This is a genomic window from Streptomyces sp. NPDC048560, from assembly GCF_040650955.1.
In the GTDB taxonomy this organism is placed as follows: Bacteria; Actinomycetota; Actinomycetes; order Streptomycetales; family Streptomycetaceae; genus Streptomyces.
Map to the genome: position 1 here is coordinate 1 of NZ_JBEZIJ010000017.1, position 54954 is coordinate 54954.

A 54954-nucleotide genomic window follows, 5' to 3' on the forward strand; every position below is an offset into this window, starting at 1 on the left:
TGGACCTGGGCGGACGACGACGCTCCGTTCTCCGCGCGTAAGCAGGTCAACGGCACCTGCTGGGACGTCCAGGGCGCGTCGGAGACGACGTACGACGGCTCAGCCGAAGGGGAGACGATGACCACCGTTTTGGAACGCCCCGCCAGTGCCGCCACCGACCCCACCGCAGCCCCCAGGGACCCGGGTGCGTTCATCCCGGGCGAGCAGTGGGCGAAGCTGGCCGGGCTGTTGATGCGCGACTACCCGTTCGACTCTGTCATGGCCGAGCGGGTGCTTGGCCAGGCCATCGCCTACCTGATCACTGCGATGGAGCACCGTGGCCAGGCGCTCGGCATGGGTCCCGGCCGGATCGTCGACATCGGGGTCCACACGATGATCTTGGACACTCAGGCGTACATGGAGTTCTGCGAGCGGTACAACGGCGGTGCGTACCTGCATCACGTGCCCCTGGTGGAGATGAAGGGCGATGGGAGCGTGGTGCGCACCGCCGATGTCATCGCCGCCGCGGGCTTCGATGTCGACCGTCCGTTGTGGGAGGCCGATTCGACGAAGTGCACCCCTTGCCGCCCCGGTGAGGACGGTCACTGACCGGTCTCGTGTCTGCCCGGCCCTCTGCCCACCGCATCGCGGGCAGGGGGCCGGATTGCGGGCTCAGCTTGTCGTTCGGGTGAATCGGGTCGGGCTGCCACGTCGATCATGACGGGCGGTACAGGATGGGCCCGTGAATCTGTCCTCATCCGCCTCAGCAGCCCCCGATGTCTGGCAGAGCAATAGACCGTGTCCTATGTGGGTTCGGCTCGCTGGGTCGGTTATGGGGCGGGGTACGTGGAGTTGGATTGTTCCGGACGGGCTGTGGGAGATCGCGGAGCCGCTGATCCCTTCGTCGAGGGTGCGCCCGCGGGGCGGGGGGACGCAGGACACGCCTGATGAGACCCTGTTCGCCGCGATTATCTACGTGCTGGTCAGTGGGTGCGCCTGGCGGGCGTTGCCGCCGCGCTTCGGGGTATCGAAGTCGACGGCCCACTGCAGGTTCCTGATCTGGTCCAGAGCTGGTGTCTGGGGTCGGCTCCACGAGGAGATCCTGCACCGCCTGGACGACGCCGGCCTGCTCGACCTGACCCGGGCAGTGCTCGACTCCGCGCAGGTGAGGGCTAAGAAGTCATCTCATTTGGCGAGCCTGCGGTAGCAGATGAGGGTGCAGGCGATGCTGGTGAAGGCGAGGAAGTGGTCGGCCTTGCGTTCGTAGCGTCGGTGGAGGCGGCGGCAGCCGGCGAGCCAGGCCATGGTGCGTTCCACGGTCCAGCGGTGGCGGCCGAGCCGATGTGAGGACTCGACTCCCTTGCGGGCGATGCGGTGGGTGATGCCGCGTTCGCGTAACCATCGCCGCAGGTGGGCGTCGTCGTAGCCCTTGTCGGCGTGGAGTTTGCCGGGCTTGCGCCGTCGCCGGCCGCGGCGCGAGCGGATCGGCGGGATGCCCTTCACGAGCGGGATCAGGGCCTGGCTGTCGTGCAGGTTGGCCCCGAAAATGCCGACGGATATGGGCAGACCCGACCGTTCCGTGATCAGGTGGATCTTCGAGCCGTACTTGCCCCGGTCGACAGGATTCGGACCTGTCAGGTCCCCCTTTTCAGGGCCCGCATGTTCACCGAGTCGATCGCGCAACGCGACCAGTCCAGCTCGCCGCGGGCGCCGAGTTCGTCGAGGACCAGGCGGTGGAGCTTGGCCCACACCCTGGCCTTCGACCACTCTGAAAACCTCCGATGGGCGGTCGCACCCGACGGGCCGAACGACGCCGAAGGTAGCTGCTGCCAGGTACAACCCGACGTAGCCACGAAGACGATCGCGGCCAGCACTTCCCGATCGCCGTGCCGACGCCGACCACCGCCCCGCGGCCGCGACGGCGCCTCAGGCACCACCCGCTGGAACAACACCCACAACTCGTCCGGCACCAACCGCTCAACGATCCCCACCATGACTCACAGAATACCGAGTCAACCAAATGAGATGACCTCTAAAAAAGGGGGGCGAACTCACAGGTCCGAGCCCTGTGGACCGGGGCAAGCCGGGTTCCAAGATGCACGTCCTGTCGGACGCGACCGGACTGCCCCTCCTCGTCGGCCTCTCCGCGGCGAACACCCATGACAGCCTCGCGCTGAAGCCCATGATCGAGGGTCACCAAACGAGACGCGACCCCCACCGAGGCCGGTATTTCAAGCCCCAGCGTCTCCACGTGGGACAAGGCATACGACGTCCCTCACCTGCGGAAATGGCTCTGGGGCAAGCGCATCGGTGTCCATGTCGCCCGGAACGGAGCCGAGTCCAGTGAACGGTTGGTTGGGCGGTACGCCGCGGTGACCACCAAAATCACCGGCCCCAGCCGGTCCGGCGGTGCGCCCGACCCCCGGGGCATACCCTTCGCGCCGGGCAATGGCGACGGTCCGGGGAACGTGTCCGGCGGCCAGGCAAAGTGGCATCGGTTCCCGCCGACTAGGGCGCCGCCCTCGGAGCGGACGTACAGCCCGACGGCTCGGCGTCCGCCCGCCACAGCGGCGGAGTCCCAGTCTCAGGAGGGGAAGAAGAGCGATACCGGTTCCGGTCCGAACGTGGACGGCGGTTGTCCCCTCGCAGAGACCGGCGGCTCCGATCCGGTATTGCCTCTGCCGAGGAGCGGAAAGGCGGTTGGGGTCAGGAACGCTTACGCGGGCGATGCGGAGAAAGCCCGCGCCAATCACCACGATCCCTGCGCCGATGGCAACCCTCGGCAGGGCAGGGGCCTGTGTGTGCGGGGTCGACGACGCCCGCCCGTCAGTACAGTCCCGCCCGGCGTGCGATGTCCTCGCCGTGCTGCATGCGGCGGCGGGCTTCGTCGCCCAGTGTGCCCATCACGCCCGCGACGACGGTTTCCAGAACCGCGAGCGTAGGGACGAGGCTGTCGTAGGGGGACGGGGCCGTCACCTGGCTGGGCAGTACCACCTCGGCGTGCGCCGCCGCGGGGGAGAGCCAGGTGTCGGTGAAGAGGACGACCTTGCCGCCCTGCTCCTGGACCAGGGCGGCCATTGTGGTCTTGTCGTCCTCGTAGCGCCGGTAGTCGAAGACGACCAGTACGTCGCGGCGAGTGAGGGCGGCGAGCACGGCTGTGCGCTCGACGTCGCGGTCGGGAAGGAAGCGGACGTCGTCGCGCAACTGCATGAGGTGCAGGCCGAGGTACTGGGCGAGCAGGTGTGTGAACCGGCCACCGACGAGGGTGACGCGCCGCTTGCCGTCGGCCAGGAGCCGTACGGCATGCTCGAAGTCGTGCGGAGGCAGCTCGGCGAGGGTTGCGGTGACAGCGGAGGTGAATACCTGGCTCCCGTGCCGGAGCAGCGCCGACTCGGTGTCCGTCTCTTCGGGAGGAGGACGGAAGTCGGCCGAGGAGTAGAGGGTCAAAGGAGAGGCGTTGCGTTCGTCGAGCTCCGCACGCAGTGCCGCCTGGAAGTCGGGGAACCCCCGATATCCCAGCCGGTTGGCGAAGCGGATGACGGTGGGAGCGCTGACAGCGGCCCGTTCGGCGAGCACGGCGACGGTTTCGAATCCGGCGGCCGGGTAACCGGCCAGCAGGACGCGGGCCACCTTGCGCTCGGCGGGGCTGAGCTCGCCCAGCTTGTGCCGGATCTCTTCTGCGAGCGCGCCTGAGGCCATGGTCTTCGGTTCCCTTCGGGTGTGCGGACTGCTCGGCGAGCCTACGGGGCGGGGACCGGTCTACGGGGCGGCCGGTCCCCGCACGGGGCGGTCGGCGACTCAGCCCGTGGCCACGCCTACGTACAGCCCGATCAGGGTCTGCGGTGTCGAACCGTCCTCGCTGAAGGCGGTGAACGCGGGCGGCTTGGAGAAGGCCACCGTGAAGCGCGGGCCGTCCTCGTAGGTGGTCGCCTCCGCACTGCTCTGTGCACTGGTGGCGGCCAGCGCGCGTGCCGTTCGCAGGAATGAGTACGGAACGCCGGCTGGGTTGGCCGCCGAGTAGAACACGTCGGTGTTGGCGGCGATGGGTGTGGTCGCGTGCGGGGCGAGCGGGCGTTTGCCGGCGGCGGGGACCGTACGCCGGCGGAGGGGGTCGTAGCGGTCGCCGTCGGTGAGATAGGAGTAGCGCACACCGGACACGGACCAGGCCGCGCCGTGCGCCGCGCGGGCCGACCGCAGGTCCAGGACGGCGACGCCGCGCGGCCCGAGCACCCGCAGCCGCTCGCGCGCGCTCCCCGGGTGGTCCACGACCAGGGCAGTGTTCTCCTCAAGGGCGTATACACGGTCGTGGCCCGTGTCGGAGGCCAGCCGGATCGCCCGGCCCTCTCGGCCGTACGCCCCGGTATGTGTATCGATCAGCCCGGAGCGGAGGAAGCCGAAGCCGCCCTCGGGCTCGTAACCGAGACGGGTGGGGTCCTCGAAGTACCCCGGGCTGCTCCCGTCACGCAGACCCTCGTAGGACTCGCCGCCTGTCACCATGTCGCGACCCGCGGCGATCTGCGCTCCGGCGCTGGAGCCGGCGACGACGGCCCCTTGTGCCAGTTTGGCCCTGATGGCCGCCAGGACCTTGGAGTCGGTGTGCGCGGCCCCGTGCAGGAGGGTGGTGAGGTAGCGCGACTGGTCGCCGCCGCCGAAGAAGAACCCGGTCATGGAGTTGACCTGGCGCACGACGGCGTCCGAGTCGGCGTTGGAGGCGGAGTCGAGGTCGAGGGGTATCCACTGCGCGTCGGCCGCACCGTGCCGCTCGAAGAGGCCGGCGTAGTAGGCCCCGTTGCATTCGGAGTTGCTGCACCGCTCGGGGTCGCCCGCTTCGGGGTCCTGGCTCGGGGGGACGGATGCGGCGGTGATCACGCCGATACGGGCGCGGCTGCCACCGGCTCGTTCGATGATCTCTCCGTACACCTGTGTGTTGTCGTCCTTCAGGGCGCCGCCGACGAGCACCAGCGAACCGCTCTGCCGCGAGGCATACGGGCTGTCGGCGGCGGCCACCGCCGGAGTGGCGGCGAGCGTGAGCAGGAGGGCGGTGGCCCCGCCGGTGAGGGCGGTGCGCCGGGTGGGGGAGTGGGTGCGCATGGGAGACCTCCGGATGGTGTTGGGAAGCAGTTGGCGGTTGATCGGCGGAGTCGTCACGCGGTCCCGGCGTCACCCAGCGTCGCGATGAGTGCGGCCAGCAGGGCGACCCGGGCGGGTACCGTCGTTGTGTCGAGCCATTCCTGGGGGCTGTGGTCGGCGCCGCCGACGGGGCCTAGGCCGTCCAGGACCGGCACGCCGACTCCGGCGATGATGTTGGCGTCGCCGACTCCGCCCGTGGCCGCGGCGTCCAGAGACATCCCCAGCTCCCCGGCCACCGAGCGTGCGTGGGTCATCATGCGGCGGCCGGCTGCCGTGCTCTCCATCGGAGGGCAGAGGTCGAGCTGCTCCACCGTGACGGTGGTGCCGGTGACCGCGGGCTGTGCGGCGGCCCCTTCAATGGCGGCCCTGGCCCGTGCGATCCCGTCCGCGGTGGCCGAGCGGACCTCGACGCGCAGCTCGGCTTCCGGGCAGACGATGTTGGTACGGGTGCCCGCCCGGAGCACGCCGACGTTGATGGTCACATCGTCCCAGCGGCCGTTGAGTGCCTGGAGGGCTATGACGAGGTGGGCAGCGGCCAGGGCCGCGTTCGCGCCGCGCTCGGGTTCGATGCCGGAGTGCGCGGCGCGGCCGGTGACCGTCAGAAGGAAGTCCGCGACGCCCTTGCGCGCGATCACCAGGTCGCCGTTCTCACGGGCGCACTCCAGGGCCAGCGCGTAGTGCGCGTGCCGGGCCGTCCGCTCGGTAACGGGACGGCTTGCGGGCGAACCGATCTCCTCATCCGGGGTGGCGAGGAAGACCAGTTCGTCGTAGTCCTCCACGCCGGCCTCGTCGAGGATCTCCAGCGCTGTCAGCCCGGCGAGCAGGCCGCCCTTGTCGTCGCTGACGCCGGGCCCGTGTGCGAGGGATCCCACGACGGTGAAGGGCCGCTCCGCCGCGGTCCCGTCGGGAAAGACGGTGTCCATGTGCGCGGCGAGCAGGATTCTGCGCCCGCCGTCCACGTCTGTGAGCCGTCCACGCCTGCGGCCGATGACCACGTCCCCGGTCGAAACGCCGCCCACCGGGTCGGGGGTGACGCGTTCGACGGAGAATCCGAGCGAACAGAGCCGGTCCGCGGTCCAGTCGGCGACCCGGTCGACCCCGGCGGGACTGTACGAGCCGGAGTCGATGGTGACCAGCGCGGCCAAATCCGACAGGAACCTGCCGAGGCGCGCCTGGGCGTGAGGGAGCAGATCGGTGGCGCGTGGCCGCTGCCGTGAGGGCGCGGTCACAGGACCTTGGACAGGAAGGCACGCGTGCGTTCCTGCTCCGGGTCGACCAGTACCTGCCGGGGGTCACCGGCCTCGACCACCACACCGTCGTCCATGAAGACGGCCGTGTCTCCGACCTCGCGGGCGAACCCGATCTCATGGGTGACGACCACCATGGTCATGCCGTCTGCGGCAAGCTGCCGCATGACATCCAGGACGTCACCGACGAGTTCGGGGTCAAGGGCGGACGTCGGCTCGTCGAAGAGCATCAGTTTCGGTTTCATGGCCAGGGCCCGGGCGATGGCGACGCGCTGCTGCTGGCCGCCGGAGAGCTGAGCGGGATAGTGGCCAGCCCGGTCGGCGAGCCCCACCTGGTCGAGGAGTCTTTGGGCGTCGGCGCGGGCCTGAGCGGTGTTCGTTCCGGTGATGCGTACGGGCGCCTCCATGACGTTCTGCTCGGCCGTCAGGTGCGGGAAGAGGTTGAATCGCTGGAAGACCATTCCGATGTCACGGCGGTGAGCGGCGATCTCCTTCTCCCGCAGCTCGTGCAGCCGGGTTCCGCGCCGCTGGTATCCGACGAGTTCGCCGTCCACCGCGAGTGTGCCTCCGTCGATCTTCTCCAGGTGATTGATGCAGCGTAGGAACGTGGACTTTCCCGACCCCGAGGGGCCCAGCAGACAGCAGACCTGCCCGCGTTCGACGGTCAGGTCGATGCCTTTGAGGACTTCGAGCCTGCCGAAGTGCTTGTGCACGCCGCGAGCGTGCACCATGGGCACGCTCAACGGCCCTTCTCCTTCCCGGTCGTGGTAGCGGTTGCCCGGCTGAATCCGGTGAGCATCCGCTGCAGGGGCGAGCTGTGCCCCCCGTGCGCCGCGCCTCTTCCGTAGCGCCGCTCCAGCCAGGCCTGCGGAATGCTCAGCAGGCTCACCAGGGCGAGGTACCAGATGGAGGCGACGACAAGCATCGGGATGACCTGGTAGTTCTGCGCGTACACGTCCTGGATGTTCGACATCAGGTCGTGTGCCGCGATGACCGAGACCAGGGCCGTCATCTTCAGCATGTTGATCGTCTCGTTGCCCATGGGCGGGATGATCACTCGCATGGCCTGAGGGAGCACGATCCTGCGCATGGTCATCCCCGGTCGCATGCCGAGCGAGTGCGCGGCCTCGGCCTGGCCGGTGTCGACCGACTGGATGCCGGCCCGGACGATCTCCGACGCGTACGCAGCCTCGTTGAGACCGAGGGCGAGCAGGGCGGCGACGGTCGGGGTGAGGAGGGTGTTCGTGTCGGCCTGTACGAAGGTGATGTCGGTGAATGGGATGCCGATGAGCACATTCTTGTAGAGGGCGCCCGCGTACCCCCAGAAGATGATCTGGACGAGGAGCGGGGTGCCGCGGAACGCCCAGACGAACAGGGAGGACAGGCCGTAGAGGACCGGGTTGGACGAGAGTCGCATCACCGCGATGACGGTGCCGAGGACGAGTCCCAGGGCCATGGCCGCGACGGTGAGCCACAACGTGGTGGCAAGGCCGTCGAAGATCAGGTCGGCGAAGAGGTAGTCGCCGATGATGTCCCAGTGCAGGTTCGCGTTGGTGGCCAGCGAGCCGATGAGGCCCGCCAGCGCGGCGATCGAGACGAGAGCGGCGGCCCAGCGCTCGTAGTGCCGTACGGGTACGACGGTCAGCCCCTCGTCCGCCGGAAGCTCGTGGTCGGGAGGAAGCCCCGTGAGTGCGGTGTAGGTCATCTCTAGTCGACCGCCGCGTTCTTGGTGGCTTCCTTGACCGCGATGGAGGCCACGCCGTACTTCTCGAAGATCTTGGTTGCCGTCCCGTCGTCGATCAGGGACTGCAGGGCCTTCTGGATCGCGTCGGTGAGCTCGGGGAGCTTCTTGCTGACGGCTATGCCGTTGGGGGATGCCTGGTAGCCGCCGGCCGCCGCCGGGTCGTCGACGACCTCGAACGCGTTGCCGCCGTCGGCGGTCTTGGCGGTCCAGCCGGCCGCGGGCTTGGTCAGCACCTGGGCGACGACCTTGTCCGCGCGAAGGGCGAGCTGTGCGTCGGAGTCCTTGGGGAAGGTCAGGATGCCGATCTCACCGCTACCGGCCTTCTCGCACGCCTTCTGGTGCTCCTTGAGCAGGTCGAGCTGGTTGGTCGCGGCCTGCACGGCGACCTTCTTGCCGCACAGGTCGACAAGTGTGGTGATCTTCTCGGGGTTGCCCTTGGCCACCATGATTCCGGAGCCGGAGAAGGAGTAGTCGACGAAGTCGACGACGGCCTGCCGCTCCTTGTTGTCGGTCATGGCGGACATGGCCACGTCGAACTTGCCGGCCTGGATCGCGGGGACGATCCCGTCGAACTTCTGCGGTGTGAAGGCGAACCGGACCCCGAGGCGGGCTCCGATCGCTTGTCCCAGGTCGTAGTCCAGGCCGGTGAGCTCCTTCTTCCCCTCGCTCACGAACATCTCGAACGGCGCGTAGGGGACGTCGGTCGCCACGCGTACGGTGCCGGCCTTCTTGACCGCGTCGGGGAGCGAGTCGTGCAGCTTCGTATCCTTCTTGACGGTCATGCCCGCGACTTCCGCCGACGCGGGCACCTTCGCAGCGGCGGTTCCGTCACCCTCTCCGCAGGCCGCGAGCACCAGCATCGCGGCGGTTGTCAGTGCGGTGGCCGTAGCGCGACCGGAGACACGGACGTACCTCATGTGCGTTCCCTCCCGAAGGATCGTCGGCCGAGGGTGACTTCGCTCTCGGCCCGCCCCAGAAATTACACAACGACATTAGATCTGCATAGATGTAATGAGCGTTACTTCGTTGTGACGTGACGAAGGGGAGCTCGGAACGAGTCGGTGCAACCGTGGTGGAGCTGGATGCCACCCACTCCGTGGGCAATCGGGCGACTCCCCATCGTGTTACATCTGGCGCACAGTGCCCTTCATCTGTACGTTCCATCACCACCGGCGAAACGTCGGTCCCTGAACCCCTCTTCCCCCGGGAGAACTCCGTGCTGCCGAGATCCACCACCCACCAGGTCCCCTCCCGGCCGCCCACCGGGGCAGGACGCAACGTCCTGCGGCTGACAACCTGCCTGGCAGCTTCCATGGCCCTGCTGGCCCCCGTCCTGATCGCGGCCGAACCCGCCCACGCCTCCGCCAAGCGCATCCGGCTCGGCAACTCCTCCGACGTCAGCCGCGGTGCCTGGTCCGGTCCCGCCCACACCATGAACGGCTCAGGCGCCGTCGTCCCTGCGACGATGACGAAGGCCATCGACGCCATCCGCGGCGGAACCGGCAGCCTGGACGTCGTGGTTCTCGCCGGCTCCGCGCCCACCTCGGGTAGCGCCACCCCCGAGTGCGACACGGTCACCAGGCTGGCCGGCGTCAACTCCTGCACCACCTGGACGCTGACCACGCGCAACGACGGCAACAACAGCGCAGCCAACACGGACATCCGCAACGCCGAGTTCGTGTACTTCGCGGGCGGCGACCAGTGCGACTACGCCAACTGGAAGGGCACCGCCCTCCAGGCATCGGTGAAGTCCGTGGTAGCCAAGGGCGGCGGCGCCGGCGGAGGAAGCGCCGGTCACCACATCAACAGCTCGATCGTGTACGACGCCTGCGACGGCAGCGTCACCTCCGACGAAGCGCTCTACGACCCATACGACCCCTACATCACCTTCACCACCGGCATGTTCACCTGGCCCAACTACGCCAATACCATCAACGACTCCCACTTCGTCAGCCGAGACCGCATGGGCCGCACCATGGCCTTCGTCGCCCGCGCGATCGAAGACGGCCTCACCACCGGCGGTGCCGCATGGGGCGTCGGCGTAGACGACGGCGGCTCCTTGTCCATCGACCGGAACGGCCTGGCCACCGTCTCCGGCGCCGACGCCTTCGTCGTCCTGGGCGACCACCGCCCCGAACGAGCCGACCCGGACCGCTACCTCACCTACCACGACTACAAGATCTGGCGCCTGCGCCCCGGCCAGACCTACGACTTCAAAAACCGCCCGACCTGCGGTTACTACCTCCGCAGCATCGTCACAGGCATCGCGGACAGCAACCTCTACGACGGGACCCCGGTCACCTCCTGCCAGTGACCGATCCCCCCGGTCGAAGAGATGCGCCCGCTGCCCGGCACCAGTCCGGCAGCGGCTGCACGCACGCCGGTAGTGGCCGACAGCGCGCAGATGACCCTGATCCGGCGCGCGCGAGACGGCTGCTGCGCACCCACCACCCACGGCTCCCGCCGGAGCCGTTGCGGCAGATACGGACGGGTGCGGTTGCAAGCCCGGATACAACTGCTGCTCGTGAACATCTCATTGCCGGCTCGCGATCCCGCCTCGTGTTCCATCGATACTGACCGGGCGATCTAGCGGCGGCGGGGGCAGCGGTGGAGTGGACAATCTGGGCCGGCTTCGCGGCCGGCCTGCTGATCTCGACGGTGACCGCTCCGGTCGGCGTGTCCGGAGCGGTCTTCCTCTTGCCGGTACAGCTCAGTGTCCTCGGCGTGCCGAGCCCCGCGGTCACGCCAACGAACCTGCTTTACAACGTGGTCGCCGGGCCCGGAGCCCTGTGGCGCTACCGCCGCGACGGGGCTCTGCGGAGCGGTCTGGCTCGGCACCTGGTGGCTTGGACGCTGCCCGGCGTTGTCGCCGGTGCCGCCATCCGCGTCTTCGCTCTCCCCGGCCCCGACGTCTTCCGTCTCCTGGTCGCGGCCTTCCTGTTGCCGCTCGGCGTGTGGCTGTGGCTGCGCACTCTGCGCCCCGCCCGGCGGCAGCCGGACGCGGCGGGGCCATCGGCACGCGTGCTCGCCGCCTTGGCTCTGACTGTCGGGGTGGTAGGCGGGATCTACGGGATCGGAGGCGGTTCCCTGCTTGGCCCCGTCCTCGCGGCGCGCGGCATGCCCCTGGCCCGCATCGCACCGGCTACCCTCGCCGCTACCTTCACTACCTCCGTCGCCGGGGCCGCCGCGTACGCCGTGCTGGCCCTGGCGAGCCCTGGGCCCGTAGCGCCTGACTGGTGGCTGGGCATGGCCTGCGGCCTGGGCGGGCTGATCGGCGGCTACCTCGGCGCCCGGCTCCAGCCGCATCTGCCCGAGAGCACGCTCCGGCTCCTGCTCGGCACGCTCGCCTCCGGTCTCGGCGCGCTGTACGCCGCCCAGACCTTGGCCTGAGCGGGTGAGGCACATTCAGTGGCCGCGCGGGGTCTACATGATGAACACCCTCCCGGCCAGGCAGACCAGTGCGCCAATGATGTCGAAGCGGTCTGGGCGGCAGCTGTCAGCGGCCATGCCTCATGCAATCGACCCGGCGACGAAGATCCCGCCGAGCGCGAGGATCCGGCCGAAGTTGTCGTCGGACTGGAAGGCGGCCCCCCCCGGCTACACACCGAGCCCGATGACGCCGGCCGACCCAGAACCAGCACTTGTGCTCGCGGATGCCCTGCCAGACCAGCCGGGCGCCTCCGATCTCGAATAGGGCGGCAACGATGAGCAGGGCGACAAGGACGACGGAGACTCTCCAGAAGCAAAGCGGGAAACGGCGGGAAGGGGAACCGCGGTCAGGTGGGCACCCGAACAGTTCGGTCAGCAGCACATCGCCATCGGCCGGCGCGCGGTCCTCCACGTGCAGGTGCAGGCCGTCAAGATGGAACCGGCAGTCGAAGAACGGGCAGCATTGCTGTTCGGTCGCCGCCAGTTCCGCGACCCGCCTCCACTCCGCAGCCTGCGCCTCCGGCGGGCCTCGCCGGGGGCTCTCCGCAGGACCGGCGGGCGGAACGGGAACCGGTCTGGGGGCGAGGCTTGTCCTGTCGTGCGTGAGTCCCGAGATTCCCGGCCGTCAGGCTGAGCGGCGTGGCCTGCGTCTCTGGAACGTCGGCATCGTCCTGGTCCTGGTGTTCACCGGCGCGATCCTGGTCGCCGGCTTGGTGTTCTACACCGGATGGGACCTGCTCGGCGCCCGGGAACTGAAGCAGCGGCAGAAGATCGATTCCAAGACGCTGTTCGATCTGGTGAAGCTGGCTTTCGTTGTGGTCGCCGGAGTTGGTGCCCTGGTGGCGTTGGTCGTGGCCTATCGCCGTCAGCGCGTCGACGAGGACGCCGCCCTGCGCGAGACCACCCGGCTGCACAACGAACGCTTCACCACCGCCGTTTCCCAGCTCGGCGACAAGAGACCGACGGTCCGCCTCGGCGGAGTTCACGCCCTGGCCGGACTCGCCGACGACGCCCCCACCCGCGAGCTCCGCCAGACCTGCATAGACGTCCTCTGCGCCTTCCTCCGCCTGCCCTATACCGCGGAGAGCGACCTCCAGGCGGGAGACGCGGGAGCCAGGCACAGCTATCTCGCGCTGCGAGAAGCCCGGCACACGGTAATCCGGCTCATCCGCCATCACCTCCGACTGCCGCACGAGCATCCCCGCTGTGGCTCGGAGCGGTGGCTGCCGGCCGCGTAGCGCTGGCCCCGGCGTCGACGGCCCGTTTCTACTCCCACCCGGAGGTGGTGTTCCGTCCAGTCCCCGGGGTCTCACCGAGCCAGGTAGGGCTGGCCCGGCCAAAGGGCCGGACACGCGAGGCGGCGCAGGATGAGCTGCTGGAGGCCATCGCGAGGCGGTTGGGCCGGAGCTGACGACAGGGCCGACGGACTGTCGGCATGCAGCCCGGCCGGATCGGCGCCACTTCCGGAGGCAGCCGCGTTGAACGGGCTCGCCCAACACGAGGACACCCATGGCGACCGCCTCGGTCGGGTGTGCGCGGGCTGTGACCGCCGGCCGCGCCGCCCCGATTGCGCTCAATGTTCGATGCGAACACTCAACCTTCGCTGCGGCAGGTCACCTCGGAGGTCCGGACGAATCGTGAACACGGTCCCGGTGCCTTCCCCCGAAGGTCCGAGCCGGTGGTAGCAGGCAGGGGCCGCCACCGGGCCTGATGGCCGCGGCCCTGTTGTTCACGCACTTCTCCACGTTGGGGACCCTCGATCTGCCGCTGTGGGCGCGGGTCCCGCTCGGGGTGGCGGCCGGGTTCGGCATCGGTGTGGTCGCGGCCATCATGGGCGTGGCCGGCGGCGAGCTGCTGATCCCTACGATCATGCTGCTCTTCGGGCAGAACATCAAAACCGCCGGGAGCCTCTCCCTGCTGGTCTCCCTGTCGGCCATGCTCGAGGCCTTCGCCCGCTACAGCCGTGACGGCAGTTTCGCCGTGCTGGGCGCCAACCGCCGCTTTGCCCTGGTCATGGTCGCGGGCTCGATCGCCGGGGCGGTGCTCGGGGGCTGCTGCTCGGCGTGTTCCCGGACGTGGTCCTCATCCCCGCGCTGGCCGTGATCCTGCTCATCTCCGCCGTCAAGCTCGCGCGCCACGACCGAGCAGCCCGGGGCCGCCTACTCCTCTTCATCGTCGTCCTCGACGGCGTCCGGATCGCGGCAGGGCCGCAGCCCCTGGCCGGGACCGCTGGCCTTGATGTGGATCAGGTAGCGGCCCAGGAAGTTGATGTGCCGGTCCTTGAGCGGGGAGAGGCGGGCGACGTCCTCGTCCTTGATGTCGTGCCCCACGGCGCGGAGCCGGGCGACGGCCGCGTCGAGGTAGCGGGTGTTCCACAGCACCACCGCGTTGAGGACCAGGCCGAGGGCCGCGAACTGGTCCTCCTGGCCCTGACGTTACGCCTGGCGGATCTGGCCCCGGCCGCCGTGGCAGATCGCGCGGGCGAGCCGGTGGCGGGACTTCTGCACGGTAAGCTGCCGGTTCATCAGCCGCCGGTAGGGTGTCGTCGACCGGGTCGACCACGGCGAGCAGGTGCATGGTCTTGTCGATCCGCCCGTACTCGGCGAACGCCGCCCCCAGCGGCGTCGGGTGGTCCTCGCGGCCGAACATCCGCAGCAGGTCGTAGGCCCGGACCTGGTTGGTGATGAGTGATCCGGCGACCCGGAGCATGTCCGGCCAGTGCGTCTCGATGCGCTTGAGGTTGACCTTGTTGCAGGCCACGGCCTCCAGTGGACCGTACCCGTCGGCCAGCGCCTAGCCGTCGGGCAGGTCGGCACGCCAGAACCGCTAGTCGGCCAGGTCGCGGAAGCGCGGGGCGAAGCGGAAGCCGAGCATCTTGTACAGGCCGAAGGCCATGTCGGGGTAGGAGGCGTATGTCGGTCGCGACCATCTCCGGCTTCACCCCGCCGTCGAGGTTCAGCAGTGTGTCCAGGGTGTAAAGGCTGTGTCGCGGGGTGCCGCGGACGACGGTGGAAGTCGAACTCCGCGTAGAACCGGTCCCAGACCGGTTGAGACGCTCAATGTCAGGCCCGTCGGGAAGCGTCGCCAGACTCCAGGTGACCGAGGCAACGGGCTCCTTGATGGCCGGCCACTTGCACGAGCTCGGCTCCATTGGGAAGAGTCCATCTGCCTGTTCGGTGATGAGCTCCTTGACGCCGTGTCCGCAGAGGTCGACAAGGTTCTTGGTCCGCCGATACGGAGGTCCGGCGCAGGTGTAGGTCACCTCTGAGCTCGGTCCTGGCTCATGGTCTCGCGAGAATGCGTGGCGAAGCCCAGCGCATCGCGACGCCGAAGGTTGCGCGGCCTCCACTCGATGGACCTCAACCGATGGGCGTGAAAGGCCGTGCATTCCCGCTTGTGCGGGCTCCTTTACCCGAACGCGGTGTTGTTCGGGAGCGTGATCAACGAATCAGCACGCGCGTAAGCGGCTATACGGTCCGACGGAACCCACTTCGGGACGGCTCAGAGTTTGCGAGTATCGCGGGGCTCTGCGTAGGGCTCCTCGTCGTCCGGGTGTCCGGTTTCCAGTGCACGGCCGCGTTCGAGTTCGGAGTTGAACTCGAGGCCGAGCAGGAGCGCGAGGTTGGATATCCACAGCCAGACCAGGAAGATGATGATCCCCGCGAAGGTGCCGTACGTCTTGCCGTAGCTGCTGAAGTTCGCGACGTAGACAGCGAACAGGCCGGATGCGACGAGCCAGATGATCACGGCCAACAGGGCACCGGGGAGTACCCACCTGAAGCCCCGCTTGACGTTGGGAGCGGCCCAGTAAAGCAGTGCGAACAGCAAGGCGACGAGCACCGCGATCACGGGCCACTTAGCAATGTTCCAGACCGTGACGAACGTGTCGCTGAGGCCCAGGATACTGCCCACTTTTGCGGCGAGGGGGCCGGTAACGACCACGCCGACGGCTGCGACGGCGAGGACAAGCACGACGGCGACCGTGATGCCAAATCGTGTCGGGAGGGTCTTCCAGACCGGACGGCCTTCGCCGATGTCGTAGACGGAGTTCGACGCGCGCATGAACGCCGCCACGTAGCCTGACGCGGACCACAAAGCAAGGACGACGCCGACGATCAGGGCGGTCAGTGCTTTGCCCCCGCTGCTCTGCAGTTGGGTCACCATGCTGCTGAGGATGTCCTGGACCGCGCCGGGAGCGAGGCTCCCGATGTTGTCGACGAGGGACTTCGCCGCGTCCTTGCTCACGAGTCCGAGGATCGAGACCAGCGCGAGCATCGCCGGGAAGATCGCGAGTATTGCGTAATAGGTGAGTGCCGCTGCGCTGTCACCTAGATTGTCGGCCTTGAAATTCGCCAAGGTCCGTCGCAGAACACCCTTCTTCGACTCCTTCGATAGTCCTGATGGCTTGTCGACGGGCGGTTCACCGTCGGAGCGGGCAGTCTGGCCCGGCTGTTCCCGCTCGGAATCACGCTCCATGATGTCTCCCCATGACAGGGTGATCGGCGAAAGGGCTTGATGAGACGAGTGGTCGCGTTGTCGGTCGCCTTCTCACGCAGTGTGCCTGCATGCGTGATCCACGTCATTTGTGAGATCCGCCGAGCCCGGGCGGCCCCTATCCGCCGAGAGGCTGCCTCGTGACAACCAGCGTGCTCGGACCACGCCGGCACCACGAGACCTTGAGCCCCTCCCACCAACGTCGCAGAGTATGCCTGCTCTCGCCACTCCGGACGACGTGTGTCATCGACCGTGCGCGCCTCCTCGCAGTCGTGCGGACTCTGCTATGCCCGCCTGCCGCCGGGTGCCTTCCTTCTCTGGCGGCAGGCACCTTCACCTTCGACGATGGGCAGTGGTCCGTCGTGGTCGAGCCATGCGGCCCGGCGGGTCGACCGAGGTGCAGCCTTCCCCCTGCCTGGGCAGAGGGAAGGCCATGAGGGAAGGGATCTTCAATCCTGGCCTGACGGCCCGGCTCTCTTCGCCACGTAGGACACGGTCCAAGGACGCGTTGTTCCGGCAGTCAGGCGGGAATCCTCCTCAGGTCGGACGCCGGGCAACTGGTGGTGGGCGGCAATGAGTGCGGTGTCGACGTCACGTGTGCCGGTCGAGACGCACAGTGTGTAGGCGAGATCGTCCATGCGCTGCTGCACTTCCAGGTTGCTGTTCTCGGATTGCAGGATCCGCAGGGTGGCGTACTGCTCAAGGAGGTTCTGCAGGGCTGCTGGGTGGGCCATCAGCATCGGACGTTCTCCTCTCGCCCTGGCAGGGGGTACTCGCCAGCCCGTATACCCCAAGCATTCATCGTCCTACCACCTGAGTTCCATGCACGCAGCGGTCGAAGCCCGGGGCAGAAGGTCGTGCGAATCAGTCGGTCGAAGCGGCCTGCGGGAACCTGGGCCTGGCTCTGGAGTAGAAGCCGCACAGCTGAACTGGATACGGCGCCGGCCTTGCGTACGCGGCCCTTGACCGCGCACGAGGCCTGCGGCGTCACCCTCCCCGGATCAGTCGCTGGTGAGCGGTCTGCAAAGACCCGAGCTCGCTGGGCAGGTCTCGCCAGGGTGAGCAAGCCGACGCGACCGACGAAGTGTAATGGGAGGGTCAGAAATTTCGTCAGGACCATGAGGTGTGCGTGGGCACGGTATTGCGGGGCACAAGGACGCGACAAGCCTGATAACTATCGATCCGAGGTTAGCCAGGATGTACCGGTCGGGCGTGACGGGACCGCTGTAAAGCAGAGGTGCGTACACGCCTGCGAGACTCGACGATGGGAACTGACATGATCCTGCTTGGTGCCATTCTGCTCATAATAGGCCTGCTTGTCGGCATGTCGTTGCTGACGACCATTGGCGGTGTGCTCGTCGTGGTGGGCGCCGTTCTGTGGCTCCTAGGCGCAAGCGGACGTGCGGTCGGCGGGCGTAAGCACTATTTCTAGCGAGGGTTTCGTCCGCGCTTCTCATGTAGCCAGCGGCTGAAGAGAGCTGCGGTACGTGCGGGCGGGCCGCGACGACGTCTCGTCGCGGCCCACCCGCAGGTGGATCAGCGCATGTCGAAGTTGCCGGGCCCGCGAGGCCCTGACAGCGCGTCACCGGGGCCCGGCAAGCCGCTCTAGCTCCCCAGGCATTTCGTGGTGGGGAGCCGCAACAGTCGCGTCATCGAAGCCGTTGCCGCTTGGCGTGTTCAGGTCCGCATACAAGCGTGATCGAGACGCCCATGAAAGGTGAGGCCCGGGCCCAGGAAGTCGTATGTCCGCCAAAATGCTGTGATTTCCAGGAGTGGTCCTGCTGGCCTACGCCGTGCCGGGGCCGGACTCCCTCGGCGTCACCGTGCCGCTGCCCGGAGACGCTCCCTGGGGCGCGCCGCCGCATTCGGTGCACAGGCCGGGCTGTGCGTTCACATTGCCGCAGCAGTCGTAGACCTCTCGCTCTTCACCAGCCGATCAGCTCTCGCCCACACCATGATCAAACTCGCCGGGGCGGCCTACTTGATGTACTTGGGAGTGCGTACCTTGCTTGCGTCTCGCAGGAGTGGCAAGGCTGACGGGGCACGTCAACCGAGGGGAACGGCTGTGCCGAGGGATCGAGCGGGAGTGAGGACAATCGGACCGCGGGCCGGCCGGGGTGGTGGCAAGCCTTCGCTGAGGGGCTGTTGACCAATGCACTCAACCCGAAAGCGTCACTGTTCTTCTTGAGTGTTCTTCCGCAGTTCGTCGATCACGACAGTTCTCGGGTACGGGAACAAATTCTCCTGCTGGGAGCCCTCGATGTGGCTGTCGGTATGGGCCGCCGGAATCCGTGGGGGCAGGGCGTGAGCATCTCGGCGCAGGTCCTGCCGACTGCCTGGTCGGCGGGGATCTGCTCGATCTGGCCGAAGAAGGCGTCCCGCGGCAGGGTGGACTTCTGAAGGCGGATTCCAGATCCATACAAGGCCGGCCCTTATTGTCGAAGGCCAGCACGTCGGCACGCCAGGTCGGGTCCTCGCTGCTCACCTCCAGCTCCGCCCGCCATCCCGCTGCCCGGGCCATCATGGCCAGCTCCAGCTTCAGGAGATGACGCTCTGGCGACTCGTTCGCCAGCTCACAGTCCTGTGGTCGCACCTGGTGGTAGAAGTGGCGCACGCTGTACTGGGAGGCTCGGGCGAAGACCCGGCCGCCACACTCCGGACACGCCAGCCGCAGCCCTTGACCCGACTGACGCCCGCCCAGGCGCGGCCGCATCCGAGATCGTCCAGCGACGCGCCCAGCCGACCCCAGACCGGATGTACAGCGGTGTACCCATCAGCCCTCCTTAATCCCTAGTGTCCCCACGTCGGACCGCCTCCGGGTCTTCATTCCGGAGATCGGCCGAACCCGGTCCCCTTCCGGCCGGTGCTGACCGCAGACACCTGCTGCGGCTGACCACACCGACCATCCGAGCCCCGTGCTGAGCGCAGATCACGCACGCGCTCGAACTCGGACCACCCGCCGGCCTGAGGACCGCCCGATGACGCGCCCCATTTTTTGCCTGCCTGGATCCGGCCTACGTGTGCGGCGAGTTGGCGAGATGCCGTCGGCCTGGCCCGCAGGGCCCTGGCCAGGCCCGCGATGCGGCAGCGGGTCAGAGGCATCGGTCGTTCCGGTGCAGTGCCGCCCTTGTCTGCGGCACGATCAACCCATGGATCTTCAAGGAGTGGGGGCGATCGCGGCCGCCGTTGTCGCCGCGGTGAGTGTCCTCACGGTTTTGATCGTCGGTCTCAGGCAGTCGGGAGCCGGCATGCAACAAGCCCAGGCGACCTACAGCGCGGCCCTCGATGCAGTGACGGCCCAGGCGACGGCATCCCACAACCAGTGGCGGCGCGGCACCCAGAGAGACGCCTACGCCGCCTTCCTGCTGGCGGACCATCAGGTCCGCGAGGCTGCTGATCGCCTCCTAGCCGAGCCAACCTCCGACCGCTCGTTCCTGGACGGGCTCATGGCGGAGGTCAGCAGGGCCAAGGCAGCGATGCGCGCGGCGTACGTCGTCGTAGACCTTGAAGGTCCGAGCGGCCTCGCGTTCACCGCCGACAGCATCCTCACCCACGCCTTTCTCGTGGCTGAGGCCAATCAGCGCGAAGCAGTCATGGAACGGGCGTGGCACCAACTGGTTGAGATGAGCGAAGGAAACTGGCTGGCGGGCGGTATGACCGCTGTCTCCCGCGACCGGGCCCGCGCGTTTTTGGAGTGCCTGGTGCGCGTCCAGGTGACTATCGCCGCCCGGTCGAGCGAGGACTACTCCAGGCCCGGCGCCACGGACGGCGAGATGGGTGAGCGAATGGCCGAAGTCGTCACGGCGATGGGCCGGGTAGGTGAAGAACTCAGCCCCAGGGACAAGTCCGTGCTCCTCAACATGCACCTCCAGGGCCGCCCCCGCCAACAAAGCGATTACGAGGAGTGGACCGCCGAGTTGGAGCGGGCGCGAGCTGAGTTCGTACTCGCTGCCCGTACTGAACTCGGCGCCCACCCCAGCACCTGATGTCAGCGCCCCGCTCTGGCGCGGAAGTTGTTCGGCCGCGTACCCGGGTGGCGAGTGACCTCTGGAACCTCATCCACGCGGCCGCTGAGGCGGCGACACGGCGGCTGAGCCGTCTGTGACGCCGCGCGCGCCCTGGGCGCGCCTCAATCCTGTCGTTGCCGGCGAGCAGCAGCTCCTGGTGGAATCCGGGCGGAGTCGACGTCAGGCCCAGCTCATATCACGCCAACGGACGTGCTCAGTCGGCTTCCGGGTACCTCGTCAGTGGTCCGAGAGCATGCGGGGGCTTCCACCCCTGCTGAATGGGGCCCGGGCGGGCGGGGTCCACGGGTCTGGGTGGGGGGGTGTCGCTGCGGATGTCATCGAGGAGGTCGTTGAGAAGGGCTTCCTCGTAGGCGGGGCGGCCCTGTGCGCACATGGCTGTGTGGGGAGCGGGATCCCATCCCGTCTCCGGGAGGTGTTCGGTGTCCAGGGGGTGCTGGGACGGGTGGGGTGCAGGCTTCGGACGTAGTCGTTGGCGTTCATACGCCATGGACGCGCACGGGGGACGGCGCTTAGGGCAGTGCGCATGTGCTGGATTCCGGAGGCGTCGAAGGCGGCGCGCACGGCGATGTTCCAGCCGCTGTCCGCGAGGCGAGCCAAGGTGTCGAGTTCCGTGGCTGAGGGGGTGCCGACGGTACACAGCAGCCGTACGGGGATGGCCGGGGGGTAGTTCGAGGGCTGCTGTCGTGACCGAGGGGTTCTCGGTCGCGAACACCCAGGAGCCTTCACCTGGTGGGGCGGGGCAGCTGACGTCGGTGAGGATGGCAGGGGGCAGGACGAGGGGAAACCGGGCGGGCACATGCCAGCCGTCGGGGGTGGACGCCGAGGCTGAGCAGTCCTACGCCCGCGCGGTCGAGGTCGACGCCGAGGATGCCCCTGCCGTGCGGGGCGGAATTTGGGCGGTGGTGAGCCCGGCGGCTGCGGCTTCGGCCAGGATCCGTCCGGCCAGGTCGGTGCCCGGGTCCAGGCCGTGCGGGTCGCCTGCCGCTTTGAAGGCCAGCAGCCGGCGGTCGATATGGCCCTGCGTGGGCAGCAGCCGCAGCACCTCGGCCGCGGTCTTGAGGAGTTGTTCGGGCGCGGTCGACCGGACATTCCTCTACCGTCACCCTGACCCGCTTGAACCAGTCCACGTGCTGCCACTGCCAGCACCCCAGTCAAGGACGGGCGGATGGCGGCGGTCAGCCGCACCTCCCTCCAGACCGATCTCGCGAACGCGCTGGAAGCTAACAAACGCCTCACCGCACTAGCCCGGCAGCTGGAGAAACGCCTATCGACCCCAGCTCGGCGACACCATCTGGGCCGAGTCCGGACTCGGAGCACCTGTCGTCATCGATCAACTGCAACGCCGCATCACCCTGCTCGAGCAAGAACGGGCCGACGCACGGGGACAGCTGGAAGAACGGACCGAGGAGCTCGACGCGGCACGAGCAGTCAACCGGGAACTGACGCGCGCGCTGAACCAGCCGGTTCCCTCCAGATGAACAAATTCGATCACAGTGGGAAAATTGACGTGCATCCATCCAATTACTGGAAGGAGCAACCAATGTCTGAAGAACACATCATCTTCGAACGCCAGGCGGAAGCGGAACGCCAGGCTGAGGAACAACGCAAGGCCCAGGTCGAAGAAGAGCAGCGAAGGGCCGCAGAGACCAAGGCGAGGGCTGACGCAGAGGAAGCCCAAAAGGTGCAAGAACTTCAGAACAGAAGCCGCTACGGACGCTGAACGACCGTTCGATTAGTTCCGCACGGTCAGCTGTCGGCAGACACGTTACGACCGACAGCTGACCTGTTCGGAGATTGAGCACCGGGCTCACCCGAAGTGGCTCTACATCCAGAGTGAACGCCCGTCCACTGCACCGGAGGGACGCCGACTACTCCGGCAGCAAGTATCCGCTCCTCGCATAGCGGACGAGCCGTCCCCGCGGCGTTACCGCAATGGTCTTCCTTCGTCCATCCTCATCGGACGTCGAACTCTGAATCACGTTGGCATCTTCCAGGGTCTTGATGTGAGGGACCATGGCCTGCGGGGAGTTGAACCCGAACTATTCAAATTCACCGGGGGAAGAGTTTTCCTGAGATTCTTGTTCAAGATGTCGTAGATGAGCCTCGCCCTGACTGCCCCCGGCCGCCGCCTGGCCGGCGGACCCGCACTCGCCGAGCTGGTCGAAGAAGGCTGGCAGCCGGTCCTCCGTCCATCCACTGCGAGATCGACCGCTGGTGCCTGGCTGAGGATGGATGACGCCAGCAACAGAGCCCGACCGGACGGCACCACTGTCACATTCAATGAGCCGCACGCCGGAGCTCCGTCCACGGGCGACGTGTAGTGCGGGAGGAGTGCCCGACTTCCCCAACGGCACCAGAGCTGTCCTGGCGTCACGCAAGTCCGGCCAACTGGCGAGTAGCGGGGTCCAAAAGCAGCGGACACTGTATCGAGGACCGCGTTGACGGTCCTTGTCAGCTCCTTCTTTCCGGCCGTCCCGCGCTGGGCGCCGCGGCGTATGCCTCGCGAATGCGCAGTCGCGAGAATGAGGGCCAGGGCCAGGAGCACACCCCAGAGGGCTACGGTGCCGTATGTGAGAACTCGTGCAGCACGACGGTCCGGGAGTGCTCAGGGGTGCTGTTTCGGCCGGCAACGAGGCCGCCGTGCGGGCAGAGAATCGGTCGGCGATTGCGGCTGAAGGCCGCCGCGCCGGTGGTGATCGCGCGCCGGTTTACGGCTACGGAAACGGCGCCACCGCACTTCCCAACCGCGTCGGCGGAACGGGGCGCCTTCTCCACCAGTCGACGAGCCGGAGCGAAGTGTCGGGGGCGGGCCACTCTCCGCTCCTGATATCCCGTCAAGAACGCACCGGGGCGGATGAGTAGCTCCGGCGCGAGCGGAGCGCCGTCGGCGTCGGCGCGCTCCGCTCGCGGGGTGAAGTGTGCTGACAGGGAATCAGGTCGACTCGCGCACGACGAGTTCGTTCGGCATGATCACCGGCCCGGTGGGGCCGCCGTCGACCAGGCCGAGGAGCAGGTGGACGGCGGCGGTCGCCTGGTCGGCCATCGGGCTGCGCACCGAGGTGAGCGCGGGACTGGTGTAGGACGCGGCTTCTATGTCGTCGAAGCCGATGACCGCCACATCTTCGGGGACACGTCGGCCCGCTTGATGGAGGGTGCGCAGGGCTCCGATCGCCATCAGGTCGTTGGCTGCAAACACCGCATCGAGGTCGGGATCGTCCTCCAGGAGCTGCCGCATTGCTTCGGCGCCGGAGGCTCTGGTGAAGTCGCCCAGTGCCACGATGGAGCGACGACCGGTGTCACGCAGCGTCTGACGGTAGCCATCTAGACGCTCACGCGCCTCGTACAGTTCGAGCGGCCCGGTGATGGTGGCGATCCGGCGCCGACCACGCTCCAGGAGATGACGTACGGCCAGCGCCGCTCCGCCGGCGTTGTCCAGCGCGACGTACGGGACGTCCTGTGCGGAGGTGCGATTGAAGGACACGACAGGAAGGCCCTGCCGGGCCAGTGCGGCCGGCAGCGGATCCGTACCGTGCAAGGCGACCAGGAGCACGCCGTCCACATGCCCGCCGGCGATGTACTGCACGACTCTGGTCCGGCTCCGGTCCGATTCCGCGAGCATGAGCACGAGCCGTTTGCCCGCCTTCTCGAGCTCTCTGCTGACGGCGCGGACCACGGCGGAGAAGAGGGGGTCGTCGGAGACGACTCCTTGAGGCGGGTCGGATACCACCACGGCGAGGGTGTCTGTGCGGCGGGTGACGAGATTGCGTGCCGCACCGTTGGGCACGTAGCCCAGTTCGTTCACGGCGCGCATGACGATGTCTCGGATATGCGGGGCGACCGTCGTCTCGCCGTTGATGACCCGGGAGACGCTCGATTTGGACACGCCGGCTCGGGCGGCTACCACATCTAGAGTGGGGCGTTTCATACCTGTCCGTCCCCTGTGCCGCCGCCCGGGTTCGTGCGCGGGGCGGGTTTTCTCATCAGGGTGACCTCCGGCTCTGCGTCATGGCGATGCGAGCAGCGTATCCGCAGGCCGGGGCGACACGAGCGTGCTCGGAAAGGCGCCTCCCTCAGCGCCGCTCCCGTGGCAGGCGGCGCGCCGCGTAGGCCATGAGGGACCGCTCCCTCTACACGTCATGAGTGTTACGTCGCCGTTTTTACGAGGTGAAGAAGCTCTTGACAGCCTTCATCAGTCCCTCCATCCTCCCTCTCAGGGAGCGCTCCCTGACCTCCCCCACTTGAGGAGTCGCCCATGCAAGCGCCGCTGCGTCGCTTCAGCTTATTTTTGGCCCTCGCGGCCGCACTGCTCACTTTCCTCGCTCTCCCTACCTTTTCCGCGCAGGCGGCGGAGGTGTTGCTCTCTCAGGGAAAGCCCGCCACCTCCTCAAGTACCGAGGGAAACTTCAGCGCTAGTAGCGCCGTCGACGGCGACCCCGGGACGCGCTGGTCCAGCGCCTTCGCCGACCCGCAATGGATTCAGATCGACCTCGGGGCAAGTGCGGGGGTCAGCCGGGTCGTCCTCAACTGGGAAGCCGCGTACGGTACGGCGTTCAGGATCGAGGTATCGAGCGACGCGGAGAGGTGGACCGTCGTCCACCAGACGGCCGCGGGCGCGGGCGGCACCCAGAACCTGGCCGTTTCCGGCACCGGCCGCTATGTGCGCATGTACGGGACTCAGCGTGCCACCTCCTACGGCTACTCGCTGTGGGAGTTCCAGGTGTACGGCACCGCCGGTGGCGACAACCCTGGCGGTGACGCCGACAAGCTGCTCTCCTACGGCAGGCCGGGCGCGGCATCTTCTTCCCAGAGTGACCAGAACTGCTGGGAGTGCACTCCGGCCAGGGCTTTCGACCGGGATCCGGCCTCTCGCTGGGCCACAAGCTCCACCACAGGATGGACCGATCCGGCCTGGATCTCCGTCGATCTCGGTGCGACGGCGCAGATACACAAAGTCGTATTGCAGTGGGATCCCGCCTACGCCAAGTCCTTCCAGCTCCAGGTCTCGTCGAATGGAGTCGACTGGACGCCGGTCTATTCGACGACGTCCGGCACGGGCTTCAAGCAGACACTGGCCGTCTCGGGCACCGGCCGCTATGTGCGCATGTACGGGACCCAGCGTGCCACCCCTTACGGCTACTCGCTGTGGGAGTTCCAGGTGTACGGCACCGGCGGCGCTCCGATCCAGGCTCCGCCCCTGCCGAGTGACCCCGCGAACCCCCCGCGACTGGTGTGGAGCGACGAGTTCGACGGCGCCGCAGGCAGCAAACCCGACTCCTCGAAGTGGAGGGCCGACCCGGGCACCGGTCCGAACAACGAGCTGGAGAACTACACCGACCACCGCAACGCCGCACTGGACGGGGCGGGACACCTGGTGATGGAAGCGCGCAAGGAGGTCACCGCCGGATCATCGTGCCCGCCTGACCCGCTGAGCGGCAGCACCACCTGCCAGTACACCTCGGCGCGGATGAATACCGGCGCGACGTTCCAGTTCACCTACGGGCGAGTCGAAGCACGCATCAAGGTGCCCAAGGGTAACGGTCTGTGGCCCGCCTTCTGGATGATGGGCGGCGACTTCCTGACGGGCCGGCCATGGCCGTACAACGGCGAGATCGACATCATGGAAATCCTCGGCAAGGACGTGAAGACCGCTTACTCGACCGTCCACGCGCCCGCCTACAACGGCGGCGGTGGAATCGGCGCCCCGTACACGCTGCCAGGGAACGCCGACTTCTCCGACGACTTCCACACCTGGGTGGCCGACTGGAACAGCAAGGGCATCACCTACAGCCTGGACGGCCGGATCGTTCTGACTCTCGGCAAAGACCAGGTGGAACAGACACGCGGACCGTGGATCTTCGACCACCCTCACTACCTGATCCTCAACCTGGCGGTCGGAGGGGACTGGCCGGGCCCAACAGACGCCAGCACCCCCTTCCCCGCCAAAATGCTCGTCGACCACGTGCGGGTCTATCAATGACCCTGGCCGCCCGGTGATCGCGAAGGTCACAAGCGGCTGCGGCTCTGCCCGCCCCCTGTGGGCGGCGGTCCGAGACACTCAGATCCCCCTGCGGGCACACGCCTCTGTCCGCCTCCTGCTTCTCCCCTCGCCGTACTTCGGCGAGAAGCAGACCCGTCGCTCCTGATGCCCGTAAGGACGTGCAATGCGCAGACATCCCGTCCATCTGTACACACTGTTGGTGAGCGCTCTGGCAGTCGTGCTGGTCGCCGCCCTGAGCTTGACCGTATCCACCCAGCAGGCGCAGGCCGCGACTGTCACCGTCCAGGCCGAGTCCTACGCAGCCCAGTCGGGTGTCGCGTCGGAGGCGACCGGGGACATCGGGGGCGGGCAGAACGCCGCGTTCCTCGCCGACGGTGACTGGATGCGCTTCGACAACGTCGACCTCGGCGCGGCCGGCCAACTGACGGTGTCGGCCCGGATCGCCTCCGCCGTCGGCTCGGGCACGGTGGAATTCCGGACCGGCAGCCTGACCGGACCACTGCTCGCCGTCATACCGGTCTCCCCGACCGGCGGTTGGCAGACCTGGGCGACCCAGGCCACCGAAGTCACCACCCATCCCACCGGTTCACAGACGGTGTTCGCCGTGCTGCGCAGCACGACGGCCGGTGACTTCGTCAACATCAACTGGTTCTCCTTCGTCGGCGCGGGCGACAGCCCGGCGCCCGGATGGGTCCCCATCGACCAGGCCAAGTGGAACGCCCAGTTGGCGCAGTTCCGTGCGATGACGCCCGCCACCGTGCCCGCCGGTATCGTCCGGGTCCCGGAGTTCAACGCCACCTGCACCTACAGCCACTCCAAGCCGGACGACCCCATCGTCCTACCGGGCCTGCCCGGTGCGTCCCACATGCACAGCTTCTTCGGCAACAAGAGCACCGACGCGTTCTCCACGACCCAGTCGCTGCTGACCAACACACCCACCAGTTGCACCCCTGCCAACGACCTCTCGGCGTACTGGATCCCGACCCTGTACGAAGGCGACAAGGCCGTCGAAGCCGAGGGCATGATCGTGTACTACGGTTCCCGGCTCGTCGACCCCTCGGCGACCGTGCCCTTCCCACAGGGATTCCGCATGATCGCGGGCAACGCCAAGACCCAGACACCCACCCCGGCGGGCTCGCCGGGCCAGTACTGGTGCGCCGGCGAGGGCGGCGAGATCGGCCGCAGCGCCGACGGCAACTGGCCGCGCTGCGCCCCGCAGGCCCATCTCACCCACCAACTCGTCTTCCCCGACTGCTGGGACGGCAAGAACCTCGACAGTCCCGACCACAAGTCGCACGTGGCGACCACCTACGACGGCAAGTGCAGCGGCGCCTACCCTGTCGCCATCCCCAACCTCTCCTTCGTCGTCAGCTATCCGACCAGCGGCAGCACCGCGGGCTTCCGGCTGGCCTCGGGCATGGCATCGTCCATCCACGGCGACTTCTTCAACGCATGGGACAACGCCGGTCTCGGACACCGCGTGAAGGACTGCATCACCCAGAAGGCCAAGTGCAACTCCGCCGGCACATTCTGACCCTGTGGTCGGCATGCGCCATGGTGGTGGCTCTGCTGGCCGTCGGCTGCACCTCGCAGCCGACGGCCAGCGCGTCGCCAGGACCGGCCTTCAACGCCACCGATACCGCTTGGATCCTGTTGATGATTCCCATGGCCGAGCGCGCACAACTCCTGACCGATCTGGCTCCCTCCCGCACGGCGGACCCGAGCCTGGCCAAGCTGGCGGCGAAGACCGGATCGACACTGCGTGGAGACCTCCGCCGACTGCGCGCGGTGCTGCGTCTCTCAGGCGTCCCCGATACCCACCCCCACGAGGGGCACAACATGCCGGGCATGGTGAGCCTCGGCACCCTCGAAAGGGCGGCAGCCACGAACGGCCAGGCGTTCGACCGGATTCTCACCGACGCGCTGCGCGCCAGCTTCACGCAGTCCCAGTTGCTCTGCGCCGGCGAGCAGACCCATGGCCAGGCCGACGAGGCGACGAAACTGGCCGCAGCCATCGCGAGGAGCACGGCCGAGCAGACCTCCCGGCTCGAGAAGCTGCGAGCAGCGCAGCCTGCGACGTCCGGCGACGAGACCATGGTGGCGCCTGGGCCGGGCGTGAGCGTGGCCAGGACGTCTATCGCCTCGCGCACCCCCGGGGCGCAGGGGGCCGGGCCTCCTGTTCGAAGGTCCAGAATCCTGGCTGACGTGGTCCGGGTGGGCGCGGTGTCGATTCGCCTAGTGTGCAGCCATCGCATGCAGCAGTTCGCGTTTGATGTCGGCGAAAAGTCAAGCGCGTACGTCTCAGGGGGCGTTAAGAGGCCCTGCTGAGGTTCTCGTGTTGTCGTCGGGTGGTGACGGTTCATGATCCCTGCGGTATGTCGGTGGGGTGAGGTATTCGGAGGGTGGGGGCCTGACCGCTGAGCGGGGGGCGTTTCGTGAGCAGGCGCCCGCCCGCAGAGCACTGGAGCGTGACGAGCACGCGGTGGACCTGTGGAAGAAGGAGGTGTGGCCCCGGGTAAAAGGCTCGCGGCGGCCTCTGGGGCCTGGATCGCCGTCGAGGACGAGGCCGGCTTCTCGATGACACCGCCCCGGGCCCGCACCTGGGGCCGGCGCGGACATACCCCCGTCATCCGCGTGCGTGGCAGGTCCCGCCGCCGGACCTCGGTTGCCGTGCTGTTCTGCTACAAGGCCGGCGAGAAGAGTCGTCTCATCCACCGGCCTCACACTCACCTCCTGCTCAAGGGCGCCCGCAAGAGCTTCTCCTGGCAGGACTACCGCGACCTCCTGGTGCGGGCACACGTCCAGCTGGGCGGACCGATCGTTGTGGTCTGGGACAATCTGAACACCCATCTGGCCGCGGGCTCAGGCGGTACGAGGCCGAACACGACTGGCTCACGTCCGTCCGGCTTCCGCCGTATGCACCCGACCTGAATCCCGTCGAGGCTGTCTGGTCACTCCTGCGCAGAGCGATGGCCAACACCGCTTTCGCCACACCCGACGACCTCGACCGCAAGCTCCGCAGCGAGTTGCGCAGGATCCAACTCCGGCCCCGTCTCATCGACGGCTGTCTCACAGCCACAGGACTGGCCATCAACCCGCCGACCCCACCCTGAAATCCTCAGTAGGTCACCCTAAATAACGCCTCGGACGCAGTGGTACCCACCCCCGGTCCATGGCCTCACAAGTCGGACTTATGAATTCCATAGGTGGGCCTTGGGTTCGGCGGTCGGCCCGCCGTCGGCCGGCGATCAGCCGCCGAAGGCGGGGAGGGTGAGGCGGTAGATCCCGTAGAAGACGAACCCTGCGACAGCGGCGATGAACAGGGAAAACGCCACGGTTTCCACCTGGCCGCGAGTCCCGGCGCGGATGACGGCGTTCTCGGCGTTGCTCGGCTGATAGGCGACCTGGACGGGCTTGACCCAGATCCCGGTGTGGATGTGGCGGGACGCCGTCGGTGGCCGTGAACGCGTAACGGGTCTTGGTGTCGGCGACCGAGGGGGAGGCAGGGAACTCGCCGTCCTGGAAGACCCGCTGCGCCAGTTCACGGTGATGCCGTACCGGGCCAGGTACCACTGCCGCCACGCCAGTATCAGGTACCTCACGGAGTCGGAGGCGAGCCACACGCCGGTCTCCCCGAGCAGGAGCGTCGCGATACCCCGGCTCAGGTCCTCGCCGATCAGCCCGACGACGAGGGCGAGGACCGCGACCGCGGCGTGGGCGGTGTACGCGGGCCACCCGCCGTGCGGCGACACTCCGTCCCTGATCTCGTTCCCGCTCGCGTCCTCCACCACTTCCTCCTCCTCGTCCGAGGCGAAGCTCCGGGTGACGACGAGCGTGGAGCCGTCGACGGGCTCCTCGTCCGTGGCGCATGGGGGCAGGGCGGCGTTCACCGCGTCGGCGAAGGCGGAGGCGCCGGCCGCGCTGACATCGGCGACGCGGTACACGGTGGACGTGGCCCCGGCCGGTGCGAGCAACTCCACCGCGAGGTGGCGCCGTTCGGCGTGGACGCGGGCGATCGCGGCGAGCGGGATGCGGAGCTCGGCGTCGGGGCGGCGCAGCAACAGCTCCTCGCCGGCCGCTCGTCGATCGGCTCGAACATGAGCCATGCGGCGAGCGCGAGGGTCGGGACCGCGAAGATCCCGAAGGTGAAGACGACGAGGGCGCCGGGGTGCCCCGAGGAGCGCGCGAGCACGCACAGCCCGATGACCACGAGGGTCGCGATGAGCGCGCCCCGCTTCACCTAGCGGAGCCACCTCCGGTAGCTCGGCTGGTAGAGGCGCTCGCCGGTGACGAGGTCGGCACCGGCGATCGCGGTCCGCGCCGCGTACGAGGCCCACCGAGAAGTGAGTGCCGCAGCGACGACGGCCACGCGCCGCGTCTGGCCGGCCGCAGCCGGGTTCTGGCCCGTCAAGGAAGAGGGTGAGACGATCGGCTACGGGCAGGCCCCTTCGATGCCCTCCACGCCTGGGTGACGGCCGACGGCAGCGCCGTCGATCACCTCGGCCACGACTACATGTCCAATTCGCACAAGACCCTGCGCGGCGCCCGCCAGGCCGCCGCCCGCCAGCGGGCCGCAGCCGCCGGCCGGCAGCCGCTGCCCCACCTCGATGAGGAGCAGGCGAACTGAGCGGCGGGCCGGTGATGTCGTGGGTCTCCTTCCCTCTGGCCGGCGTTCGTCGTCGAAGCCATGCGCCGACGGGCCTTTGCCGAGTTCCTCCTCCAGCACGGCGAACTGGGCCTCGGTGACGGTGGGGACGTTCGCCGGACCCGCCGAGCGCAAGCCCTCCATGCCGCCCTCACGTCAGGCACGACGCCAGCGTTACACACGGGCTCTGGGTCCATCCCACGTGCGTGGGGAGCAAGAGCAACGTGCGGGATATGGGCCCATCCCCACACGCGTGGGGACAACTGCTTCGCCGAAGCAGTGCAGTGAAGCGAGCGACTGTAGCGCGGCTGGCCTACAGCCGGATGCCGTCTTGAGCCAAAAGCGCTGCCAGCTCGGGGTCTTCTTCTGTGCTGAGCTCGTGAAGTTCGCCGTCCCGGATGGCCCACACGCCTCGAAGACGGAGGTCGACTGCGACGGCGAGCTGCTCTCCGTTGTGCTTGAACTCGTAGTAAGTGCAGTGGCTAAGTTCCACGAACTCATCCATCGCAAGCGTGACGACGTCCACCCGTGCTCCTCACTCTGGCTGCCTGCCCAAGAGTAGGGCGTTCGTCAGTCCGGTTCGGTGTCGGTGCACCCGGTGTCGAGCTGCAGGTAGGCGCGTTGGCTGTCGTCGTACAGCCTGGCGCTCACGTCTGGAGCTCGCGCTTCAGGGCCAGCTTCGGCCGGTGCTCGGCTGGGGTGCCCGTCCGGAACGTGGCGGGCGGGGGACTGTCCGGGGTGCGCGGCCCGGTACCGAGGATGCGGCGCTGCTCCGTCATCCGGTGAGTGTCCCAGTGCCGTTTGTTTCCAGGGGCGGCAGTACCCAGGACGGCCGCCACCCCGGAACGGGTGACGGCCGTCCTCGTGCGGCGCGGGACCGGCTTACGCCGCCGTCTGGATGTCCTGCTGCTCCAAGGGAAGGCGGCGCTTTTGTGGGGGCCGCTAGCCCCGTGGCTTGTTTGAGGGCCTGGCGGGGCATTGACCAGGTCGGGCCCCTTTGTCGGCGTACTGAGAAAGTGCTCAGGCGCGTACAGGCGAACGTGCTCAGTTGTGGGACCGGGACTGCAACCCTGCAGCTGCGGCGGCGTCCGCGGGTGTCTATGACTCGCCGGCGGTCTGCACCTGGAGTACGCGAGCGTAGGCTCTCAGGAATGCGGATCGGCGAGCTGTCCACACGCACGGGCGTGAGTCCGCGCTCATTGCGGTACTACGAAGAGCAGGGCCTGCTGACCAGCTCACGCTCCGATACCGGGCAGCGTCACTATTCCGCTGAGGCAGTCCAGCGCGTGTCGCTCATCCGAAAGCTGTTCGACGCGGGTATGTCCAGCCGAGTGATCGCGACTGTGCTGCCGTGTGTGGACGTCCCGGGTGACCTGGGCGTCGCCGAGGAGACGTTCACGGCGATGATGCGCGAGCGCGACCGGATCGACGACGACATCGCGCACCTGATCGAGACCCGGGATGCGCTCGACGTGCTGATCAGAGCCAACAGCCGGCACCGGGCGGAGCTGTCCACGTCGCCGGAGCCGACGGCACGGTTGGCCTGACGCTGTGACCTGCATCTCAGTAGGTTGCCCCTGACATCGATGTGAGAGGTGAGGATGGCTGCAGAGCCCGGAATCACCGGGTCGGTCACAGGGGAGGCGGCAGAAGATGGGGCAGGCGTGGGGTTTCGGCAGGTATGGCGGGCCCGAGGTGCAGGAGTTCTTCGATCGTCCCGATCCCGTCCCTGGTCGCGGCGAAGTACTGATCCGGGTCGACGTGGCCGGCGTGAATCCCCTCGACCACATGCTGCGCTCGGGTCTGGTCCCCGGGCTCGACGGCGGGCGTCCGTTCCCCCGTGTGCTGGGTATGGAGGCAGCGGGAACCGTTCTCGCCCTGGGCCAGGACGTCGACGGGCTCGAAGTGGGTGACGCGGTCTTCGGCTTCGCACTCACTGGTGGCGGCACCTACGCCGAGACGACGGTGCTGTCCGCGCCGAACACCGCGCGCATACCGGCGGGCCTGTCCGCGACCGTGGCGGCAACACTGCCCGTGACCGGGACGACCGCGGTGGACGTGCTCGACCAGCTAGGCCTCCCGGCCGGTGCCACGGTCCTGGTCAACGGAGTCGGGGGCGGGGTCGGCCTCGCTGTCGCCCGACTGGCCGTCGGGCGCGAGCTGCGTGTGATCGGCACCGGGAGTACCGCCAAGCGCGAGCAGGCCGAGGCCATCGGGGTGCGGTTCATCGACTACACCGCCGGGGACGTCGTCGCCGCGGCACGCGAGCTGGTTCCGGACGGCTTCGACGGGATCGTCGACCTGGTCGGAGGCACCTCGCTGCGGACGGTCGCTCCGCTGGCCCGGGATCCCCGCAACGTCATCGCTGTGGGTGATATGTCTGTGCCCGATCTCGGTGGGCGTTTCGTCGAGCGGCGCCTCGACCGGGAGAGCCTGGAGCGGTCGGCCCGGCTGGCCCTCGACGGAGTTCTCGCACCCGTGATCACTGCGGTCCATCCGCTCTCCGACGCCCTGGCCGCCCTCGCCACCGTCGAGAACGGTCACGCTGCGGGCAAGGTTGTCATCAAGGTGGCATGAGAAGTGTTCGGCCGCCCAGGCCGTCGACCGTCTGCGGACTGACGAGAGCCCGTGGTCAGCGCATCATCAACTGAGTACGTTCACCGGCTCTGTCGCTGATCTTGTGACGTTGGGGCTGTTCGTTCGTTTCGGATGGGTGTGTGGTTCCGGGGGTTTGCAGGAGGTTCTGCCGCATCTGGCAGACGTAGTGGTCGAGTCGGTGCGCCGGGATGCGGGCGTGGTTGTGCTGCGTGCACGATCTCGTACGCGCTCGGCGCGGTGTCCGGGGTGTGGAAGGCTGTCCGGCCGAATACATGGCCGGTACGAACGGCGACTTGCGGGCGGGCCGTTGGGAGGGCTGCCGGTGGTGATCGTGGTGCTGATACGGCGGTTCAAGTGCCTGACAACCGAGTGCCTGGCGGTCACCTTCGCTGAGCAGATTCCGGGACTGACCCGCCCGCACAGCCGGCATACGCCGGTCCTGCGGGACCTCCTCGGCCACGTCGCTCAGGCCCTGGCAGGACGGGCCGGTGCACGGCTCGCCCGAAGGCTGGGCATGACCGTGGCGAAGGACACCCTGCTCAGGTTGCTGAGGAGCCCGCGCTTACCAAGCCGGGGCTCGTCCGGGTCCTGGGCATCGACGACTTCGCCCTGCTCAAGGGCCACACATATGCCACGCTGCTCGTCGACCTGGAGGCCCGCCGGCCGATCGACGTGCTGCCCGGTCGCGATGCCGCACCAGTAGCCCGCTGGCTGGCCAGGCACCCCGAGGTGCAGATCATCTGCCGGGACCGCGCCTCCGCCTACGCGGAAGCTGCCAGGAGAGCCGCCCCTCAGGCCGTCCAGGTCGCCGACGCCTGGCACCTGTGGAACAACCTGGCCACAGCCGTGGAGAAGACCGTCACCAGCCACTGTGGCTGCCTCCGCGCCCCCCACCAGGCCGCGCACCAGCCCGGAGAGCCGCAGCCACCGGCGGAACCGGACGGCATGCTCGATGTCCGTGGCAAACCTCGGAGTCGTCGTCACCATCCGCGAACGCCACCACGCCGTCCAGGAACTCCTCGCCCAGGGCCGGTCCCTTCGAGGAATCAGCCGTGACCTGGACCTGGACTATTACGCCGTCCGCCGATACGCCCGGACCACAGACGTCAACGAGCTACTGGTGAAGGTCACCCCGGACTCTGCTGGACGACTACAAGCCCTACATCTATCGGCGACTCGTACAGGGCTGCCGCAACGCCAGCCAGCTCCACCGGGAGGTACGTGACCAGGGCTTCCCCGGAGACAGGAGCGTGGTCAACTCCTACGTCCGCCTGCTGAAGCAGGGCGTCGTCACAGCACCACCGCCCCCGCCCCTGCGAAACCCAGGAGAGCCCTGCGCTGGATCATGACCCGCCCCGGGCAACTTCGCCCCGACGAGGACGTGGGCCTGAAGCAGGTCCGGGCGAGCTGCCCCGAACTCGACGCCGCCGTCAACCACGTCCGAGCCTTCGGCTCGCTCATGCGCGAACACCGAGGCAAAGACCTCGACGAATGGATCGAGCAGGTCAGGGAGAATGATCTGCAAGCCCTGCGGCAGTTCGCCGACGGCCTCCTCCACGACCGGGACGCAGTCGTCGCCGGCCTGTCGAGCACCTGGAGTTCCGGCCAGGTCGAAGGCCAGGTGACCAGGGTCAAGCTCCTCAAACGCTCAGCCTCGGCCGGGCCAACCTCGATCTCCTCCGCACGCGCATACTCCTCCGGCCTTGAGACGGGCAAGGATCTTCCCGTGCATTGGCGAAGGTGGGAATGATTTCCTCATGGACGACCTCCTGAAGTTTCTTCACGCCCGCTACGAGGCGGACAACCATGCCTATGCTGAGGTGGCCTACCGTTTCGGGGCTGATGCCCTCCTTGACAGCCACCTGCCGATGCTCGATCTCGTCGACATGCTGGCCCGGGATTGCGAGGCAATGGATCCGTCCGACGCCCGCTTCACCGGCCTCGGACATGCCCTTCGTGTGCTCGCACAGTCGTATGCCGAGCACCCTGATTACCGAGAGGAATGGCGACCCTAGAGACCCGGAGCGTCACAAGATCAGCGACAGATCCCGCGAACCTGCACAGCCACCGTGGCGAAGCACCGGCGGAGGGCGGCCGCGAGTCCTGGTTCCAAAGCCGCCCTCAAGGTAGGCCCATCGGCCGAGGCCCGCCCTGCCCATCAAGGTGATCATGAGGGCTGTTCGATCGAGCTGAGGAGAGACCATGCGGGTGGAGCAGGTGGACTGGGTCGAGATTCCGGCCGGGTTGCTGCGTCGGGGTACGTCGATCGATGAGGTTGCGGAGGTGGCGCTCCGCTATGCCGACACCGGGGTGCCGGTGGAGTGGTACAGGAAAGAGGCCCCGCGCGCGGAGATCCGCCTCCCGGCATTTCGGATTGCTCGCACCCAGGTCACGGTCGGCCAGTGGACGCTCTTCGCGGCGGCCACCGACAGACCGATTCCGCAGGCGCCGTCGGACCACCCGGTCGTCGGGGTCACCTGGGACGCGGCGACGGCCTACTGCCGCTGGCTCGGGGAACAGCTCGACGGCCAGGAGGTAAGGCTGCCCACGGAGGACGAGTGGGAGCGCGCCGCTCGTGGCGACGACGGCCGGGAGTTCCCGTGGGGCGAGCAGTACCGCACCGGCCTGGCCAATCTGGTGGACCTCGGTATCGGCACCACGATGCCGGTCGGCTCGTTCCCGGCGGGCGCCAGCCCGTTCGGTGTGCTGGACATGGCGGGAAACGCCGACGAGTGGACCTCCACCCTCTATGCCCCCTACCCGGGCGCTCCCACCGAGGTGCCGAGGGCCGAGGACTGGGCATTCGATCCGCACGTCACCCGAGGCGGCGCGTTCCGCCACGACCGAGACCTGGCCCGGTGCGCCCGTCGACACGGCGCCTACGAGAGGGACCTGGCGGCGATCGGCGTGGGGCTTCGGCTGGCAGCACCGGCGGAGTAGAGACCGGATGCCGACACCCGGCAACCCATGACGTGCGGCATGTCCTCAAGCCTGTGCACTTTCGTCTGTACCGGACTGCGCACGTTTCGGTGTACGCCGACAAGCGCTACCACCACGGGTTGCGCCACGTCCAGGACCAGCTCACCACCTAGCCCCACCGTCCGGTGCCAGCGCCTCCACCTGGACAGTGGTCGTGGCCGGCCCGGCTCCCGCCTCGGATACCGTGTTCCTCTACGGGGTGCCATAACGGATGTGACGCCCCCCACCGGAGGTAGTCAGCGTATGAGTTCAAAGCGCAGCAAGAATCCAGCCCTGCCCGTACTTGACGACGCATTCCGACTCGCGTCGGTCAAGGACGCCGAAGAGTCCACCCGTGACATGGCCGCGCGGCTGGCCACCACCGAGCTGCGCCGCGTTTCCCACCCGGGCCGGGTCACCTGGGAGCCCATCGATCAGGCCGAGCCCGTACCGGTCCCACCGAGTGTGGTCGACGGTGACGGGGACCTGTGGCTGCGGGACCGGGGCACTGGAACCTGGACCATGCCCGAGTTCAACCCGAAGGAGTTCCCGGCCCGCTGTGGCGAGGTTCTGACGTGGAACGAGCTTGCCCGCGAGTTCGGCCCGCTGACCGCACTGGCCGACGACCGCCGCATCGGCGGCGGCCGGCGCTGACCGCGCAGCCTTCTGGGATGACCGCGCCCCTGAAGCGCCCGTTACGGGTAGCTGGGAGCTCCAGCTCATCGCCGAGCTCGACGATGGCGGCGAGCAGGTGAGCGTGGTGGTGGCGTGCGACGGCCTCGAGCAGCGTGGTGCGGGCCTGGCGCCACCCGATGTCCTCGGTGCGGTCGGCGTCGGTGGACCAGCCGGGTAGCGGTCGGCATTTCGAGTGCGTCGTCGACCTGAAGGCCCCCGGGCTGGAGCCGGGCAGCCTGGTGGACCGCGCCGGGCTGGCGAAGATCGCGAACATCGCCGAGGACGACCTCCCGGACCTGAAGTTCGAAGACCACAAGATGCCCGAACCGCAGGCCCACGACGCCAACGGGCCTCTGTCATCGCAGCACGTGGCCCGGGACTGGGCGGAACAGCATCACCGCGCCCAGGGCCCCGGCGGACTCCTCTCCGCCACCACCACTTTTTCGGCACCCCGCAGCCCGTGGGGCTCGTCGCCGACCACAACCGCCTCACCAAGGTCATCCAGGGGGACGGGAAGCAGACCGAGGAGGCGGCCAAGACCCCCGCCTGGTGGCCCGCGGCCTCCCTCACCGTGGGAACCGAAAGCCTTGTCCCCATGTCGGCGCTGCAAACGACGCTGATCGAGGCAGTGCTCTCCCATCCGGCCACAGGAGTCCAGAAGGGGAGGTGATGACGCTCCTTGAAACCCCCTGCTCACGGCGTCCCCAGACCTGCTCATGTTGGTTCCCCACCCACTCGCCGCGATGACCCGCGATGAGAGGATCATCGCCTGCCCGGTTCAGGGCATTGCCGGGGCGAGCAGGGGGAGACTCAATGGGGCTGGGAACGGTAAGTGCCTGGGCAAGCCACCTGTGAGGGCGGCTTGCCCAGGGCCGGCGGTCCGGCTACGTCATCGCGGCGGCCACGGACTCCAGGACGGCGCGCTGCTCCGGGTCGACGGGGGTGTCGGCATGGCGCAGCGAGCGGAGCGTGCGGCCGTCGGCGCACAGCCTGCACAGCTCGATTACCGGCATCGGCCCCGGCACCGATGAGGGTGTGCGAGGAGGAGCTGTCGTAGACGCCCCGGTAGCAGCCGGGGTACGGCAGGCAGTCATCGACTCCGTCCGCCGGCGGCGCGCCCGGACCGAGCAGCGGCACGATCCGCAGGAGGTTCTCCCCGGCCTCGGCCCACAGCCCCATCGGCCGCTCCGCGGACCGCTCGAAGACGACGTCGTCGCCGTCAGGGCCTTCGCTGGTACGGACCCGGGCCAGCGTGCCGACGCCTTCGTCGGGGTGGTTCGGGAGGAACGCCAGGACGGTTCTTGGCGCCGGGCTCCTCGGTGACGCAGAGCGCCGGGAACACCGTTGCGCTGGTGAAGCTGGAGGCTGGCCGAGTTCAGGCGGCCGGGTCGGTCCAGTCCTGCTGCGCTGCCCACTGCTCGAAGGTGGTCGTGGTCAGGCCGTAGCGGTCTGCGTGGTGGGGGCACGCGGGGTAGCCGACGAGGTTATTCCAGACCTGACTGTCCGCCATGGGTGCGCCGCGGCGCTGCTCCTGCTCCTCCCAGGAGAGGAAGGCGGCGGTGATCTCGCGGCCGGAGGCATTGGAGAGGATGTCCGCGATTTCGGGGTGCGTCAGCGCGTCGCCCGCAAGATCAATCTCGGCTTCGTGGAACTTGCCGGGCTCGCCCACGGCAGCGGCGACCGATGCTCCGAAGTCGTCCGAGTTAATGAGCGCCATCACGGCTTGCGGGCTCGCAGCGGTGACCAGCTTGTCCTGCGACAGCTCGGGGAACATGAAGCCCTGCATGGGCGGGAGAAAGTTGTCCATGTAGAAGGCGGGCTTGAAATAGTCCAGTGGTCAAGGCCCGACTGCCGGATCGCGTCCTCCGCGGCCTCCTTTTCGTCCCAGTACGCCTTCTCCAGGTCGGATAGCTCGTAGCCCGGGCGCAGCTCCTATATACGAGCCGAGACGGGCGTTGCGGCCACGTGTCCCGCAGCGGCAGTTCAGTGGCAGCTTTAGAGATGGCTGTCCAGGAACTTCCGTATCTCGGTGTTGGTCATGGGCCCCGTGCCGTGCGCCACCGCCTCTCCTCCCTTGAGCAGGACGTAGGACGGGGCTCCGGTGATGCCGTATCGCTCGGTTGCGGCCGGGCAGCGTGTGATGTCGGCGCGGACGGCCGTCAGGCGGCCCGCGTAGTCGTCGGCGATGCCGCCCACGACGAGGTCCATCACCCGGCAGGGCTCGATCGCCTTGGGCCATGTCCCGGTGAAGTATGCGAGGACCGGAACTCCGCTCATCCCGAGGATGAAATTGAACTCCGCGTCCTCACGCGGTCGGTGAACCCGCTTCGTCATGGAATCTCCTGACCACGTTCCGTCATTCCATCCCCATCATCCCTTGCGTGCTGTCATCTCGGCGCAGCGCAAGCTCGAGCTGGTCAGCAGGGGCTGCTGCTGTTCTCGGTCTTCCCGCCCGCGTGGCTGCTCGGCACCGCCGGTCTGTCCGTGGCGACATGGACAGCATGGAGATCGGCCACAACGTCCTGCACGGCCAGTGGGGCTGGATGCGAGCCCGGGCACCCGATCCCTGCTGCCTGCCGGTGCCGCGGACGGGGCCCGGTTCCCCGGGGCGGGTGCGCCCGCTGCTCCGCCGGCACCCCGGGTGAACCTCCGTGCCGCCTCCGTGCGTTGTACCGGACACACATCCAGCCGGATCTCCGGAAAGAGGCATAGCAGACATGTTCAAGGCACTCATTGACTTGGGGAAATCACGGGCGAAGCCAGGGGAAGACGATCGTTCGGGTCTCATCGAGGATATACAGAAACGTTACGGTACTGCGGGTGACGAGGCCCCCAGGAAGCTCGGTAACGTCGTCGGGGAATCCGCCACTCTTCTCTATGCCGTGTTCGGAGACAAAGGCTCCGAGGGGATCAGGGAATTCTTTCAGCGGCCGGAGATCCTGGAGCTCTGTGATGTCCCTCTCGACAGTCCGAGCTTTGACCAGGCGTGCGAGACGCTTGCCACGAAGGAGAACGGACATTGGAAGGCCCTGGCAGAAGCGAACCCGGATGCCCCGGGGCCGGCGGCCGGCGCCGCATTCTCCGGAGCGTTCCGCGACTACATACAACGTGGAGTCGCTACCGTAGTGCAGAGCCAGGATCGAATGGCGAGGGAGAGAAATGAAGCGACTCGGGCCACGTTCACCGGGAGCCTCGCCAGCACGGTCGCCAACCTGAAATCGTTCCCCTCCGGACAGACCACCACCACGGCTGCCGGTCAGTCACAGGGTTCTGCTTCCCTGCCCCCAAAGCCCGTTCCGCAGACCCCGGCCCCGAGTCAAAGCCGTTGACACCCCGCCCCCGCCCCCGGGCAGCCCCCGCCTTCGGGCCCGCGGGCGGGGGCTGCCGGCGCGCCCCCAGTTCGTGGCGGCGGGCAGGTCCGACCCTCTTCCGGGGCGGGTGACGCTGGAAGGGGGCTTGTTGGTGTGTGGGGTGCTGGCTGGTCTGGTGGGATCGACCTGGTTCGCCCCCGCCGCACGGCCCCCCTTTGAGGAACGGCGGCCGGGGCCGCTTTCCTCGCGCCGGTCGCGTGCCGGTGAGCTCTCACGGCTGTCGAGTCCACCGAAATATCCCAGTCGATCGCGCCCGCCGCGTCCTCGGCTGCCTGGACGCGGGACAGCAGCATCTGCCACGTTCTATCGGCTGACCAGCGACGATGACGCTTATAGGGTGTCTCCCACGGCCCGAACCGCTCCGGCAGATCCCGCCACTGGACACCGGTCCGCTCTCAGTGGAGACCTCGTTCATCACCGGGCGGTGATCGCTCCACCGGCCACCACGCGCACCACCAGGAGGTAAGAACGGCTCCAGTCGATCCCACTCCGCATTCGTCAGATCACCACGACCCATGAAGCCAGCCTGACCACAACACCCCACCTACGTCAGGAGATCCGGGAAGCAGTGCCTGTATACGGTGGCGGCATGGCGACGATCCTGCGGCACCCTCGACCTGGCTTCACATGCGAGCCGCCATACGGCCACCGTTCCGGCCCCGCGATTTGGTGTCGTACCCGTAGCACCGCCACCGCTACCAGGGACATGACTCCCGCGAGTAGCACCCAGCCCCACACATGACCCCCCTGAGCGTCCCGGAGATCCGCCGATTGATGGGCCACGTCGTCGTCACGCGCCACTGCCACAGATCTCCAGATGCGGTTGCATCACTAACGGGGGAGTTGATTGGGCGGGTGCTGTCCGAGGTACGGGCGGACCTCCGGCAGTCTGGCCCGGGAGGAAGACGCGATCGCCAGCATGAACTGGAGTCGTGATCCGGCAGGCGCCGACGGGGGGTGTCGATGGGTACGGTGCGCAGCGGTGATTGGGTCTGTCGAACCGGGCCGCAGTCCATGGACTGCTCCGGCAGGAGACGGTGACGGCCAGTACGTCGAGCCGGTTCCGCTCCGCGACCAGAGCACGCTGGTGCGGTGGGAGCTTGCAGCTGCGGCGTCACCCTCACCGGTGACGATGAGCATGGTGGCCCGCTCGACCAGAGCGCGGAGCAGGTCGCGTGCCGCAGAACCAACGCGGCTCCTGCGCTGGGGGGTGAGACTTCGGAAAAAAATCCCCCAGCGTCACAGGAGCCGCGTGCGTCGCGGGCGTCGAGCCCGTCACTCGATCAGTGGCCACGCCGAAAACGCTCAGTAGGTGAGTGCGTCCTCGGCGGTACCGAAGAAGCTGGTGACCTGGCTGTCGTTGACCGTGACGGGGCCATCGTTGACCGGAACGGTCATCGGACTCTCGGAAGCGGCGAGTGCCACTTCCACCTTGTCGGCGCTCTTGCCACCCGCGGTGTCGGCGCGCGAGAACATGATCCCTGCATACGCGCTCTCGCCGGGCTTGAGAATCCAGTCCTTGCCGGCGGGTCCCATGTGCCCGGCGGCGCCGTCGAGCCCCGGAAACGTGATCACCAGCTCGTTCGGCGACAGCAGACAGGGGTCGCTGCCTTTGTTGCTGGCGGTCAGCAAGGCGTGGTTGACCGGCCTGGACGCGACGGTGACGTTGTAGGAGAGGTCGGCCGTCTCGCACATGCCGACACCTCCGTCCTGATCGTCGTCGGTCCCGGGCTTCGGCGACGACGGCGGGGTGCTGGGGCTGTCGGAGGACTTCCCGCTGCCGCTGTCACCAGGGTCGGCCGACGAGGGCATGTCGGTGCCCTCGTCCGTACCCGTAGCGGAAGGGCTCGCCTGCGTGCCCGGGGTGGCGACGTCGTTCTCGCCGTCACCGTTGCATGCGGTCAGGGCCAGGATGCCGATCGACAGAGCGGCGAGTGCGGCGGTGGTACGGCGTGAACGAACTGTGTGAGCCATGAGAAGTCCCCCGGGTTTCGGAATGTCCCGCTGATCGTGCCTCATGGGAGCGCTGCTGCCGATCGATCGCACCTAGCAGCAGCGGTCTTCGAACAGGTTCGTGACATTGTGACGGGGCGGTCGTGGCGAGGCAGTACCCGGCATCGAGCCGGTGGCCGCACACGCGGCCGGCCCGGCTCGGCGAGGCCCTGAGCAGGGTGAGGCCGGCGTTCACGGCGCCGCGGTCGAGATATGGGCGACAACCGGGCCCACCAGTGCATAGTGGCAAAGAAGTCTGGTTCGCCGGCCCCGGCGCTTCCCGGATCTCACCCCGGACGGCCCCACCGGCAGCTCGGTCCCGGCTTCCTCATCCGTGACGTTCCGGAGTATTCCGCTCCGCTGGTAGCCGCTGGTAGCCGCTGGTAGCCGCTGGTAGCCGCTGGTAGCCGCTGGTAGCCGCTGGTAGCGGCCCTGGCCCGCCGCCGCAGGATCATACGATCCGGCCGGCAATTCCGTTGTATGGGGACGATGTTGTGGGAGATCATGCGCGTTTGTGACCCCGCGAGCAGATGAACCTATCCATCCCACGGCCCGGCCCGCCCCCGCCGTGGCCGTTACCCCCTCCACTCCGGTGCACCGGGACGGCAACGTCCTGCGCTGGCTGATCGCCTACACCTTCTCCGTGGTCGGCGACGCCGCCTACTTCGTGGCGCTCGGCTGGGCCGCGCAGAGGGTGGCCGGACCGGCCCAGGTCGGCCTGGTGATGGCGGTCGGTGCGATACCCCGGGCGGTCCTCATGCTCGGCGGCGGAGTGATCGCCGACCGGTTCGGCCCGCGCAGGGTGGTCATCTCCTCCGACGCGGTCCGCGCTGTGGTGATCCTCGCGGCCGCCGCGGCGCTCGCGTTCAGCACCCCCGGCCTCTGGTTGCTCGTCGCGCTCGCTCTCGTCTTCGGCGTCGTGGACGCCCTGTTCATGCCGGCGGTCGGAGCGATGCCGCCCCGGCTCACCGGCCGCGACCAGCTGATGCGGGTGCAGAGCCTGCGCAATCTGGTGCAGCGATCCGGCCACATCGCCGGTCCGCCACTCGCCGGGTTCTCGATGGGGCTCGGGGGTCCCGCCGCCGCGTTCGCCGTGACCGGCGTCCTGTTCACCCTCTCGCTGTTCCTCCTGGTCGCGGTCCGGCTCGCCCCGCTGCCGCCCGAGGAACAGCCAGCCGCGGACTCCACCGCCCGCCGCGACCTGGTCGACGGCATCGTCTACCTGCGCCACGAGCCCGTCGTCGGCCCGCTCGTCCTCTCCGGCCTGCTCTCCATGATCGGCTGTATCCCGCCGATGGCGATCGGCGTCATCATGCTCGCCGAGGAACGCGGCTGGGGCCCCTCCGGCGGTGCCTGGGTGAACGCCGCCCTCAGCGCCGGCGTCTGCACGACCTCGCTCCTGCTCATCGTGCGCGGCCGCTTCCCCCGGGCCGGCCACTGGCACAACATCACCCTGCTCGTCGCCTCCGCCGGCATCGGCCTGATCGGCGTCATGCCGAACCTCACCCTCGCGGTCGCCGTGGCGCTCGTCTCCGGCCTGGTCTCCGGCCTCTGCGGCGGTCTGGCCCTGGCCCTGATGCAGGCCAACACCGCCCTCGCCTTCCAGGGCCGGGTCGCGTCCGTCCAGGCGCTCAGCGCGGTCGGCATCACCCCGGTGATGTTCCCGCTCTTCGGCCTCCTGGTGGAAAGGTGGGGCGCCGGCCCCACCTTCCTCCTCTTCGGCTGCATCAGCATGCTCGGCGCCACGGTCTCCACCGCCTCCCACGCCGTCCGCCATGCCGACCTGGACTTCACCAAGACCGCGGACTGACTCCGACCCCCTGGCCGGGGCCCCCATCACCCAGCGCCATCCCCTGATCGAGCACTACACATCCCCCGAGAACCTGCGGCGGGAGGGTTTTCGCCCGGGCCTCCCGGCACGGACTGCGCCACTTCTACCACCAGGTGCGGCCGTTGGACTGCGAGCTGGCGAACGAGTCGCCGGAGCATCATCTCCTGAAGCTGAAGCTGAAGCTGAAGCTGAAGCTGAAGCTGAAGCTGGCCGTGGCTGCCCGGGCGGCCGGGTGGCGGGCGGAGCTGGAGGTGAGCAGCGAGCTGCGGGACTGGCGGGCCGACGTGCTGGTCTTCGACGAACAGGGCCGGCCCTTTATGGCGCTGGAGGCGCAGCTGTCCCCGATGACGCCGGACGAAGCGCGGATGCGCACGGACCGCTACGCGCGCGACGGGGTCGCGGTGTGCTGGGTCGGCCTGCACGGCCGCCCCTGGGAGCGCGCTGTGCCCGCGCTCAGAGTCCGCGCCCCAGCCGAGAGAGGCGATCCCTGGACGGTGCGGCACGGGGTGGCCCGCTACACCTGGACGCCCCGCATGGTGAAGGGGAAGGCGAAGTGGGAGCACATCACCTGTCCGCTCGGTGATGCCCTCGCGTGGATCCTCCAAGGGTGGGTGCGCGTCCACACGGGGGTGAACGGCACGGTCTGGTGGACGGCGCCCGCATACGAGGAACGGGCGCTGGCCCGTGCCCGGATGGAGGCCGACGCCGAAGCCGCCAGTCAGGCGGCTGCCGCCGAGCGCCGCCGCGAGGAGAGTGCAGCCGCAGATCGGCGCCGCCGGGCCGCCGAGCAGCGGGCCCTTAACCGGCAGGCCGATCTGCAGGAGCGGCAGGCCGAGATGCAGCGGCTGACGGGGTTCTTCCAGCGCACAGGCTTTGACCTCACGGCTTGGGACACCTTCACACAACTGGTCCGCTCCGCCTCCGGCAAGGCGATCGTGTACGGGGAAGATAGCCGCCGGTACGGAAACGGCCTCCTGGTCCACGCCCGGGCACGGGGGACGGACGGCGGATACACCCTGGCTGCCGTTGTCTGGCCTGACCCCGCGGCGCTCACCCGGTGGCCGGAAGCTCGACATCCTGGTCCCCGACCACACCTGGCTCGCCCGCCTCCGGACCGCCGCCCGGGTGCCGCTGCGGGTCGCGGTACTGGACCCTCGCACGGGACGCAGCACCTTCGAACGCATCCACCCAGTCCTGGATCCAGTCGCGGGACCAGACCGGCCCGGATGGGCGCACTACTCCTCGTGCCTGAACCGGTCGACCGGCCGACCGATACCGACGTCGCGTCACACCGGGTGCCCTGGTCCTGCGGCCTGGAAACGACGTCGACTCCGAAGTTACTCAGGTGGCGGGCCGGAGACCCCTACGTACCAGTCGTCAGCCTCCGTCATCCCGTCCATGCTCGGCTGGTAGGGCTTGACGACGTCGTCGGCATCCTTGAAGTACACCGTGGCGCAGAGCGGGTACTCCTTTCCGGTGGGGGCCGTGATCGTTTCCCGGGCGGCCACCCACACGAATTTTCCCGGCTGAGCCCACTTCTCGCGGGCGAAGGTCAAGGTGGGGTCCGCCGTCCCCTGCCGCAGCAGGTCCGACCAGCTCATGTACGTCACCTCGTGAGCGTAGAGCGCGAACTCTGCCGCACGGTAGGGGACTTGACAGCCACGCTCACAGCCCACTCGCCAACGGCCGGCAGCGCGCCGGCCGTCGCCGCGGTGCTCATCCCCGTGGCTGCTGTCCGCCTGGTTTGGCGACTCACGCGCCTACCTCCTCCTGGGCGGACGCGCGTCGTCTGACAGCCGGGCTGTGGCAGCGGGCCGTGACGGACCGGACAGCTCAACACCGCGCGGTATGCGGCATGCGCATGTCGTGGGCCCTACTGAGGAGTGCCCTCGCCGAACGTGCCCGCCACGCCCCGGACATGCGAGAGGATGCTCCGGTGATCATCGCCAGCTGGGGCGGTCAGGTGCCGGAAGACCCCGGAGGGGCCGAACTGGCCGACCTCCTGGACGGCGTCGCAGCGACCCTCCACGACGCCACCCGCTCCGATATCAGGGCCGAACTGGCGGTCGCGGTTTCCCACCTGAGGGCTGCGGACCGCCTCGGCGGGCTTCTGCCGGCCGTGACGCTGTGGCACCTGCGCCAGGCGCTCCAGCGAGCCGCCTCCCTCCCGGATTCCAGAGAACCCGTCACCGCTCCGGCCCGGAGCGCCTCGGCCTAGCGTCGCGCCCCTGTCCACGAAGCATGCCCGTGGACAGCCCACCGACCAGATCTGCGCGCTGGCGCGAAGACTGGCCCTTGGAGCTCAAGGCCTCGGTTCGGGTCAGGGCCGCGGACACCCTGCAGCCGCAGATCCACCGGCTACCAGGTTCGACGGCACCAGCACTTTCCATCCGATCGAGAAGGCAGACCGCCCGTGTTTCAGGAGACCCCGATCTACAACCGTCTCATTGTTGAACGGGGCGATACCCTGGCCCAGGTACGTGGTGAGGCCCAGCGGCTGGGTAGGGAGCTGGAGCGGGTCATCCCGCCCGCTCGCCGCCCGGACTCCTCCGCCGCGCAGCATGACCCCTGGCCGCGCCCGCGCATGTGACAGGCCGGCCCCGTGTGCCGCGTCGAGGCCGCAGATGGCTGCGTTCCGATGCTCACCCAGCCGCCGCTGCGGTTTGTTCGCGCAATGTGCGGAGCCAGGTCTCCATGAAGCCGACCGCGCCGGTTTCGTCGCCCGGCGTACGGGAGATGTACGAGTCTTGTTCGAGCTGTTCCATGAGCGCTTCGTACAGCTGGTCGAAGAGGAGTTCGAGGCAGACGGTCAGGCTTTCGGCGAACTGTCTGGGGGAGAGGCTCAGGGAGATCATGGGGGCCGAGGAGCGGCCCCACGCCCCATGAACCCCGCAGACCGAGCAGCACCTCCCGCGCCCTGACCAGATCCTCGAACGTGGCCAGCTGAACCGGACCCAGTACGTCGGCGTTCCGTTGGAGCAGTCTCCAGTCCACCGGTGGCCCCTCGCCCCGCTCGGCCGCGCCCAGCCCCTCACGGTCAGCCCGGACATGCCCCAGTCGGCGAATGCCTAGACCAATGCGTCCGCGCCCACCCACGAGGATTTCCCCGGGGAGAGCTAGTTGCGGATGTGACATTCAGTGACCAACTTCGGTGGTGTTGGGCAGGACGAGGGGATTCGGGTCTAGGCGCGGAAGGCCTTCCGAAGGAGTTCGCCGAACTCGGCGGGGTGCGTGGTCAAGCCTGTGTGCCCGCCTGGATAGTGCTGGAGTTCCGTGCCGAGACGCTCGGCCAAAAGAGCCGCAGGACGGTAGGGCAGCTCGCCACGTGAGTCCTGGCCGCAGGCGAGTACGAGCCGGTCCGACAGTGCCTCCAGACGGTGGATGTCCGGGGCGTAGGACATGAATCTGGGCACGATGTGCCCGACGAAGTACGGCAGGTTGGCCATTGTCCGCTCGGCCCGCGCCGCTGCTTGCGGCGGAAGCTTGAGCTCGGCCTTCGGCTCGGTGGTGTCGCCGTCCTTCTTCAGCCCTGCGGCGAACACGGCCATCGCCGGCATGAGCCCCTGAGTGTGAAGCGTTTCCTGCACGCGCGCGATGAGCGTGCGATGTTCGGCGGCGTCCGGCAGGACCTCCACCATCGGCGGTTCGTGCGCCACGACGCGTTCGATGCGTTCGGGATGGGTGGTGAGCAGGTGCAGGGCGGCGATCGCGCCCGAGCTGGCGCCGAACACCCGGGCGGGCTCACCGGGAGACAGCAGTTCCAGCATTCGGAATGCGTCGTCGGCGTGCTCGGCCACGTGCTGCTCGGTCTCGGGGTCGTCCAGCGTGCTTCGGGACATGCCGCGCGGGTCGTAGGCAGCGACCGTGTATTCGGCGGCCAGGTCGTCGGCGATGCCGTCGTAGGAGGCCGCGTCGCCCGCCCCTCCGGGGATCAGCAGCAGGAGCGGGCCCTGACCGCGCACTTCGTAGTGCAGAGTCGCGCCGTTCACGCGCAGGCTGCCGATGGTCGGGTCGGTCATGAGGAGTCTCCTTCTCGGGACGAGGGCCAGTGCTCCAGGAGGGTGTGCAGGGCGTCGAGGGCGCGGACCCATGAGTGTTGCGGCGAACGCTTGTGAGCGAACCCGCCCGCAGCCTCCAAGGCGACGAACCCGTGGAATGTGCTGCGCAGCAACCGGACCGCGTCGGTCAGATCGGGCTCGGCCAGTCCGTAGCCGCGCAGCATGCCGTAGGTCAGCTCGACCGCGCGCCGCGGTCCGGGTGCTCTTGCGGCCAGCTCAGGGTCGATCTGGATCGGGGTCTGCGTCGCCATGTAACGGCCCGGGTGCTGGCGGGCGTACTCCCGCCAGGCATTCGCAAACGCGACCAGCGCGTCCTTGCCCGACCGCCCGGCGGTCGCCTCGGCGATACGGATGGTCTTCTCGTCTGCCGCCAGCAGCGCGATCCGTCCACGCAGATCCTCCAGACTGCGGACGTGCGTGTAGAGGCTCGCGTCCTTCACGCCGAGCCGCCGCGCCACCTGCGACATGGTCACCCGGTCGAGCCCGACCTCGTCCGCCAGCTCGGCGCCCGCGATCGTCACTCGCTCCGCCGTCAGCCTGGCCCGCGCCATGGCGTCCTCCCAATGATCCTAGGTCCCCTAGATATAAACTAGGGGTCCTAGGAATTCAAAACGGGGATGCGTTCACGCACGTACCGCTGCTGCGGATGACGGGGTATCAGAGCTGGCCACCAGCGCCTGTGCGTGTGGATGCCCGCTGGTTGCCGAGCGCGTGAGCGAGTTGCCGACGCAGACTCGGATCTCCTCCACAAGTTGCCGGTTCCGTTCCAGGGCCGCTTCAGGCGTGCGTGCAGCGAGGCATCGGAGCGTTCAGCCGCAGGGATCTGCGGCGAGGGGGAACACCGAGTCGTGTCACGAAGTCGTTCGATCTCGCTCGGATGTCAGGCTGGCCATAGAGCCAGGAACGTGTGATGCCCGCGCGCCGGGCAACGCCCCCGAAAGACATCCGGAGCTCCGGTGCGGTCGAGTTCTCGCAGGGCCTGGATGGCCTTGGCGGGTGTGAGTTCGCGGCGCTTGCGTGCGGCGGCGATGAGCGGTGCGGGGTTGGGCTCAGGAGGCATCGGCGGCCGCCTCACCGGTGTCTGACTGGCCGTCGTCTTCGAGCGACGTGATGATCTTCTCCAGGTTGTCGGCAACCTGTCGGTTCACATGCGGGCGAGCCGATCTTCTTCCACCGTGTCCTGTCGCTCTTGACCAGGCCGGCAGGGATGTGTACGTGGCCAGCGGCGATGGATCTCAATGCGCATTGCAGTGCGGGCAGGCGGGCTGCCGCGCTGGCTTTGGTGGGAGGAGCCACGGCGAGGTAGCTGAGCATCTCCCGTCCGCGAATTTGCTCGGATGGGCCACGCGACGTGCGCTCACCATTCCGGCTTCATGCGTGGTGGGGATTCCGGCGGTGGGGGGCGCTGAGTTACCCGCGGATCTGGGCGTTCACTGGGGGATGTGCATTGCCGTTCTCAGCGCCCAGGTTGGCGAGCAGGCGTCGTAGTCCGTCCTCGGCGGGGCTGGCGGGGGCCGCGAACAGCACCAGTAGCTCGATGCCTGATTCGTTCGGCAGCGCGAAGTTCTCATGGTGCAGTTCCAGCAGTCCGACCAGAGGGTGCCGGTACGCCTTGCGTACATGAGTGCGGGCGCGCACGTCCGCGCGAGCCCAGAGGCGGCGGAAGCGTTCACTGCCCATCGCCAGCTCGCCGATGAGTGAGGCCAGGCGGGGATCCTGCCAGCGGCCAGGCGCAGGTGCCCGACCACGTCGAGGGTGCAGTTCTCCCAGTCCGCGTACAGGCCGCGCTCGGCTTCCTCAAGGAAGATGTGCCGGGCGGTGTTCAGGCCCGGCATCGGACGGCCGTAGAGGAGTCCGGCGAGGCGGTTCCCGGCGAGTACGTCCATGCGGTGGTTCATGATCAGCGCGGGTGCGTCGCCTACCAGGTCCAGGACGCGCAGCAGCTCCGGCCGGACCCGCCCGGTCGTCGTCGAACGTGGTGAGGGCGACGACCCGGGTGGCAGGGCGCGTCGCCTAGATGCTGGTGGCCGTGATGCCGTCCATGCCGGGCATTCTCAGGTCCATGAGGACGACGTCGGGAGTGAGGCGTTCAGCCGGTCGTACTGCCTCTGCTCCATTGTCCGCCTCTCCCTGGATTTCGATGTCCTGAGCCTGCTCGAAGAGCATGCGCAGCCCCATGCGGACGAGCTGCTGGTCGTCGACGACGAGGATGCGGATCACAGCTGGGGCTCCATGTCGGGTGCGAAGGCGGGCAGTTCGGCCGTAAGCCGCCAGACCCGAGCCTCGGGGCCCGCATCCAGCCGGCCGCCGAGCAGGTCCATGCGTTCGCGCACGCCGATCGCGCGAAGGACCGGAATCAACCCGCCAACACGGTAAGGAGCGTCGTGGTTAGCCACCGAGTGTTCTGGTTGACCGGAGCCGCGCACAGTTGGCCGAGCTCGTGGCTCGACCGGCAACGCGCGAGTCCGGGAAATGGAGGTGCTAATTCTTGGCCTGCGCAAGGATCTTTCCATGTCGACCGACGTCAGCGGAATGATCGAATGCCGGCCGGGGGCACGCCTGTGGGGCCCCGACAACGAGGACTCGGTAGGGGAGGTCGGCATCGATCTCTTCCTCCTCAGCAGGGGCAACGCCTACGACGGCAGTCCGTCAGCCTGGCGCGGGGGGAGAGTACAGCCAACGCTTCAAGGGCCGGCAGCGGGTGCGCGTGCGCGAGAACAGCCGGGTGCGACACTGGGGGAGTGGAGGACGACGAGCGGCAGATGGACCGACGCTTGGAACGGGCCATTCTGGAGCTGTTGGAGCGGCGTGATCCGAAAGCCACGATCTGCCCCTCCGACGCCGCACGGGCGGTGTACGAAGGGGAGGGCGACGGCTGGCGCGCGCTGATGGAGCCGGCACGTCGCGCGGCCACCCGGATGGTCGAGGCCGGTGAGGTGGAGATCACCCAGAGTGGTAGCCCCGTCGAGCCCTCGAAGGTCCGCGGCCCGATCCGCATCCGTCGCGCCCGCTGAGGTCCGTCCCGCTCGTGTGGCACCCGGCCGGACGGGTGCCATGAGGCGCCCCTGACCTCCGGCTCAGGGAAGCGGACTGATCGCGTACGCGCCGAACTCACGGATACGCGCGGAGAATCAAGAACGAGGCGTCCTGGACCAGGGGGAAGATGGCGGTTGACCGCGTGTCCTGAGGTCATCCGTCCGAGCCGCAGGACAGCATCGACCGGATGAACCCTCCTGCGGACCCGGAGCGGACTCCGGACGGCAGATACGTGGTCGTCGACCACCGCCGATGGCGTGCGACGGATCCGGAGATCCCCGAGGACGTCGCCTCCCGCCTACGGCATCATCTGATGGCGGCGCGCCGCGGGGTGGCTGCCGCACGCCGCGCCGCTGACGCGAAGGCTGAGGGCCGGGCGCGGAAACGCGTGAACACCGCGAAGGTGGCGCTCGGTGAGCGGGGTGATCCCTGGTGGGAGCAGTCTGCCGAGGTTCGCCGTCTGCGCTGGGAGAGGGGGCTCCACGAGCTCGACCAGGCCGAGAGGGAGGAGGGCGGGCGCGCACCGTGAGGCGGGTTGTCTCCTTGGGCGTGGTACGAGGCTCCGGCTCGTGGTGCACGGAGCGATCAGGTCCCTGGACCCCTGCCGATTCGAAGCGGACCGCTGTTGCCCCCCGGTACGGGACCGCTGAGGGGCGGGGTCCGACATGCCTCGCGCGGGAGTCGCCGAGAAGGCGCCGGCCGGTGCGCGCAGGGATGGGCCCCAGCGGGTCGGTTCGTCCTGGGGGGCCGGGGCGCCCGGCCGGCGATGCCGCCCTGACCGGTATGACCTCAGCCTTCGGGGAAAGGAGACTCACGTTCCCCAACCCCGGGCGAGAGGAGTCCACCGATGGCAGCCGACGGCATGGGGCACGCCGAGGACGCGTGGTGGCGGTCCGCGGTGGTCTACCAGGTCTATCCGCGCAGCTTCGCCGACTCCGACGGTGACGGCATCGGCGACCTGGACGGCCTCACCGGGCGCCTGGACCATCTGTCCGGGCTCGGCGTCGACGTGCTTTGGCTGTCGCCCGTCAACCCGTCCCCGCAGGCCGACAACGGGTACGACATCAGCGACTACCAGGACATCGACCCCGTCTTCGGTGACCTGGCGGCCTTCGACCGGCTGCTGGGCGCCGTGCACGAGCGCGGGATGAAACTCGTCATGGACCTGGTCGTCAACCACACCTCCGACGAGCATCCGTGGTTCCAGGAGTCACGCGACCCGGCGAGTCCGAAGCGCGACTGGTACTGGTGGCGTCCGCCACGTGAGGGACGCGAACCCAACAACTGGGGCTCCTTCTTCTCCGGTTCCGCCTGGGAGCTGGACGCGGCGAGCGACGCTTACTACCTCCATCTCTTCTCGCCGAAGCAGCCCGACCTCAACTGGGAGAACCCCCGGATGCGTCGGGCCGTGTACGCGATGATGCGCTGGTGGCTGGACCGGGGCGTGGACGGCTTCCGGATGGACGTCGTCAACCTCATTTCCAAGGACCCTGCCCTCCCCGACGGCGAGGTGCACGAACAGGGGCCGTACGGTGACGGCTCGCCCTACTTCGTCTGCGGACCCCGCATACACGACTACCTCCAGGAGATGCACCGCGAGGTGATCGCCCGGTACCCGGGCCGGCTGCTGACCGTCGGGGAGATGCCCGGGGTGACGGTCGAGCAGGCCCGCCTGTTCACCGACCCGGCGCGTGCCGAACTCGACATGGTCTTCCAGTTCGAGCACGTAGGGCTCGACCACGGGCGGGGCAAGTTCGATCCCCGCCCGCTGCGGCTCACCGACCTCAAGGCCTCGCTCGGCCGCTGGCAGTCCGGCCTCGCCGACGTCGGGTGGAACAGCCTGTACTGGAACAACCACGACCAGCCCCGGGTGGTCTCTCGGTTCGGAGACGACGGACCGAGCCACCGGACCCGGTCCGCGACGATGCTCGCGACCGTGCTCCACCTGCACCGGGGCACGCCGTACGTCTACCAGGGCGAGGAACTCGGCATGGCCAACGCGCCCTTGCGCACCATCGAGGACTTCAGGGACATCGAGTCCCTGAACCACTACGCGGAGGCGCTGCGCGCGGGGGCGGAATCCGAAGACGTCCTCCCGGGACTACGGGCGATGGGCCGCGACAACGCCCGTACACCCATGCATTGGGACGCGTCCCCGCATGCGGGGTTCACCACAGGCACCCCGTGGATGCCCGTCAACCCGGACCACACCGAGGTCAACGCCGAAGCGGCCCTCGCGGATCCCGACTCCGTCTACCACCACTACCGTCGGCTGATCGCCCTCCGGCACCAGGAACCGGCCGTCGTGCACGGTGACTTCACGATGCTGCTGCCGGACGACGAGCGGATCTACGCGTTCACCCGCCGGTACGGCCGCACGGTGCTCCTGGTCGTCGGGAACTTCACCGGCGACACCGCCTCCGCCGTGATGCCCGCCGGATGGGACGGCGCCGAACTCGTCCTGGGCAACGGTCCGTCGGTCCCCCCGCGGCCCGGCCGCCTGGTGCTCGCCCCGTGGGAGGCGCGGGTGCACCGGCGCAACGACTGAGCCGAGCGGCCGGGGACGGCGACCGATGATCCCTCCGGTGCCGGGTACGCGGATCCCATGACCGTCTATGGATTCCACGCCTCCCATGAACAAGTACCTCCCGCCGACCTGCTGGCAGCCGTCGTGCGCGCGGAAGGCGCGGGCTTCACCGCCGCGATGTGCTCGGACCACTTCTCACCGTGGAGCGTGCGGCAGGGTGAGTCCGGCTTCGCCTGGTCCTGGCTCGGCGCGGCGCTCCAGGCCACCGACAGGATCCCCTTCGGAGTGGTGAACGCCCCGGGCCAGCGCTACCATCCGGCGATCGTCGCGCAGGCGATCGGGAGCCTCGCCGCGATGTACCCAGGCCGCTTCTGGGCGGCGCTGGGAAGCGGCGAGGCGTCCAACGAGCACATAACCGGCGACCGTTGGCCGCGTAAGGACGTCCGGAACGCGAGGCTGCGCGAGTGCGTCGACATCATCCGGGCGCTGCTGCGCGGCGAGGAGGTGAGCCACGACGGGCTGGTGACCGTGGATCGGGCCAGGTTGTGGACCCGTCCGGAGACGGTGCCACCGTTGGTGGGGGCCGCGTGCAGCGAGGCGACCGCGCGGTGGTGTGCGGAGTGGGCGGACGGCCTGATCACGGTGAACGCGCCGCGCGAGAGACTGCGCCGGATCGTGGACGCCTACCGTTCGGGGGGCGGCGTCGGCCGGCTGCACCTCCAGGTGCACCTCAGCTGGGCCCCCGACCTGGAAACCGCCCAGGAACTCGCCCACGACCAGTGGCGCACCAACGTGCACGGGCCGCCGGCGAGCTGGGACCTCGACTCTGCCGAGCTGTTCGACAACGTCAGCGAGCACGTCTCTCCGGACAGGGTCGCGGAGTCCGTCAACATCTCCGACGATCTCGGCCGGCACGCGGCATGGCTCCAGGAGTACGCCGACCTCGGCTTCGACGCCGTCATGCTGCATCACGTCGGCAAGGAGCAGAGCGCCTTCATCGACGCGTTCGGCGCGAAGGTGCTGCCGCAGCTGGATGTCACCCGGCCCCCGGCCGCCGTGGCGGAGGGTGTCCGATGAGGCTGACCCGCACCTCCGACCTGTGGTGGAAGAACGCGGTCGTCTACTGCCTGGACGTGGAGACGTACCAGGACTCCGACGGCGACGGCACCGGCGACTTCGCCGGCCTGACACAGCGCATCGACCACTTGGTGCGC

General features: G+C 68.4%; 54 protein-coding genes and 12 pseudogenes (1 of these 66 only partly in view). 34 read left to right on the forward strand and 32 right to left on the reverse strand.

Going from position 1 to position 54954, the window contains the following annotated elements; genetic code table 11:
- Both AB0C82_RS33425 and AB0C82_RS33430 read left to right on the forward strand, forming a co-directional pair.
- On the forward strand, window positions 1–588 hold a 588-nt coding region (locus tag AB0C82_RS33425; protein ID WP_362849693.1), incomplete at its 5' end, for a hypothetical protein.
- Window positions 589–811: 223 nt separating this feature from the next.
- Window positions 812–1159: pseudogene (locus AB0C82_RS33430) on the forward strand (transposase); the annotation flags it as partial.
- A 5-nt stretch (window positions 1160–1164) separates the two neighbouring features.
- Here AB0C82_RS33430 and AB0C82_RS33435 read toward each other — a convergent pair.
- Window positions 1165–1973, reverse strand: a protein-coding gene (locus AB0C82_RS33435; RefSeq protein WP_362849695.1) for an IS5 family transposase whose coding sequence is annotated in 2 segments (ribosomal slippage) — window positions 1165–1626 and window positions 1629–1973 — 807 coding nt in all. Because the reading frame shifts where the segments join, the coding sequence is not laid out codon by codon here.
- A 41-nt stretch (window positions 1974–2014) separates the two neighbouring features.
- On the opposite strand from AB0C82_RS33435, the pseudogene AB0C82_RS33440 reads away from it, so the two are divergent.
- A pseudogene (locus tag AB0C82_RS33440) lies at window positions 2015–2342 on the forward strand (transposase); the annotation flags it as partial.
- A gap of 463 nt (window positions 2343–2805) precedes the next feature.
- Here AB0C82_RS33440 and AB0C82_RS33445 read toward each other — a convergent pair.
- The 6 genes from AB0C82_RS33445 to AB0C82_RS33470 form a co-directional block, all read right to left on the reverse strand.
- The gene (locus AB0C82_RS33445; RefSeq protein ID WP_362849697.1) at window positions 2806–3678 is read right to left on the reverse strand and encodes a MurR/RpiR family transcriptional regulator; all 873 of its coding nucleotides are present in this window, start codon (window positions 3676–3678) and stop codon (window positions 2806–2808) included.
- 99 nt (window positions 3679–3777) lie between these two features.
- A complete protein-coding gene (locus AB0C82_RS33450; protein ID WP_362849699.1) occupies window positions 3778–5070 on the reverse strand; it encodes a cyanophycinase in 1293 nt (430 codons plus the stop codon).
- 53 nt (window positions 5071–5123) lie between these two features.
- Window positions 5124–6338 (reverse strand): M20 family metallopeptidase, encoded by a 1215-nt coding sequence (locus AB0C82_RS33455; protein WP_362849702.1) that lies wholly within the window; start codon window positions 6336–6338, stop codon window positions 5124–5126.
- Window positions 6335–7087 carry an amino acid ABC transporter ATP-binding protein gene (locus AB0C82_RS33460; RefSeq protein ID WP_362849830.1) on the reverse strand — a complete coding sequence of 251 codons (753 nt, stop codon included), beginning with the start codon at window positions 7085–7087 and terminating at the stop codon, window positions 6335–6337. Before AB0C82_RS33460 ends, AB0C82_RS33455 begins: the two co-directional genes overlap by 4 nt.
- A gap of 8 nt (window positions 7088–7095) precedes the next feature.
- Window positions 7096–8061: an amino acid ABC transporter permease gene (locus AB0C82_RS33465; protein ID WP_362849706.1), complete on the reverse strand. Its 966-nt coding sequence runs from the start codon at window positions 8059–8061 to the stop codon at window positions 7096–7098.
- Window positions 8062–8063: 2 nt separating this feature from the next.
- Window positions 8064–9017, reverse strand: a complete 954-nt coding sequence (locus AB0C82_RS33470; RefSeq protein ID WP_362849709.1) for an ABC transporter substrate-binding protein — start codon at window positions 9015–9017, stop codon at window positions 8064–8066.
- Window positions 9018–9316: 299 nt separating this feature from the next.
- On the opposite strand from AB0C82_RS33470, the gene AB0C82_RS33475 reads away from it, so the two are divergent.
- Window positions 9317–10414: a hypothetical protein gene (locus tag AB0C82_RS33475; protein ID WP_362849712.1), complete on the forward strand. Its 1098-nt coding sequence runs from the start codon at window positions 9317–9319 to the stop codon at window positions 10412–10414.
- A 293-nt stretch (window positions 10415–10707) separates the two neighbouring features.
- Window positions 10708–11490 (forward strand): sulfite exporter TauE/SafE family protein, encoded by a 783-nt coding sequence (locus AB0C82_RS33480; protein WP_362849715.1) that lies wholly within the window; start codon window positions 10708–10710, stop codon window positions 11488–11490.
- Between the two features lie 33 nt (window positions 11491–11523).
- Here the strand turns inward: AB0C82_RS33480 and AB0C82_RS33485 are convergent.
- Window positions 11524–11812, reverse strand: a pseudogene (locus AB0C82_RS33485) (YnfA family protein).
- 319 nt (window positions 11813–12131) lie between these two features.
- On the opposite strand from AB0C82_RS33485, the gene AB0C82_RS33490 reads away from it, so the two are divergent.
- The 3 genes and pseudogenes from AB0C82_RS33490 (at window position 12132) to AB0C82_RS33500 (ending at window position 13632) form a co-directional block, all read left to right on the forward strand.
- On the forward strand, window positions 12132–12767 hold the full coding sequence (locus tag AB0C82_RS33490) for a hypothetical protein (RefSeq protein ID WP_362849718.1): 636 nt from the start codon (window positions 12132–12134) through the stop codon (window positions 12765–12767).
- Window positions 12737–12940: pseudogene (locus AB0C82_RS33495) on the forward strand (LysR family transcriptional regulator); the annotation flags it as partial. The gene AB0C82_RS33490 and the pseudogene AB0C82_RS33495, both read left to right, overlap by 31 nt.
- A gap of 299 nt (window positions 12941–13239) precedes the next feature.
- Window positions 13240–13632: a TSUP family transporter gene (locus AB0C82_RS33500; RefSeq protein ID WP_362849721.1), complete on the forward strand. Its 393-nt coding sequence runs from the start codon at window positions 13240–13242 to the stop codon at window positions 13630–13632.
- 56 nt (window positions 13633–13688) lie between these two features.
- Here AB0C82_RS33500 and AB0C82_RS33505 read toward each other — a convergent pair.
- The 3 genes and pseudogenes from AB0C82_RS33505 to AB0C82_RS33515 form a co-directional block, all read right to left on the reverse strand.
- A pseudogene (locus AB0C82_RS33505) lies at window positions 13689–14536 on the reverse strand (Tn3 family transposase); the annotation flags it as partial.
- A 494-nt stretch (window positions 14537–15030) separates the two neighbouring features.
- Complete coding sequence (locus AB0C82_RS33510; RefSeq protein WP_362849724.1) at window positions 15031–16005, reverse strand: YihY/virulence factor BrkB family protein; 975 nt, start codon at window positions 16003–16005, stop codon at window positions 15031–15033.
- Window positions 16006–16472: 467 nt separating this feature from the next.
- Window positions 16473–16763 (reverse strand): DUF5133 domain-containing protein, encoded by a 291-nt coding sequence (locus tag AB0C82_RS33515; RefSeq protein WP_362849727.1) that lies wholly within the window; start codon window positions 16761–16763, stop codon window positions 16473–16475.
- A 1019-nt stretch (window positions 16764–17782) separates the two neighbouring features.
- Here AB0C82_RS33515 and AB0C82_RS33520 point away from each other — a divergent pair.
- From AB0C82_RS33520 to AB0C82_RS33530, 3 genes and pseudogenes are all read left to right on the forward strand, one after another.
- The gene (locus AB0C82_RS33520; protein WP_362849730.1) at window positions 17783–18172 is read left to right on the forward strand and encodes a LysE family transporter; all 390 of its coding nucleotides are present in this window, start codon (window positions 17783–17785) and stop codon (window positions 18170–18172) included.
- Window positions 18130–18423 (forward strand): annotated as a pseudogene (locus AB0C82_RS33525) (LysE family transporter); the annotation flags it as partial. The gene AB0C82_RS33520 and the pseudogene AB0C82_RS33525, both read left to right, overlap by 43 nt.
- 749 nt (window positions 18424–19172) lie before the next feature.
- Entirely contained in the window at window positions 19173–20009 is an 837-nt protein-coding gene (locus AB0C82_RS33530; RefSeq protein ID WP_362849733.1) for a hypothetical protein, read from the forward strand.
- 258 nt (window positions 20010–20267) lie between these two features.
- Here the strand turns inward: AB0C82_RS33530 and AB0C82_RS33535 are convergent, their stop codons facing one another.
- Complete coding sequence (locus tag AB0C82_RS33535; RefSeq protein WP_362849735.1) at window positions 20268–20849, reverse strand: DUF2399 domain-containing protein; 582 nt, start codon at window positions 20847–20849, stop codon at window positions 20268–20270.
- A 37-nt stretch (window positions 20850–20886) separates the two neighbouring features.
- On the reverse strand, window positions 20887–21093 hold the full coding sequence (locus tag AB0C82_RS33540; protein WP_362849738.1) for a hypothetical protein: 207 nt from the start codon (window positions 21091–21093) through the stop codon (window positions 20887–20889).
- A gap of 498 nt (window positions 21094–21591) precedes the next feature.
- Between AB0C82_RS33540 and AB0C82_RS33545 the strand changes: the two genes are divergently transcribed.
- Window positions 21592–21771, forward strand: a complete 180-nt coding sequence (locus AB0C82_RS33545) for a hypothetical protein (protein WP_362849740.1) — start codon at window positions 21592–21594, stop codon at window positions 21769–21771.
- 1212 nt (window positions 21772–22983) lie between these two features.
- Here the strand turns inward: AB0C82_RS33545 and AB0C82_RS33550 are convergent.
- On the reverse strand, window positions 22984–23976 hold the full coding sequence (locus AB0C82_RS33550) for a LacI family DNA-binding transcriptional regulator (RefSeq protein WP_362849742.1): 993 nt from the start codon (window positions 23974–23976) through the stop codon (window positions 22984–22986).
- A 327-nt stretch (window positions 23977–24303) separates the two neighbouring features.
- Between AB0C82_RS33550 and AB0C82_RS33555 the strand changes: the two genes are divergently transcribed.
- The 4 genes and pseudogenes from AB0C82_RS33555 (at window position 24304) to AB0C82_RS33570 (ending at window position 29162) form a co-directional block, all read left to right on the forward strand.
- Window positions 24304–26028, forward strand: coding sequence for a discoidin domain-containing protein (locus tag AB0C82_RS33555; protein ID WP_362849745.1), 1725 nt, complete (start codon window positions 24304–24306; stop codon window positions 26026–26028).
- A 220-nt stretch (window positions 26029–26248) separates the two neighbouring features.
- Window positions 26249–27583, forward strand: a complete 1335-nt coding sequence (locus tag AB0C82_RS33560; protein ID WP_362849748.1) for a DUF1996 domain-containing protein — start codon at window positions 26249–26251, stop codon at window positions 27581–27583.
- Window positions 27584–27603: 20 nt separating this feature from the next.
- The gene (locus AB0C82_RS33565) at window positions 27604–28377 is read left to right on the forward strand and encodes a DUF305 domain-containing protein (protein ID WP_362849751.1); all 774 of its coding nucleotides are present in this window, start codon (window positions 27604–27606) and stop codon (window positions 28375–28377) included.
- A gap of 249 nt (window positions 28378–28626) precedes the next feature.
- Window positions 28627–29162: pseudogene (locus AB0C82_RS33570) on the forward strand (transposase).
- Window positions 29163–29297: 135 nt separating this feature from the next.
- Here AB0C82_RS33570 and AB0C82_RS33575 read toward each other — a convergent pair.
- From AB0C82_RS33575 to AB0C82_RS33595, 5 genes are all read right to left on the reverse strand, one after another.
- Entirely contained in the window at window positions 29298–30155 is an 858-nt protein-coding gene (locus AB0C82_RS33575; RefSeq protein ID WP_362849754.1) for a hypothetical protein, read from the reverse strand.
- Between the two features lie 134 nt (window positions 30156–30289).
- A complete protein-coding gene (locus tag AB0C82_RS33580; protein WP_362849757.1) occupies window positions 30290–30418 on the reverse strand; it encodes a hypothetical protein in 129 nt (42 codons plus the stop codon).
- Window positions 30419–30481: 63 nt separating this feature from the next.
- Complete coding sequence (locus AB0C82_RS33585) at window positions 30482–30838, reverse strand: hypothetical protein (RefSeq protein WP_362849759.1); 357 nt, start codon at window positions 30836–30838, stop codon at window positions 30482–30484.
- Between the two features lie 169 nt (window positions 30839–31007).
- Complete coding sequence (locus tag AB0C82_RS33590) at window positions 31008–31220, reverse strand: hypothetical protein (RefSeq protein WP_362849762.1); 213 nt, start codon at window positions 31218–31220, stop codon at window positions 31008–31010.
- 121 nt (window positions 31221–31341) lie between these two features.
- Window positions 31342–31473 carry a hypothetical protein gene (locus AB0C82_RS33595; protein ID WP_362849765.1) on the reverse strand — a complete coding sequence of 44 codons (132 nt, stop codon included), beginning with the start codon at window positions 31471–31473 and terminating at the stop codon, window positions 31342–31344.
- Window positions 31474–31845: 372 nt separating this feature from the next.
- Here AB0C82_RS33595 and AB0C82_RS33600 point away from each other — a divergent pair, with 372 nt between their 5' ends.
- From AB0C82_RS33600 to AB0C82_RS33610, 3 genes and pseudogenes are all read left to right on the forward strand, one after another.
- Entirely contained in the window at window positions 31846–32241 is a 396-nt protein-coding gene (locus AB0C82_RS33600; protein WP_362849767.1) for a MerR family transcriptional regulator, read from the forward strand.
- 106 nt (window positions 32242–32347) lie between these two features.
- Window positions 32348–33271, forward strand: coding sequence for an NADP-dependent oxidoreductase (locus AB0C82_RS33605; RefSeq protein ID WP_362849770.1), 924 nt, complete (start codon window positions 32348–32350; stop codon window positions 33269–33271).
- 223 nt (window positions 33272–33494) lie between these two features.
- Window positions 33495–33638, forward strand: a pseudogene (locus AB0C82_RS33610) (transposase family protein); the annotation flags it as partial.
- Between the two features lie 119 nt (window positions 33639–33757).
- Here the strand turns inward: AB0C82_RS33610 and AB0C82_RS33615 are convergent.
- Window positions 33758–34015, reverse strand: coding sequence for a hypothetical protein (locus tag AB0C82_RS33615; RefSeq protein ID WP_362849840.1), 258 nt, complete (start codon window positions 34013–34015; stop codon window positions 33758–33760).
- Between AB0C82_RS33615 and AB0C82_RS33620 the strand changes: the two genes are divergently transcribed.
- The 6 genes and pseudogenes from AB0C82_RS33620 (at window position 33941) to AB0C82_RS33645 (ending at window position 37595) form a co-directional block, all read left to right on the forward strand.
- Entirely contained in the window at window positions 33941–34348 is a 408-nt protein-coding gene (locus tag AB0C82_RS33620) for a transposase (RefSeq protein ID WP_362849833.1), read from the forward strand. The genes AB0C82_RS33615 and AB0C82_RS33620 overlap by 75 nt on opposite strands.
- Before the next feature lie 289 nt (window positions 34349–34637).
- Window positions 34638–34999, forward strand: a pseudogene (locus tag AB0C82_RS33625) (transposase).
- A 50-nt stretch (window positions 35000–35049) separates the two neighbouring features.
- Complete coding sequence (locus tag AB0C82_RS33630) at window positions 35050–35307, forward strand: DUF6221 family protein (protein ID WP_362849772.1); 258 nt, start codon at window positions 35050–35052, stop codon at window positions 35305–35307.
- A 187-nt stretch (window positions 35308–35494) separates the two neighbouring features.
- Entirely contained in the window at window positions 35495–36232 is a 738-nt protein-coding gene (locus tag AB0C82_RS33635; RefSeq protein WP_362849775.1) for an SUMF1/EgtB/PvdO family nonheme iron enzyme, read from the forward strand.
- Window positions 36233–36514: 282 nt separating this feature from the next.
- Window positions 36515–36904, forward strand: a complete 390-nt coding sequence (locus AB0C82_RS33640; protein ID WP_362849777.1) for a hypothetical protein — start codon at window positions 36515–36517, stop codon at window positions 36902–36904.
- A 481-nt stretch (window positions 36905–37385) separates the two neighbouring features.
- Window positions 37386–37595 carry a hypothetical protein gene (locus AB0C82_RS33645; RefSeq protein ID WP_362849780.1) on the forward strand — a complete coding sequence of 70 codons (210 nt, stop codon included), beginning with the start codon at window positions 37386–37388 and terminating at the stop codon, window positions 37593–37595.
- Window positions 37596–37809: 214 nt separating this feature from the next.
- Here the strand turns inward: AB0C82_RS33645 and AB0C82_RS33650 are convergent, their stop codons facing one another.
- The 3 genes from AB0C82_RS33650 to AB0C82_RS33660 all read right to left on the reverse strand — a co-directional run bounded on the left by AB0C82_RS33650 (window position 37810) and on the right by AB0C82_RS33660 (window position 39259).
- A complete protein-coding gene (locus AB0C82_RS33650) occupies window positions 37810–37938 on the reverse strand; it encodes a hypothetical protein (protein ID WP_362849783.1) in 129 nt (42 codons plus the stop codon).
- Between the two features lie 362 nt (window positions 37939–38300).
- Window positions 38301–38759: an NmrA family NAD(P)-binding protein gene (locus AB0C82_RS33655; protein WP_362849836.1), complete on the reverse strand. Its 459-nt coding sequence runs from the start codon at window positions 38757–38759 to the stop codon at window positions 38301–38303.
- A gap of 161 nt (window positions 38760–38920) precedes the next feature.
- Window positions 38921–39259, reverse strand: a complete 339-nt coding sequence (locus AB0C82_RS33660; RefSeq protein WP_362849786.1) for a thioredoxin domain-containing protein — start codon at window positions 39257–39259, stop codon at window positions 38921–38923.
- Between the two features lie 43 nt (window positions 39260–39302).
- Between AB0C82_RS33660 and AB0C82_RS33665 the strand changes: the two are divergent.
- Window positions 39303–39474, forward strand: a pseudogene (locus AB0C82_RS33665) (acyl-CoA desaturase); the annotation flags it as partial.
- 168 nt (window positions 39475–39642) lie between these two features.
- Entirely contained in the window at window positions 39643–40254 is a 612-nt protein-coding gene (locus AB0C82_RS33670; RefSeq protein WP_362849789.1) for a hypothetical protein, read from the forward strand.
- Window positions 40255–40475: 221 nt separating this feature from the next.
- On the opposite strand, the pseudogene AB0C82_RS33675 reads toward AB0C82_RS33670, so the two are convergent.
- Window positions 40476–40813 (reverse strand): annotated as a pseudogene (locus AB0C82_RS33675) (transposase); the annotation flags it as partial.
- 788 nt (window positions 40814–41601) lie between these two features.
- A complete protein-coding gene (locus AB0C82_RS33680; RefSeq protein WP_362849792.1) occupies window positions 41602–42270 on the reverse strand; it encodes a DUF4232 domain-containing protein in 669 nt (222 codons plus the stop codon).
- Window positions 42271–42856: 586 nt separating this feature from the next.
- Between AB0C82_RS33680 and AB0C82_RS33685 the strand changes: the two genes are divergently transcribed.
- A complete protein-coding gene (locus tag AB0C82_RS33685) occupies window positions 42857–44098 on the forward strand; it encodes an MFS transporter (protein WP_362849794.1) in 1242 nt (413 codons plus the stop codon).
- A 1358-nt stretch (window positions 44099–45456) separates the two neighbouring features.
- On the opposite strand, the gene AB0C82_RS33690 is transcribed toward AB0C82_RS33685, so the two are convergent.
- Window positions 45457–45720: a hypothetical protein gene (locus tag AB0C82_RS33690; protein WP_362849796.1), complete on the reverse strand. Its 264-nt coding sequence runs from the start codon at window positions 45718–45720 to the stop codon at window positions 45457–45459.
- Between the two features lie 335 nt (window positions 45721–46055).
- Here AB0C82_RS33690 and AB0C82_RS33695 point away from each other — a divergent pair, with 335 nt between their 5' ends.
- Entirely contained in the window at window positions 46056–46337 is a 282-nt protein-coding gene (locus tag AB0C82_RS33695) for a hypothetical protein (RefSeq protein WP_362849798.1), read from the forward strand.
- A gap of 424 nt (window positions 46338–46761) precedes the next feature.
- On the opposite strand, the gene AB0C82_RS33700 is transcribed toward AB0C82_RS33695, so the two are convergent.
- From AB0C82_RS33700 to AB0C82_RS33725, 6 genes and pseudogenes are all read right to left on the reverse strand, one after another.
- Complete coding sequence (locus AB0C82_RS33700) at window positions 46762–46974, reverse strand: hypothetical protein (RefSeq protein ID WP_362849801.1); 213 nt, start codon at window positions 46972–46974, stop codon at window positions 46762–46764.
- 327 nt (window positions 46975–47301) lie between these two features.
- Entirely contained in the window at window positions 47302–48138 is an 837-nt protein-coding gene (locus tag AB0C82_RS33705; RefSeq protein ID WP_362849803.1) for an alpha/beta hydrolase, read from the reverse strand.
- Complete coding sequence (locus AB0C82_RS33710) at window positions 48135–48728, reverse strand: TetR/AcrR family transcriptional regulator (RefSeq protein WP_362849806.1); 594 nt, start codon at window positions 48726–48728, stop codon at window positions 48135–48137. Before AB0C82_RS33710 ends, AB0C82_RS33705 begins: the two co-directional genes overlap by 4 nt.
- 859 nt (window positions 48729–49587) lie before the next feature.
- Window positions 49588–50075, reverse strand: a pseudogene (locus AB0C82_RS33715) (hypothetical protein).
- Between the two features lie 115 nt (window positions 50076–50190).
- Window positions 50191–50397: a response regulator transcription factor gene (locus AB0C82_RS33720; RefSeq protein ID WP_362849809.1), complete on the reverse strand. Its 207-nt coding sequence runs from the start codon at window positions 50395–50397 to the stop codon at window positions 50191–50193.
- The gene (locus AB0C82_RS33725; RefSeq protein WP_362849812.1) at window positions 50394–50537 is read right to left on the reverse strand and encodes a hypothetical protein; all 144 of its coding nucleotides are present in this window, start codon (window positions 50535–50537) and stop codon (window positions 50394–50396) included. Before AB0C82_RS33725 ends, AB0C82_RS33720 begins: the two co-directional genes overlap by 4 nt.
- A gap of 381 nt (window positions 50538–50918) precedes the next feature.
- Between AB0C82_RS33725 and AB0C82_RS33730 the strand changes: the two genes are divergently transcribed.
- From AB0C82_RS33730 to AB0C82_RS33750, 5 genes are all read left to right on the forward strand, one after another.
- A complete protein-coding gene (locus AB0C82_RS33730) occupies window positions 50919–51191 on the forward strand; it encodes a DUF3253 domain-containing protein (protein ID WP_362849815.1) in 273 nt (90 codons plus the stop codon).
- Window positions 51192–51400: 209 nt separating this feature from the next.
- Window positions 51401–51742: a hypothetical protein gene (locus tag AB0C82_RS33735; RefSeq protein ID WP_331726371.1), complete on the forward strand. Its 342-nt coding sequence runs from the start codon at window positions 51401–51403 to the stop codon at window positions 51740–51742.
- A gap of 318 nt (window positions 51743–52060) precedes the next feature.
- The gene (locus AB0C82_RS33740; RefSeq protein WP_362849818.1) at window positions 52061–53761 is read left to right on the forward strand and encodes an alpha-glucosidase; all 1701 of its coding nucleotides are present in this window, start codon (window positions 52061–52063) and stop codon (window positions 53759–53761) included.
- Between the two features lie 57 nt (window positions 53762–53818).
- Entirely contained in the window at window positions 53819–54817 is a 999-nt protein-coding gene (locus tag AB0C82_RS33745; protein ID WP_362849821.1) for a TIGR03885 family FMN-dependent LLM class oxidoreductase, read from the forward strand.
- A protein-coding gene (locus AB0C82_RS33750; protein WP_362849824.1) for an alpha-amylase family protein crosses the window boundary here: on the forward strand, window positions 54814–54954 show its 5' portion. It continues 1554 nt past the right edge of the window; the window shows 141 of its 1695 coding nt (coding positions 1–141); the start codon lies at window positions 54814–54816; the stop codon falls past the right edge of the window. The genes AB0C82_RS33745 and AB0C82_RS33750 overlap by 4 nt, the downstream gene beginning before the upstream one ends.

Bases quoted from the DNA above. Each gene is read 5' to 3' on its own strand.
- AB0C82_RS33445 (WP_362849697.1), bottom strand. From the start codon at position 3,678: ATGGCCTCAGGCGCGCTCGCAGAAGAGATCCGGCACAAGCTGGGCGAG.
- AB0C82_RS33450 (WP_362849699.1), bottom strand. From the start codon at position 5,070: ATGCGCACCCACTCCCCCACCCGGCGCACCGCCCTCACCGGCGGGGCC.
- AB0C82_RS33460 (WP_362849830.1), bottom strand. From the start codon at position 7,087: ATGGTGCACGCTCGCGGCGTGCACAAGCACTTCGGCAGGCTCGAAGTC.
- AB0C82_RS33465 (WP_362849706.1), bottom strand. From the start codon at position 8,061: ATGACCTACACCGCACTCACGGGGCTTCCTCCCGACCACGAGCTTCCG.
- AB0C82_RS33470 (WP_362849709.1), bottom strand. From the start codon at position 9,017: ATGAGGTACGTCCGTGTCTCCGGTCGCGCTACGGCCACCGCACTGACA.
- AB0C82_RS33500 (WP_362849721.1), top strand. From the start codon at position 13,240: ATGGCCGCGGCCCTGTTGTTCACGCACTTCTCCACGTTGGGGACCCTC.
- AB0C82_RS33510 (WP_362849724.1), bottom strand. From the start codon at position 16,005: ATGGAGCGTGATTCCGAGCGGGAACAGCCGGGCCAGACTGCCCGCTCC.
- AB0C82_RS33515 (WP_362849727.1), bottom strand. From the start codon at position 16,763: ATGCTGATGGCCCACCCAGCAGCCCTGCAGAACCTCCTTGAGCAGTAC.
- AB0C82_RS33530 (WP_362849733.1), top strand. From the start codon at position 19,173: ATGGATCTTCAAGGAGTGGGGGCGATCGCGGCCGCCGTTGTCGCCGCG.
- AB0C82_RS33535 (WP_362849735.1), bottom strand. From the start codon at position 20,849: ATGTGCCCGCCCGGTTTCCCCTCGTCCTGCCCCCTGCCATCCTCACCG.
- AB0C82_RS33545 (WP_362849740.1), top strand. From the start codon at position 21,592: ATGTCTGAAGAACACATCATCTTCGAACGCCAGGCGGAAGCGGAACGC.
- AB0C82_RS33550 (WP_362849742.1), bottom strand. From the start codon at position 23,976: ATGAAACGCCCCACTCTAGATGTGGTAGCCGCCCGAGCCGGCGTGTCC.
- AB0C82_RS33555 (WP_362849745.1), top strand. From the start codon at position 24,304: ATGCAAGCGCCGCTGCGTCGCTTCAGCTTATTTTTGGCCCTCGCGGCC.
- AB0C82_RS33565 (WP_362849751.1), top strand. From the start codon at position 27,604: ATGGTGGTGGCTCTGCTGGCCGTCGGCTGCACCTCGCAGCCGACGGCC.
- AB0C82_RS33575 (WP_362849754.1), bottom strand. From the start codon at position 30,155: ATGGCTCATGTTCGAGCCGATCGACGAGCGGCCGGCGAGGAGCTGTTG.
- AB0C82_RS33585 (WP_362849759.1), bottom strand. From the start codon at position 30,838: ATGGAGGGCTTGCGCTCGGCGGGTCCGGCGAACGTCCCCACCGTCACC.
- AB0C82_RS33595 (WP_362849765.1), bottom strand. From the start codon at position 31,473: ATGACGGAGCAGCGCCGCATCCTCGGTACCGGGCCGCGCACCCCGGAC.
- AB0C82_RS33600 (WP_362849767.1), top strand. From the start codon at position 31,846: ATGCGGATCGGCGAGCTGTCCACACGCACGGGCGTGAGTCCGCGCTCA.
- AB0C82_RS33605 (WP_362849770.1), top strand. From the start codon at position 32,348: ATGGGGCAGGCGTGGGGTTTCGGCAGGTATGGCGGGCCCGAGGTGCAG.
- AB0C82_RS33630 (WP_362849772.1), top strand. From the start codon at position 35,050: ATGGACGACCTCCTGAAGTTTCTTCACGCCCGCTACGAGGCGGACAAC.
- AB0C82_RS33635 (WP_362849775.1), top strand. From the start codon at position 35,495: ATGCGGGTGGAGCAGGTGGACTGGGTCGAGATTCCGGCCGGGTTGCTG.
- AB0C82_RS33640 (WP_362849777.1), top strand. From the start codon at position 36,515: ATGAGTTCAAAGCGCAGCAAGAATCCAGCCCTGCCCGTACTTGACGAC.
- AB0C82_RS33650 (WP_362849783.1), bottom strand. From the start codon at position 37,938: ATGCCGGTAATCGAGCTGTGCAGGCTGTGCGCCGACGGCCGCACGCTC.
- AB0C82_RS33660 (WP_362849786.1), bottom strand. From the start codon at position 39,259: ATGACGAAGCGGGTTCACCGACCGCGTGAGGACGCGGAGTTCAATTTC.
- AB0C82_RS33670 (WP_362849789.1), top strand. From the start codon at position 39,643: ATGTTCAAGGCACTCATTGACTTGGGGAAATCACGGGCGAAGCCAGGG.
- AB0C82_RS33680 (WP_362849792.1), bottom strand. From the start codon at position 42,270: ATGGCTCACACAGTTCGTTCACGCCGTACCACCGCCGCACTCGCCGCT.
- AB0C82_RS33690 (WP_362849796.1), bottom strand. From the start codon at position 45,720: ATGAGCTGGTCGGACCTGCTGCGGCAGGGGACGGCGGACCCCACCTTG.
- AB0C82_RS33700 (WP_362849801.1), bottom strand. From the start codon at position 46,974: ATGATCTCCCTGAGCCTCTCCCCCAGACAGTTCGCCGAAAGCCTGACC.
- AB0C82_RS33705 (WP_362849803.1), bottom strand. From the start codon at position 48,138: ATGACCGACCCGACCATCGGCAGCCTGCGCGTGAACGGCGCGACTCTG.
- AB0C82_RS33710 (WP_362849806.1), bottom strand. From the start codon at position 48,728: ATGGCGCGGGCCAGGCTGACGGCGGAGCGAGTGACGATCGCGGGCGCC.
- AB0C82_RS33735 (WP_331726371.1), top strand. From the start codon at position 51,401: ATGAACCCTCCTGCGGACCCGGAGCGGACTCCGGACGGCAGATACGTG.
- AB0C82_RS33740 (WP_362849818.1), top strand. From the start codon at position 52,061: ATGGCAGCCGACGGCATGGGGCACGCCGAGGACGCGTGGTGGCGGTCC.
- AB0C82_RS33745 (WP_362849821.1), top strand. From the start codon at position 53,819: ATGACCGTCTATGGATTCCACGCCTCCCATGAACAAGTACCTCCCGCC.